Genomic DNA, 52385 nt, shown 5'->3' with positions numbered 1-52385 from the left:
CCGCTATAAGGCGGGTATCATAAGCTGAATACATAGGCTTATGAAGCGAACGAGGGGAAGTGAAACATCTCAGTACCCTTAGGAAAAGAAATCAATTGAGATTCCCTTAGTAGCGGCGAGCGAACGGGGAGCAGCCCATTAAGTTATGTGTGTTCTAGTGGAACGCTCTGGGAAGTGCGAACGTAGAGGGTGATATTCCCGTACACGAAAGGGCACACATAATGATGACGAGTAGGGCGAGGCACGTGAAACCTTGTCTGAATATGGGGGGACCATCCTCCAAGGCTAAATACTCCTGACTGACCGATAGTGAACCAGTACCGTGAGGGAAAGGCGAAAAGAACCCCTGTGAGGGGAGTGAAATAGATCCTGAAACCGCATGCATACAAGCAGTGGGAGCACCTTCGTGGTGTGACTGCGTACCTTTTGTATAATGGGTCAGCGACTTATATTCAGTAGCAAGGTTAACCGCATAGGGGAGCCGTAGAGAAATCGAGTCTTAATAGGGCGTTTAGTTGCTGGGTATAGACCCGAAACCAGGCGATCTATCCATGAGCAGGTTGAAGGTTGGGTAACACTAACTGGAGGACCGAACCCACTGTCGTTGAAAAGCCAGGGGATGACTTGTGGATAGGGGTGAAAGGCTAATCAAGCCTGGTGATAGCTGGTTCTCCCCGAAAGCTATTTAGGTAGCGCCTCGGACGAATACCATTGGGGGTAGAGCACTGTTTCGGCTAGGGGGTCATCCCGACTTACCAAACCGATGCAAACTCCGAATACCAATGAGTACTATCCGGGAGACAGACTGCGGGTGCTAACGTCCGTAGTCAAGAGGAAAACAATCCAGACCGCCAGCTAAGGCCCCAAAATCATAGTTAAGTGGGAAACGATGTGGGAAGGCATAGACAGCTAGGAGGTTGGCTTAGAAGCAGCCACCCTTTAAAGAAAGCGTAATAGCTCACTAGTCGAGTCGGCCTGCGCGGAAGATGTAACGGGGCTAAAACTATGTGCCGAAGCTGCGGATGTATACTTGTATACGTGGTAGGGGAGCGTTCTGTAAGCCGATGAAGGTGTATTGAGAAGTATGCTGGAGGTATCAGAAGTGCGAATGCTGACGTGAGTAACGACAAAACGGGTGAAAAACCCGTTCGCTGAAAGACCAAGGGTTCCAGTCCAACGTTAATCGGGGCTGGGTGAGTCGACCCCTAAGGCGAGGCCGAGAGGCGTAGTCGATGGGAAATTGGTTAATATTCCAATACTTCTGTGTAATGCGATGAGAGGACGGAGAAGGTTAAGTCAGCCTGGCGTTGGTTGTCCAGGTGGAAGGCAGTAGGCATGCATCTTAGGCAAATCCGGGGTGCTCTATGCTGAGAGCTGATAGCAAGCTGTACTTGTACAGTGAAGTGGCTGATACCATGCTTCCAGGAAAAGTCTCTAAGCTTCAGTTACACAGGAATCGTACCCGAAACCGACACAGGTGGTCAGGTCGAGTAGACCAAAGCGCTTGAGAGAACTCTGCTGAAGGAACTAGGCAAAATGGTACCGTAACTTCGGGAGAAGGTACGCTGCTGACGGTGATGGGACTTGCTCCCTGAGCTTTGGCAGCCACAGAAACCAGGCCGCTGCAACTGTTTATTAAAAACATAGCACTCTGCAAACACGAAAGTGGACGTATAGGGTGTGATGCCTGCCCGGTGCTGGAAGGTTAATTGATGGGGTTAGCGTAAGCGAAGCTCTTGATCGAAGCCCCAGTAAACGGCGGCCGTAACTATAACGGTCCTAAGGTAGCGAAATTCCTTGTCGGGTAAGTTCCGACCTGCACGAATGGCATAATGATGGCGGCGCTGTCTCCAGCAGAGGCTCAGTGAAATCGAAATCGCTGTGAAGATGCAGTGTACCCGCGGCTAGACGGAAAGACCCCGTGAACCTTTACTGCAGCTTGACATTGAACTTTGACCTTACTTGTGTAGGATAGGTGGGAGGCTTTGAAGTTAGAACGCTAGTTCTAATGGAGCCGTCCTTGAAATACCACCCTGGTAATGTTGAGGTTCTAACTCTGCCCCGTAATCCGGGGCGAGGACCATGTCTGGTGGGTAGTTTGACTGGGGCGGTCTCCTCCTAAAGAGTAACGGAGGAGTACGAAGGTGCGCTCAGCGTGGTCGGAAATCACGCGTAGAGTATAAAGGCAAAAGCGCGCTTAACTGCGAGACCCACAAGTCGAGCAGGTACGAAAGTAGGTCTTAGTGATCCGGTGGTTCTGTATGGAAGGGCCATCGCTCAACGGATAAAAGGTACTCTGGGGATAACAGGCTGATACCGCCCAAGAGTTCATATCGACGGCGGTGTTTGGCACCTCGATGTCGGCTCATCTCATCCTGGGGCTGAAGCAGGTCCCAAGGGTATGGCTGTTCGCCATTTAAAGAGGTACGCGAGCTGGGTTTAGAACGTCGTGAGACAGTTCGGTCCCTATCTACCGTGGGCGCTGGAAATTTGAGAGGATCTGCTCCTAGTACGAGAGGACCAGAGTGGACGAACCTCTGGTGTACCGGTTGTGACGCCAGTCGCATCGCCGGGTAGCTATGTTCGGAAGGGATAACCGCTGAAAGCATCTAAGCGGGAAGCCTACCTCAAGATAAGATTTCCCTAGGAATTTATTCCTCTAAAGAGCCGTTCGAGACTAGGACGTTGATAGGTTGGGTGTGGAAGCACGGTGACGTGTGAAGCTGACCAATACTAATTGCTCGTGAGGCTTGACTATACAACACCCAAACAGTTGTTGTATTCAAGATAAATTCAATACATAACTTGATTTAGTGTAGAAACTAGTTACAATACGACTCAATTAAACTAATCCGTTAATAACTCTTTCGGTACTAAGTGGCAAAAAACGTAAGACCACCCAAAACCAAAACAGTTTGCTGGCGACAATAGCAAGAGTGAACCACCTGATCCCTTCCCGAACTCAGAAGTGAAACCTCTTAGCGCTGATGGTAGTGTGGCACTTGCCATGTGAGAGTAAGTCATCGCCAGCTTTTAAATATGAAACACCCCCTAACTAACGTTAGGGGGTGTTTTTTATGGCGGAAAAAATAAGTTGGTTTATTAAATTACATTCCTTTTGGTATATTTATCTCAGAGCAACCTTTATTTCTTTTAAGTAAAAAATTTATTTGTTAAAAGTTCCAACATAAATCTCGATTCTTACAAATAGTTTGATTGGCTTCACTTTAATAATCTTTACTTGAAGATAAACTATATTTACACAAAATCTATATTATGGTTACATTAGGCATATTTTTATAATGAAAAGTCTAATTCCATTTGGGGATTTGATCGGGGACAAAAAGGAATGATCATGAATAAAAAGCAACTTACTTTAAAGTTGTCGGCGATGGCTATCTCTATCTTATTGGCGAGTTGTGGTGGAGGTGGGGGAGGTTATTATGGTTCAAATGATAATAATTCCTCTGGAGGAAATGGCCAGACTCCTGTCACAGCTGTAAATATTACAAATATTCAGTTATATGATGCGAATAATACGGCTACAAATTCAATTACAGCATCGGGTGTAACCGCTAAAGTAAAAGTGACTGATTCTTCTGGAAAAGGAATTAGTGGAGCAATTGTGACATTTCAAGGGGAAGGTGTTACTTTTGGCACGACCAATGGTGCTGTACTGACCAATGCGGAAGGCGAGGCCAGTATCTCCGTAAAACCACAAGACTTAAATGCAACTGGTGCTTATCAGTTGTCTGCGACGACTAGTTATAAAGGTACAACGGCAACAGCTCAACCTTATAATTTCATACTTCAGGCTGCTAATATTGTTTTAGTTGGAATGACTGCTGCCACGGCTGAATTAGAGTCAGGTGCATCTACCAATATTACTTTGAAGACACAAGATTCAAATACTAAGGTGAATCAGAATAATGTGACCGTTAGCTTTAATGCTACTTGTGGAACTTTTGAGCCAGTAAGCGTTGTATCTTCAAATCAAGGTGATGTAACCACTTCTTATAAAGCAATTGGGACTGATGGAAAATTATGCGAAGGTGAACAAACGATTCGAGCTTCGGGTTCTAATATTCCAGAATCAAAAGTTGAGGTGAGTATTGCTGCAGTTGAGGCGAATTCTCTGGTTTATACAACTTCAAATCCAGTTAATCTAGGAATAAAAAGTAGTGGAACAGCTGCATCAGGCCAAATTGAATTCACTTTATATGCCAATGGTACGCCCGCAGCAAATAAGGACGTAAATATTGAATTAGTCCGTGGTGCTCCAGAAGACCTCAGTTTTATTTCTTTAGGAAACCGTGCAGTTAAAACTGTAAAAAGTGATCCTAAAGGTAAAGTTGTTGTAACCTTATACCCAGGGAATATTCCAGGACCTGTTGAGATTAAAGCAACTCTGGTATCTAATCCTTCAGTTTCAGCATTATCTAAAAATGTGGCTATTTCAACAGGACGAATTACACAAAATGGTTTAAGTCTCTCAATGTCTAAAAATTCTTTGCAAAATGATAAAGATGGAGATACTGCTACAATTATTGCAAGGATGGTAGATCGTACAGGTAATCCAGTACCAGATGGAACAGTAATCAGTTTTATATCGGAAGGAGGAAGTATTACTCCTAATTGTGCCTCGGTGAATGGTTCATGTTCAGTAACATTATCTACCCAAAATCCACGTCCGCTCGATAATCGTGTAACTGTTCTCGCTTATGTAGAAGGTGATAAAGCATTTAACGATATTAATGGTGATAATATTTATACGCCTGGTATTGATACATTGGTAAGTAATATTGGTGATTTCTTCCGTGATGACAATGAAGATAACACTTACAATGCTAATTTTGGCGAATTTCTTTATAAGCGTAGCGCTGGTCTTTTAGATTGTGCAGCCTCTCATATTGGCCAACCTAATATTGCAAAAACTTGTGACAATAATTTGGGTGCTATTATACGTCAGCAATTATTATTTGCTTTCGCCAGTGATACCCCTACTTTTGCATGGAATAGTGGTTTTGATACAACGACTGGAAAAATTTTAAGTGGTAATGGAGATTTTAGTTTCCAAATTTTTGGTAATACAGAAAAGAAAGTTCCAATGCCGTCAGGTACAACGGTTGCTGTTGAAGTAAAAGATAATACAGACTTTAAACCAACTGCAACTTTGACTGAAAAAGTAGGGGATACAACTAAAAAAATACTGACGGTTATGAATGCTGAACCTAAAAAAACGCTTATCGTGAAAATTAATGGAACTGAATATTCAGTCAATATTGATGTGAATGGTACTGGCTCTAGAGAGTTAGCCTCATCAATAAACGGCACACCTGAAGTTATATATGAGAATCAAACTTGTGAAGCTGAGATTAGAAGTGGAAATCTTCCTGTACCAGCCCTCATGGAGCTATTAACGCCTTCAACATTTGGTAATTCTGGCAATGAGATTGTCAAATACAGTGTTAGGTTGAGAAAGTGTACCGCAGGTGATGATATTAAAATTGTGGTGGGTGCACCAAATAAAAAGACAACTCTGCCTTTAGATATTAAATAATTTTTTACTTAAGAAAAATGGAAGCTTAAACGCTTCCATTTTTTATGTATAAAAATAAAATGAATTCGGTAAAGTAATTATTACAAAGTATAAGGACTTTAGTAAAATGATGAACACAATGGATGAATCAGCTTTAAAAAGTGCTTATAAACTGGTTCCCACACTGACTGAGGCAGTCGGACGAACTTGCATTGAGCTACAAGCTGAAACAGCGAAAAGACATAACAGGATAATAGCTAGTTTGGACATGGTTCTTCATCTTATGAAAAAGAACCATCTTCATATAAATCCAAAGATTTAACTATTTTGATCGGGTAATGAAATGTAATGAATTTAATCGTCCAGCAGATCCATCTGTTTGGCTAACTGATATAAATTATTCGAACGGTTCCCTGTGCGGCAGAACATCAAAATCGGTTTTGGCAGTTCATTATAATGATTGGCAAAAGTACGCACGTCCAGTTCAGTAATCTGACCCGCCACTACCGGCTGATAGACATAATCCAGACCTGCATTGCGAGCAGATTCTTCAATCTGTGCACTGGTCGGCTGATCAGGTCCACCTTCCATATCCGGACGGTTATTAATAATCGATTTGAAACCTTTTTCGACAACCTGAGCTACATGCTCCGGGCCGATTTGACCTGCAAAACCTATATTTTCTGACATTTTGTCACTCCAAAATCAAACAAAACATTTTATGCTCTATCATAGCATTAAGCTCGATCTTGGGTTTAAATGTCTATATTAAATAAACGATGATAACGAATAAGATACGCAATGGAGCGCGCATGCATACTTATACAGTTGAGCCGTTGTATGTTGCTAGTGGTGATGAAACCATCGCTGCCGACTTCTATCTTCCGAAAACCAATATTAAACCTGCTGTGATTGTGATGGCGCATGGATTTGCCGGATTGCGTCAATTTAAGTTGGTTCAGTATGCACAGCGTTTTGCCCATGCCGGCTATGCCGTGATTTTGTTCGACTATCGTTATTGGGGCGGTAGTACCGGTAAACCACGTGAACTGGTATCGCTCAGTGCCCAGCTTGATGACTGGAAGAGCATGATTCAATACGCCTCTAACTGTAAGTCGATTGATAGCCGTCGGATTATTTTGTGGGGCACTTCACTCAGTGGTGGCTATGCTCTTAGTTTGGCGACGGATCTGAAAAATATTCAGGCAGTGATGGTACAAGTGCCTTATGTTGACGGGGCAGAGACAGCCAAGCTATATCCATTGCAACGTTATCCAGAAGCATTGAAACGTTCCAGTCAGGATTATATGGGCTCCAAGATGGGCTTGGCGCCAAAAACCTTACCCGTAGTCGATCAATATAAACTCTGTTTCTTACCGACCTCAGACAGTTATTATGGTTATCATTCGATTGTAAACCCTGATTATTACTGGAGTGGCGAAGTACCTGCACGGGTATTTTTAATCTGATGCGTTACCGGCCGATCCAGTTTGTACGCAAGATTAATATTCCAGTGTTATTTATTGCGGCTAAATATGACAGCCTGATTCCGATTGCCTCAAGTCGTGAAGCCGCCACCAATATTGCGCCATTTGTGAGCTATCATGAGTGGGAAATGAAGCATTTCGATATTTATCACGATTCTTGGTTTGAAAAAGCAGTGACAACCCAATTAGAATTTTTACATCAACATATCGGAGTGATGTAAATGATTATTGTCTGTGCATCATGTGGTGCAAAAAATCGTGTACCTGAAGAAAAACTAGCGGCTCATCCCAATTGCGGTCAATGTCATCAAGCATTGCTGCCTTTAGAACCGATTGAGCTGAATGAACAAAACTTTAGCAATTTCATTAGCAATAGTGATTTACCTGTGCTGATTGACCTATGGGCAGAATGGTGTGGTCCATGTAAAATGATGGCGCCACATTTTGCTCAGGTCGCCAAACAAAATCCTTACGTTGTTTTTGCTAAAATTGATACGGAAGCAAACCCACGTTTGAGTGCAGCATTTAATGTCCGCAGTATCCCAACCCTGGTTCTCATGAACAAAACCACAGAAGTGGCGAGAATCAGTGGCGCATTACGTGCACCTGAACTGCAACAGTGGCTAGACCAGCAATTACAGCAACAGCAAGGAAATTAACATGAGCGAACGCCCAAAGCATCCTGAAGGGATCTTATCTCTACAAAATATTGCCATGCCAGCGGATACCAACTGGAGTGGTGATGTTTTTGGAGGCTGGATTGTTTCCCAGATGGATCTGGCTGGAGCGATTCATGTTGAACGTTTTAGTAAAGGCCGTTGTGCGACGATTGCCATTAATCAGATGACTTTCCTTGTGCCTGTAAAAGTGGGTAATGTGATTAGCTGTTATACCAAGATTCTGAAAGTCGGTAGCAGCTCGGTACAGGTTCAAATCGAAGTGTGGAACAGTCACGATGATTCACGTGAACCTGTACGGATTACCGAAGGCGTATTTACCTTTGTTGCGGTGGATGTAAATGGAAATAAACGTTTAATTACAGATGAAATTAAGCAGTCTTTTCTAGCTTCACAGTCAGCTTAAATGATCCGTTTTAATATCTGCACTTACTAGAACAGATGATGATGTTTTAACACTATTTTTTAATCGAGAATATACAGATGGCTGAAGAACTGGTTTTACAACAGGGCCACAAAGTTGAGCAATATCAAAGTATCCTGCCACAGATTCAGGCTATTGTTGAAGATGAAGCTGATGTGATCGCGAATCTGGCCAATATCTGTGCGGCACTCAGACAGCAATTTGGCTGGTTCTGGATTGGCTTTTATCTGGTGAAAGGAAATGAGCTGGTATTAGGACCTTTTCAAGGACCAATTGCTTGTACCCGTATTGCCAAAGGTCGTGGTGTGTGTGGTTCAGCATGGCAACAACAGCAAGTAATTGTGGTGCCAGATGTGGATCAGTTTCCCGGGCATATTGCCTGTAGCTCTGACTCCAAATCGGAAATTGTGTTACCCATCATGAAAAATGGTGAGTGTATCGGCGTGCTGGATATTGACAGTGATGAACTGAATCAGTTTGATGAGGTTGATGCTGAACATCTCCAGCAATTGATGGCAATGATTGAAAAATTTATCTAAGCCCAAACTAAAAAAAGCCCACATGATGTTGGGCTTTTTTTATATGTACTTTGATTAGAACATGGTATTGGCATTTTTGCTGTTTTCTGGAATGTTCTGTATTACATCCCAGTGCTCTACAATTTTGCCATGATCAACCCGGAATATATCTATAATGGCTCGACCCCGGTCAGTGTCATTTTCAGTCGAATGCACATGCAGGACGACTAAATCTCCTTCAGCAATCACTTTCTTGATGACATTCTTTGCCTGAGGATGATGAATAAATTTTTGCGTAAAGAAGTTTACAAAAGGCGCCTTACCATCAGGCACATTCGGATTGTGCTGAATATACTGATTCCCAATATAACGATCCGCATATTGTTTGACCTGATGTTTCAGGAAAACACCTTCATAAAAATCGGTGACAATTTTCTTGTTTTGTTCAGCTACAGATTGTGTGTGCTTTGCGGGCACAGAAACGCGAGAAGAGGCATCCGCAGCAAAGACTTGACCTGGATAAAATGCTAGATTGAGCAGGACAAATACATGGGAAAGAAGCAATGTTTTTTTCATTTTTAGCATCAGAACACAAACAGATAGGCTTGTACCCTGATACTAATGATGAACTTGGAGTAGTCTAGACCGGTTATTATTTTTTACGTTTTGGTAACCAGGCCCAAAGCATCTGGCACTGGATCGGTTCGTTACCAGAATCATCAATCACGGTCACAGGAATCAATAACTCGCCTTTTTCATTCTCGGCAATAAACTTTTGCTGATCTGCCGATAAGCTCGCTGTCGCAGTTAAACCACCTTGCGCGACTTTTAAATAATCCACATGCAATGATTTGATCAAGACGATCCGATCATCCGGAACATGTAAACCCGTTAAAAAGCCCGTCGCAGTTTCTGCAAGTAATGCCATCGCTGCGGCATGAACCCCTTTAATATGGTTCTGCATATTGCGCTGGTTTTCAATACGAACAGTCACGTGGTCTTTATCCACCTCCAAATAGCGGATATTGGCTGTGCCGACCATAGGAACAACACGACCAAACGCTTTGCTCCAGAGCGTGCTACGAATGCCTTTTGGAAATTTAGAGGTGGTTTTAACCAGCTTATAAAGACGGTTATCTTTTGCCATGGTGAACCTATTACTTAATCTTTGAAGTTATTAAATTGCAGGGGCAGACCAAATTGTTGTTCACGTAAAAAGTTCATCACTTGTTGCAAAGTATCGCGCTTTTTATCCGTGACACGGATTTTGTCTCCTTGGATAGAAGATTGCGCCTTGATGCCACTTTCTTTAATGGCTTTATTAATTTTTTTTGCGGTATCTGAGTCAAGTCCATCTTTAAGCTTGATCACTTGCACTACATTTTTACCTGAAGCGGTCGCCTTTTGCGGGTCAAGTGCCTGTACGTCAACTTTACGTTTATAGAAATGGTTTTCCAGCATGGTATAGACTTGTTCACACTGGAAATCACTTTCAGTTGAGATTTTGATTTCTTTATTTTTTTCATTTAGCTCAATTGAAACATCCTGCCCACGGAAGTCAAAACGTGTAGCAATTTCTTTTTGCGTGTTTTGCACCGCATGATTGACTTCAAATAACTCTAATTCAGAAACAATATCAAAAGAAGGCATAGTTAGACCTTTACAAAGGGAAAGAATATTTGAGATGCTAAGGGGGTTTTCTTCATTTGCCAAGTGTTGTTTACATCAAAGGAGTGCACAATGATCCGTAAACAAGAAATTACAACATTTGAGTTCCCAGAAGGCGCAGTCATTTGGGATGTCCGTGATACCAAAGCGTATACAGAGGCTCATGTCAAAGGGGCGGTGAATCGTCCAATTGCTGAATTAACTGCGGATAGTTTGACTCAAGTGGCAGCGGATCAACCGATTTACATTCTGTGTGGTGGCGGTAGTAAAGCACCGCGCGCAGCAGAGCTTTTAGACGGTATTGATAGTTCTCGTGAGTATGTTGTATTGATGGGTGGCACACGCGCAGCACGTGATGCAGGCTTAGCTTTGGAACAAGGCGCTTAAAACACTCAAAAATTTGCCAAAATACCCGGGTATTTTGGCAAATTCAAAAATAATAAAGATTCAAACGTCCAAATACTTAACCTGAATAATACGGTTTTTTAGCTTTTACTTTCTTCTGGAAGCGTTGCGGATTCAATTTATCCAGTAACGGTTGTGGAACCGGACACAGTTCACCCAAGATCAATGCCGCCAGAATCTCACTACATAGTGGCGCAAACAAGAATCCTTTCGACCCTAAACCTGCAAAGCTATAGTTTTGCTCATGGTTGTGGACTTTGCCGACCAGAGGAAAGTAATCCAGACTCTGGGCACGGACAGCGGCCCGACCTTGCCAGTGCTCTAGAGCAGGCAACTGTTGTGCATATTCAGGGAACACGTTGTGGATAAGTTCGTAGTTATGCACATGGTCTTCAGCCAAGACTTCGGCATCATCCCGATTGGGATAAAAAGATGCGCCGAGAATCAAGTGTGAAGCATCCAGTTGCATGCAATAGCCGCCATAACTATAGGCCTGATCCAATGCTAAAGGTTGCGGGCTATTCTCAACCCAACTGACTTGTCCCCGAATGGGCTTTAAAACCGGGTAGTTTTCAAATAGTTCCGCACTTTGTTTGGCGCAACAGACAATAACATGATCTGCCGTGGCGATCCGTTGTTGCTCCTGCCAAAGTTCAGTTTGTGATCCGACTGAGTTTAAGCGGGAAATTCTGGCTGTTTTTATGCTGATATTCGGATGCTGTAAGATTTCATCGCGTAACTGGTGTGGAGAAACTGCACCTGCATGATGTAGTGTCAAATTCGGCAAGTCTGTCTTCGGGAATTGGTGCTGCTCTGATGGTACTGATAAAACACCTTCAGGATATTGTTCTGCCAAAGCCAGTAATTCATCTGCATTCTTCAATGCCAATTGCTGGACCTGAATTGGCCTAAAAGCCTTAAAACGCGCATAAAAGTTGAGCGCATGTTGCCAGCTTAAGGTCATCAGGTGTTCAGGTGCCTGATCAATCGGGCATAGTTTGGGATTGAGTAGCGCCAGTGGATTGCCAGAAGCACCTGCAAGCGGCTCATTTTGCTCATATACGGTGACTTGATGACCACGTTGAGCAAATGCCCAGGCTGAGCTTAAACCTGCGATTCCAGCGCCAATAATCGCGATCTGGCGTGGTCCGGTGTTTAATCGGCCTGTATTTGCTTCGGTTTCGGTGGCAGGGTGCTGTTCCGACTTTATTGAGCCTGTTTCAGGTGTGGCAATGTCCTGCCAGATCGCTTTGAGCATTTCCCGTTTATGACCAAAACCCCGTGGACGGCTAATCTGGATGCCATGCTGTTTCAGTCCACGTTTCAGTACTCCAGCCACGCTAAAGGATGCGAAGGTGGTTCCGAACTCGGACAAACGCACGATGTGATTCAGCACATTTTCTTGCCACATATCCGGGTTACAGGAAGGCGCGAAGCCATCCAGAAACCAGGCATTGACCGCTTGTGTTTTGGGGATGACGGGGAAGATATCCTGTGCATCACCCAGCCATAAATCAATGCTGAAACGTTGTTCTGGAAAGCTGAGACGATGACAGCCTGCAATCGGCAGGGGATATTGCTGAATCAGCTGTTCGGCCAGTGGCTTTAGCTCAGGCCAGACATTCAGTGCGCGAACCAGGTCTGCTTTGCTGAGCGGAAACTTCTCTACACTGATAGCATGCAGATGGCTATGGTTATCTGGACGCACCTGTTGCCAGAGTTGCCACAGGGTCAAAATATTCAGCCCTGTGCCAAAACCAGTTTCTCCCACACAGAAGTATTGATAATCACTCAGTTGCGCAAGACGTTCGGTTAAATCATTACCGTTTAAAAACACATGGCGTGTTTCAAGTAAACCGTTAGCTTTGGAAAAGTAGACATCGCCAAATTGCTTGGAAATGGGAATCTCGATACCATCGACCCATTCCCAGTCCAGATCAGCGGTTTGTAGTTTTGATGAGAGAGACATAAATAAAGATGTTGGTTTTACCACTGACGACGGCGTTTAGTGTAAACATAACTGGCAATAAAGAAACCGAGAATCACACCGACCGCAATGGTCATGGCGCCGTATAAAAACATTTGTGCGCTACGTTCGCTTTGCAACACCTGAACCTGAACCGTTAAATTGTCATTTTTTAACTGTAGTTCCTGATTCTGTGCCAGTGCTTCAAGATTGGCATGTTCAAGTTGCTTCAAACGGCTGGCCTGATCCTGAATCATGGCTTTGACTTTGGCATCTTGCTGTTGTTTGGCTTTAACAATCTGTTCAGCCGTCAGCGGTTTAGCAGCAGTGGCAGTTGGGTTGGCAGATGTGGCGGTGGTGATTTTAGCTGGTGTCGCTGGAGCGACTGCTGTTGGAGCAACAGTCGATGTAGCAGGTTCTACCGCCCATGCACTAGAACTGAGTAAACTTAAAATGAAAAAGCTTTTGACTGCAATGTGCATGATTTACCCTTTTGGAAAAGCTTTGTTGAACGGTCTAACCTCAATATCTGAGTAGATCCCTTCTTTTAAAAATGGCTCTTCCTGAATCCAGGCATCCAGTGCTTCGCGGCTATCAAATTCAACAATCATGGTACTGCCAAAAAAGCCTGCCTGTGGATCATTGGGATCTTTAGGATGTGCACCCGCAGCAATTAAACGACCTTCATCATCTAACTTTTGTAGACGTTCAATATGTTGCGGACGGGTGGCTAAACGTTTTTCCAGAGTACCTTCGCGATCAGTACAGGTCAGCACAAAATATGGCATGGCAGTAGCTCGATGATTTAAAATCTATTCAGTGGTTTTGAAATGTTTTCGTAAGAAAAACAGTATAGCAGCAAGGTAACTCAGAGAAACGATAATATCGCCAAAAGCCGTGAATTCGCCCCAATATTTTCCTTGCATATAGACAAAACCAAAGAAGAAATGCAAAGCAGCAAGCAAAAAGAATTGACCGCACCAGGCCCAGTTCAATTTGATCCAGCCTCTAGGGCTCAGCTCTAACATTGAACCTAACAGTTTCTGGATAATTGGCATGCGTTCTTTATTAAATAAAGGTGTCACTAAAAAGCCCAGACCAATCCCGATATTGATAATAATCGCCTTCATTTTGATGTAGGTGACATCGCTAAAAATCAGCGTGATGCCTCCAAAGATGACCGACATGAGCACGATAAACCATTGCATTTTTTCCAGCTTGAATTTCTGGAAAAAGAACAGGCAGCCATAGACCACAAGCGTCGAGATCAGCAGGGCACAGGTCGCCACCAGAATATGGTTCTGGTCGGTATTTCCTGCGCTGCCCACCAACTGCAACAAGGGATGATGACTATCTTTAGGATCGGTGGTTTTATAAAAATAAAAGAAGATAATAATCGGAAGATAGTCGAGCAACGCTTTCATGTTACAGTACGATGATGAAATAGGTCAGATAGCATAATACAAACCATGTTCGGTGTCGATTTACATACCCATACGCTCATTTCCGACGGTACCTTCTCTCCTGAGCAACTGGTACAGGCTGCTGTTGACTTAAAAATACAGATACTGGCCGTGACCGACCATGACACTATGGATGGGCTGGAACGGGCGCAAAATTATGCACAAGACCATGATATTCAAATTATTTCTGGAGTAGAGGTTTCCAGTCAGTGGTCGAGACCCAATACCAAAAAGAGTTACGGTGTGCATATCGTGGCTTTAAATATGCAAGATGAAGCACCGATCAGGGCCATGCTGGAAAATCAGAAAAAAATCCGTGCGGAACGGGCCAAAGTGATTTGTCAGCTCTTAGAAAAATGTATCGATTTTGATATTTACCCTAATGTGATTGCCCAAGTGGATGGGGAGGCAGATCGGGTGACTCGCACCCATATTGCCAAAGCCTTAGTCGAAAAGAATATAGTCAGTCGTCCGCAGCAGGCTTTTGACCGTTTCCTGAAAGAAGGCAAGAAGGCCTTTGTCAAATTCGAAGGGGTGGGGCTGAAAGAAACCATCGAGATTATTCATGCCAGTGGCGGGTTGGCTGTTCTGGCTCACCCAACCCGTTATGATTTGTCGGCAACCAATATCCGTTACCTGATTGAACTGTTCGCTGAATCTGGGGGGGATGCGGTTGAGTTACCGCCGAGTATCGAGCCCGCTTCAACCCGACAGATGGTCGACCGGATGATTCAGCAATTTAATCTGGCGGTTTCAATTGGCAGTGATTTTCATGGCGACAATATGCCGTGGATCAAACTGGGACAAACGCCGCGAGTCAATCAAGGTCAGAGCGGAATTTGGGAACGCTTTCGATAAGTGGAACAATGAAAAAATTACAACTTTGCTTCATCGTTGTTTTATTCCTGATTGTTTTATGGAGCATTCAATGGATGTTTCATGGTTTTGCAGGACTCTAAATCAACTTAGGTTTTAATTTGCCAATCAGCGTGTTGCTGGAAGTAATCGCTTAAATAATCTAAAAAGCATTGCACCTTTGGCGGTACCAAGTCCCGATGCGGAAACACGGCATAGATTGCAGTGGCTTGCACGGGAAAATCAGGCAGCACCTGAACCAGTTTGCCGGTGTTTAAATCTTCCGCAACATGCCAGAGCGAATGATTGGAAATGCCTAAGCCGTGTAAGGCAGCCTGTCGAATGGCTTCACCCGAATTGCTACTAAAGTAACCTTCAACACGGATCTGTTCAGTTTCCCCCACTTTATTCAGGAAATACCACTGGTCGGTTAAGCCATTGGCATGCTGTTGCAAAATACAGCGATGAGCTTTGAGATCAGATAAGCTTTCTGGAATCCCATAGTGTTGCAGGTAAGCGGGTGATGCACACAGCAACCTGGGATTTGAGCTTAATTGTCTGGCAATCAGACTGGAGCTTTGTAACTGTCCGATCCGAATCGCCAGATCCATGCCTTGTTGAATTAAATCAATGTTTTGATCATTCAGGTCCAGATGAATGTTTAGTTCAGGATGTAACAGCGCGAATTTGGCAATCACAGGCATTAAGATCTTGGTCCCAAAGATTGCGGAAGCGGTCATGCGCAATGTCCCGGAAAGGATATGATCTTTGACTTTTAATGACTCATGTAAATTGACAAAATCAGCCAGCCAGCTACGCCCGTGGGTCAGCAAGGTACGGCCTTCTTCTGTCAAGCTGAGTGTGCGGGTGGTACGATGAAATAAACGCAATTGTAGCTGTTGTTCCAGACGTTGCAGTTTCTGGCTGGCGACAGACACGGAAATATTGGCATCTTGCGCGGCTTTGCTGATCGAGCCCAAGTCTGCAACCCGAATAAAAAACTGGAAATCTTCGGTATTCATTATCAATAAAACCAGAAAAGTATTTCCTGATTATCGTGGTTTTTTTAATAAACCCCTAGCGCTATTTTAGCTCTTAAGCAAATACAGGTTTAAGAGAAGCATCATGAAATATCATTTTCTAGGAAACTCAGGTTTAAAAGTCTCGGAATTAGGATTTGGCGCGGGTACTTTAGGCGGGCAGGGACAAATCTTTTCTGCCTGGGGGCAGGCCAGCCAAACCGAGGCCAATCAAATGATTCAGGCGGCTCTGGATGCCGGGATCAATTACTTTGATACCGCAGACGTCTATTCGGATGGCGAGTCGGAGCGAATGCTTGGCAAGGCTTTGGCCTCGAAAAGACAGCAGGCAATTCTTTCGACCAAGGTGGGTATTCGTAGCTCTGCGCATTTGAATGCTGCAGGATTTAGTCGGGACTATTTACTTTCCGCCGTGGAGCAATCGCTGACCCGACTCGGAACCGATTATATTGATGTATTGCAATTGCATCAGTTTGATAGTTTTACTGCATTACATCAATTGATGAAAACGCTGGATGAACTGGTACGCAGTGGTAAAGTCCGTTATATCGGCGTGTCCAATTTTGCTGGCTGGCAACTGATGAAAGCTCAGGCGATTGCAGAACAATATGGTTATGAAAAGTTTGTGGTCAATCAGGTCTATTATTCTTTAATTGGCCGTGATTATGAGTGGGATCTGATGCCTTTGAATGACGACCAACAGATCGGGGCAGTGGTGTGGAGCCCTTTGGGCTGGGGACGCTTAACCGGTAAATTTGATCGGGAAAATCCGATTCCGGCCCAGAGCCGTTTGCATGATACGGTACAGTTTGCACCGCCTGTGAACGAGGCACATCTTTATCAGGTCATTGATGCACTCAAACAGATTGCAATCGAAACGGGTTATTCCATTCCCCAAATTGCCTTGAACTGGCTGTTACAGCGTCCAACCGTTTCCAGTGTCTTGATTGGTGCCCGTAATCAGACGCAACTGCAAGAAAACCTCAAAGCAAAAGATCTTCAGTTATCGACTGAGCATCGGGTGCAGTTAGATCAGGCCAGTGCGATTTATCCACCTTATCCTTATTATCCGTACTGGAATGGACAGTTCACGGAGCGCTTCAAGTCTCTGGTACACTCACAGTTTGTTTAAGCATTTGATTCATCATCCGAATAAAAATGCCCTCATTGGAGGGCATTGAAATTAAAGCAGGTTATGATCTTGGGCCTGAATTGGCGGTGGCGTCGGGCGGCCCAACGTGCCGAGTAATTCGATCTCAATCGAGCGAACCATGGCATCAAGCGGTAGGTCGTTACTTTGTGTGCCAAAAGGTTCTTCAATTTCAGTACTTAAGGCATCCAGACCAAGAAAGGTATAAGCCAGAATTCCCACCAGTAAGGGGGTAGCCAAACCTAACAAAGAACCTAAGCTGAAAGGTAACATAAAGCAGAAGAAATATACGGTTCGATTCAGCAACACCGAATAGGCGAAGGGAATTGGCGTGTTGGCAATACGGTCACAACCGGTTTGCATTTCGCTTAAAGCCGCCACATGACGGTTCATCTGGGTATAGATAATATCTGAGATTTCACCCTCTTTCATGGCCTGTAACAGTTCCCACTGGATCAAGCTTAAGGTGTATTGCGGGGCATTGTGCTGTTGGTAAAGCTGGGTCAGCGCCTGTTGGCTCAAACCGCTGGTTTCCGTCAATTCGGTCGGATTTGCGGTTTGATGGCGCAAACGGTCACGCAAAACATTGGCAAACACAATCACATTTTGAATGATACGTTCCCGGCGGGCTTGGGTTAGAACACGACAGTCCCGATCAAAATGACGGGCTGTGGCAATCAGAACTCCCCAGAGTTTACGGGCTTCCCACCAACGGTCATAACAGGCGGTATTTTTAAAGCCCAGAAAAATCGACAGGACCACACCGATCAGGGTAAAGCCAACCAATGGAATTTCAGGAAACCGGTAAAGGCCGACATATTCAACACCACCAATAATGGCAGAGATCAGCATTACGAAGCCGAGTGAAGGTAAAATTTTGGGTAGAATCGTCCCACGCCATGAGAATAAAACTTTAAAAATACTCGGCTGGTCACGGACAATCATGTTATATGAATCATTAATTTTATGTGTTGATGTTCATGCTAGATTCAGGCTTTGTCAAGACCAGATTGCCTGATTGGAGCAGGGTTGAGTAGTTGTTGTTCAGAAAAGGAAAAATGTCCTTCAGGCGAAATAATAAAGTGGTCGATCAGGTGGATTTCCAGCAATTTACAGGCCTGTTTCAACTGCTGGGTCAGATAAATATCTTCGGGTGAAGGTTGGGCAACTCCATAGGGATGATTATGGGCCACCACAATCTGGCAGGCTTGCTGTTGTAATGCATAGCGTAAGGTCTGGTTGAGTGAAACAGTGCAGGAATGATGCGAGCCAAAAAACAGTTTTTTGAAATGCAATTTTCTCAGCTCTGCATCGAGACACAGTACGGCAAAGACCTCCTGCTTTTCTCCCAACAGTTCATAACGTAAATAGTCGAGCACCAGCGTAGAGGTATCCAGACAAAGTCGTTGCTGATGGAAATGATTATTCAGATAACGTCGCCCCAGTTCTTTGACTGCCATGAGCTGGGCGTACTTGGTCGCAGCAATGCCATTAAATTGTGATAAGTCCTCAAGATTGGCATCAAATATCAAGTTAAGTCCGCCAAAGTGTTGAATCAAAATACGCGCCAACTCCACCGCAGAGTGCTGTTTCGAGCCTGAACGAAGAAAAATCGCCAACAGTTCGGCATCAGATAAGCTTTGTGCACCTTGAGATAAAAGTCGTTCTCTGGGACGTTCTTGCTCGGGCCAGGTTTTTATTGATTGATTCAACGCTTATTTTCCCTTTGATTTTATTGTGATTATTATTTTTTTAGGCAAAAAGAAGTGCCAGGCGTTGCCTTTTGATTTTTGCCAGACCAATAATATTCTCTACCGCCAGTTCCACTGAAATGTTGAGGGTGCCACTTGGGTATCCACTTATTTAATGCTATTGTGAGCGCCACTGCAACAGTAAGGTATCCTGTTTGTGAGCTTCGATCTAAGTGTTATTCCCCATAAAAACATTATATTAGCGGTCACGGGTGGTATTGCTGCCTATAAAAGTGCCATCTTGGTGCGCCGTTTAAAAGATTTCGGTTTTGATGTCCGTGTGGTCATGACACATGGCGCGCAAGCATTTATTACCCCTCTTACTTTTCAGGCGCTGTCTGGAAATCCGGTGCATACCGAACTGCTTGATCCTGAAGCCGAAGCCGGTATGGGACATATTGAATTGGCTCGTTGGGCCGATCTGGTTCTGGTGGCACCTGCCAGCTGTGACAGCATCGCAAAATTTGCCAATGGTTTGGCGGATGACTTGCTCAGTACGCTCTATTTGGCAACCAAAGCCCCTGTCTGGGTGGCACCAGCTATGAACCAACAGATGTGGGCGGCGAAAGCGACACAACGCAATCTGCAAACGCTGGTGGAAGATGGCGTGCATGTGATCATGCCAGATGCTGGTGAACAGGCCTGTGGTGATGTGGGGTTGGGCCGTATGCCTGAGCCTGAAGATTTGGCCCGTCAGGTCGCGGCCTATTTCCATAAGGCACAACGTGCGCTCGCTGAAAAATTTGGCCTGTTGGCTGGAAAGCGCGTCACCATTACTGCAGGACCGACCCGTGAAGCGATTGACCCGGTGCGTTATATTTCAAATCATAGTACCGGTAAAATGGGCTTTGCACTGGCAGCTGCCTGCTATGCCGCAGGGGCAAAAGTGACGTTGGTCGCTGGACCTGTCAGTTTGGATACGCCGAATGGTGTACAACGCATTAATGTCAGTTCAGCCATGCAGATGCTGGATGTCAGTATGAACCAGCTGAAAGAAGGGTGTGACATCTTCATTGCAACGGCGGCTGTAGCGGACTATCGTGTGGCACAGGTTGCAGAACATAAGATTAAAAAAGCAGGTGATGAACTTGCGGTCGCATTAGTGAAAAACCCGGATATTGTGGCGACGATTGCCCAGCAGGAAGAGCGTCCATTTATGGTCGGCTTTGCCGCTGAAACGCAAAATGTAGAAGAATATGCGGCAGGTAAACTGGTGGCGAAAAAACTGGATATGATTGCCTGTAATGATGTATCACGTCCTGACATCGGTTTTGCTTCAGATCAAAATGCCATGACCGTGTTCTTCGCCCAGTCTTATCATATGAAAAAGCGTGAGCTGGAAAAAGCATCGAAACAGGAGATTTCACAGCAACTGGTTGAATCTATTGCTGATGCTTTACGCCGTCGTTTATAAAAGAGGGAAGCAATCTTTTTTATTAAAATGCAACGATTTCGTTGCATTTTTTATGTATGCTAAATCTGCAATGTGCTTTGTACCCTGGATGTCAGCGACAAAGTTTTTGCATATGACAAATAAAGCATAGCCACAGTTTTTGATAGGATATCCTGATGATTAAAAAAACTTTAGCCACCGTTGTGATGTTGTCTGCTTTTGCCTTCAGCCATACGGCAATGGCTGCGGGTTTAGAAGATGATATGAAAATGCTGGGCAAGAATTACAAAGCGTTTAATCAAGCCGACAATGCACAGGCTGCCACAGCCGCGTTAAATAATATGCGTACTGCTGCGGTACATTCGAAACAATATAATCTGGCTGCAAATACACAGGCGAAAGTTCCTGCTTCAACAGCGTTATTTGACCAGATTGTCGGGGAAATTGATAAGGCCAAATTACTGGTACAAGCCGGTAAACTGGATGAAGCCAAAAAACAGGGTAAAAAGATTGCGGAATTACGTGATCAGGGGCATAAGTATTACACCCACTAATCGATCAGTGATGGGTGATAACCTGATGGGGCTGTACTTAAACAAGTGCAGCTTTTTTATTGGAATTTGAGACCGTAAAACGACCGGGTTGAGACTGAGCATGATTCAGATTTTCACTAGGTGGCAAAGTTGCTACAGTGAAGACAAGAATGATGAGAGGTGATGATATGTCCTCACAACAACGTAATTATGAGCGTATTGCCCAAGCGATTCAGTACATCCAGCAGAACTTTCAGCAACAACCACAACTGGATGAAGTCGCTGCACATATTCACTTAAGTCCTGCCCATTTTCAGCGTTTATTTACCGATTGGGTCGGTACCAGTCCTAAAAAGTTTTTACAGTATATTAGTCTTGAACATGCCAAACGGATTTTGAAACAGGAACAGGGCAGTATTTTTGATGCCACCTTTGCAACAGGCCTGTCCAGTACCAGCCGCTTGCATGATCTGTTTATCCAGATTGAAGGCATGACGCCAGCTGAATATAAACATGGTGGCCAGAGTCTGACCATCCACTATCAATTTGCAGAGACCTTATTTGGTGAAGTCCTGATTGCATCTACCCATAAAGGTATTTGTGCACTCAGTTTTGTGGACAATCAGGTTGATGCGCTGATGCAGTTAAAGATGCAATTTCCTCAGGCTGCTTTTATTGAACAGGTTGATGCCTTTCAGCATAGTGCTTTGGCCCTGTTTCAAAAAGACCAGCAGCAATTGGCTGAAATTAAACTGCATTTAAAAGGCACCGAGTTTCAGCTCAAGGTGTGGCAAAGTCTGCTCAAAATTCCGATGGGACAACTTGCCACTTATGCTGAACTTGCCAGAGCCATTGAGCATCCCAAAGCGGCGCGCGCGGTAGGCACGGCGATTGGCAGTAATCCTGTGGCATTTCTGATTCCCTGTCATCGGGTAATTCAGTCCAGTGGCCTGTTTGGCGGCTATGAGTGGGGTAGCGTGCGGAAAACAGCAATCATTGGCTGGGAAGGTGTGCAAAGCCATGCCGCAATCTGAACAACAGCAGATCCAGACGGTGATCGATAAGATTCAGGCTGCGGATTGGGAGCTGATCACAGAGCAAATCCACCATCAGGGCTTTGCCTTGATTGAGCAGGTGTTATCGACCGAACAGTGCGAGCTGCTGCAACAGTTGTATCCGCAAGCGGAGCTGTATCGTAAAACGGTGGACATGCAACGCTATCGTTTTGGTCGAGGTGAATATAAATATTTTACTTATCCGTTGCCCAATCTGATTGAACAGCTACGCCATGAGGTCTATTCCCATCTGGTGCCGATCGCCAATGCATGGTTTAAGGTACTGAAGATAGCGCAAACATTCCCGGCTTCACATGCTGAGTTTTTACAGCGGTGTCATCAACAGGGGCAAACGCTGGCAACGCCACTGATTTTGAAATATGAGCAGGGCGGCTTTAATACACTTCATCAGGATTTATATGGTGAGGTGTATTTTCCTCTACAACTGGTGATTGTATTGAGTCAGCCGAATCGGGATTTTACAGGAGGAGAACTGGTCTTCACTCAACAAACACCTAGAGCTCAATCCAAGGCCATGGTGATGCAGCCACAGCAAGGCGATCTGTTGATTTTCACCACGCAATTTAAGCCAGAAAAAGGCAGTCAGGGTTATTATCGGGTCAATATCAAGCACGGGGTCAGTCCGGTGCTGCACGGTCATCGTTATAGCCTCGGGATTATTTTCCATGATGCGCTGAGTTAATCTAATGTGGCGACATCTTGAATTAACACAGACAGAGTTACATCAGAAACTGAAACAGCAACAGATTGTATTTGCAGGCAATGCACAGCTTAAAATTTATGGCCGATTGACCTGTGCCTCGGGGAAGCGCATGCTGAAAAACAATCGGGTATTTTTCTTGAATGAAGATGAAGCGATAGCACAAGGCTATCGTCCTTGTGGACATTGTATGCGACAAGCCTATAAGAAGTTGAAAGATGCAACTATTTGATATTGAAGCTGATCCAGAACTGAATCATTTGCCTTATGACGGCACGGTGCAGTACTACGGCAAAATCGTGCATGGCGCTGTCGCAGATCATTATTTTGAGCAGTTGATGCAGACGATTGCCTGGGAAAATGATCAGGCATTGATTTTTGGCAAGCTGTTAACCACTAAACGTAAAGTGGCGTGGTATGGCGATCGGCGCTTTGAATATACCTATTCCAATATGAATAAATATGCCTTGCCATGGACACAGGAATTAGTTGAACTAAAACAACTGGTCGAAGAGTTAACTGGTGAGACCTTTAATTCCTGTTTGCTGAATCTTTATCATTGTGGTGAAGAAGGGATGGCATGGCATAGTGATGCGGAAACGGATCTCAAAAAAGATGGTGCAATTGCGTCTTTAAGCTTTGGAGCAGAGCGGAAATTTGCTTTTAAACATAAACAGAGCAAGGAAAAAGTCGAGCTCTATTTAGAGCATGGCAGTTTATTGGTGATGAAAGATACCACCCAGAGTTATTGGTTGCACCGCTTGCCACCGACGAAAAAAGTCAGTACCGCACGGATTAATCTGACCTTTAGAACCATTGTGGCTTAAGCATAAAAAAAGGACTGAAAAATCAGTCCTTTTGCCGCTAATCCCTCCCAACCTCCCTTTTAAAAGGGAGGTGTTCCTCTTCTTTTATGAAGAGGAATATGGAGAGAATGACTTATGCTTGACCTTGCGCGTCTGCATCTGCTTGGAGACGTTGCATATTTGCTTCAAATTCAGCATCAAAGTTGATTGGTGTAAGCAGCAATTGCGGGAAGCTACCCTTTGTCACCAAATCATTGACCGCTTCGCGTAAGAACGGGAACAGGATATTCGGGCAGTACGCACCCAGGATGTATGGAAGACGATCTTCTTCAACACCATCGACCAGGAAGATACCTGATTGAGTTACATCAACGATGAACGCAGTTTCATTTTCGTTGTTCGCTTGAACCACAACTTTTAAAGACACTTCATAGTGTGTTGGATCAATTTTTTCTGCAGCAGAAGATAAATTGATGTTGAGTTCTGGTTGCCATTGCTTGGTAAATACTTGTGCACCAGGAACTTCAAAAGAAATGTCTTTGGTATAAATACGTTCTAACGCGAGTTGTGGTTGAACTTGTTCTTCGCTCATTGTTTTTCCTTAAATCTCGGATGTGTTGTTAAGCTAATAGATATGCTGTTAAGCCAATAATTGGTCGAGTTTACCTTCACGCTCTAAAGCATAAAGTTGATCAAAACCACCGATAAACTGATCTTTAATAAAAATTTGTGGCACTGTACGGTGATTGGTACGTTGCATCAATTCCATACGAACTTCTGGTGCTTCATTGGAAAGATTAATTTCTTTAAAAGCAACACCTTTACGCTCAAGTAATTGTTTTGCACGGACACAGTACGGGCAAGAAAGGGTTGAATAGATGGTGACGTTTGGTGTTGTCATGTTATCTCTCCTTAAGCTTTGGTTTTGCTTTTAACTAAAGGTAAGCCTTGCGCTTTCCAGTTGCTAATCCCACCGTCTAGACGGTAGCTGTCAGCGTGACCTACTTTTTGTAGTGCTGAACCGGCAACTTGCCCTAAGTTACAAATGAAGACCAATGGACGATCACTTGCTTTTAATTCATCAACATGACTGGTGATCTGGCTATATGGAATGTTACGGCTACCGCTGATGTGACCATCGCGGAAATCTTTTCCATCACGTAAGTCGATCAGGATGGCATTTTTTGCCTTGACCAAGATACCGAGTGATTGTGGTGAAATTTTACGACCATTGCGTTGTCCTTCCAAAATAAAGAACAACACGATTAACACGCCGAGCGTACCAAACAAGAAGGGGTGATTCCCCATAAACTCTAACCAGCGTTCCACAAGTCACCTAAAATTAAAATACAAAATTGATCCTGAGTATAACTTATCTCTATGGTGATCAAAAATGTTAGTTCAAGGGGCAAAGCCCAACAAAATTAACTTTTTTGCTGAGCTTCCTGAATTTCATCCATTAAACGCAGATAACTGTCCAAGCGTCTTGGCAAAATTTCACCTGCTTCAACCGCTTGTTTCAGTGCGCAATTTTTCTCATGGGTATGGGTGCAATTCCGGAACTGGCAAAGTCCCAGATGCGTTTCTATCTCTGGAAAACCAGTACGCACCTTTTCCGGACTGAGGTGCCACAGCCCAAACTCACGGATTCCCGGAGAATCAATGAGTGCTCCGTTTGTTCCAAATTTGATCAAACGGGTCGAAGTAGTGGTGTGTTGACCGAGTGCCGAGTTTTCTGAAATCACATTGGTTTTCTGTGCGGCATCAGGAACGATGGTATTGATCAATGAACTTTTACCGACGCCAGACTGTCCAACGAACGCAACAGTTTCATTGTCCAAACGTGCAGATAATGCCGACAGGTCGCCACGTGATTGGCAAATCAGGGTTTCATAACCTAGGGCTTCATATTCACTAAGCAAGGTGAGAATCGGATCATGTTCAGTGAGTAAGTCCGACTTATTCAGCACCAACAACGCTGGAATATTGGCATCGGCACAGGCCACCAGATAGCGGTCGATCAATGTCGGCGCGGGCTCTGGTAATGGTGCGAACACGATGACGATCAGGCTGATATTGGCAGCAACCGGTTTGACCTTGTGATAACGGTCGGGGCGGGTTAGTAAAGATTGTCTTGGATAAATCGCAGTGATAATACCCAGACCTGTAATCGGATCAGCTTGCCATTTCACCCGGTCACCTGTGACCAACAGTTCTAGGTTGGTACGGGTGTGACAACGCCAGATACTGTCCAGTTCAATCGGTTTCCAGAACGGTTCCGGCTCACCCTCGGCCACTTGTGGTTTTTCAGGATGCTGTTCAGGCACAGACAAGGCTTGTACTTCGAGTTGACGACCATAATGCTGAACAACCAGTCCATCTAAATCTTGTGAAGTGTCAATGTCGTCCTGACGCGATTTATGCTGTTTCTCAATACGACGCTGCTGTTGTTCGGTTAAACGACGCTTACGAATTAAAGCCATTCATATCCCAAAAAATCCACACTTTGAAGACCGCAAAAATAGCATGAAGCCGCTATAGAATTACAGCCAAGATGTAATTAATTTGCTACTATTGATGTTTTTAAGCACTTTAGAATTGCCATCCATGAGCAGCACCCCTGATACACGATTAATTTGGATCGATCTGGAAATGACCGGTCTTGATACCGATAATGACAAGATCATTGAAATTGCAACAATTATTACAGATGATCATTTAAATATCTTGGCTGAAGGGCCTGTTTTAGCGGTACATCAATCTGATCTGATTCTAAATGCAATGGATGAGTGGAATACCAAGCAACATGGTCAGTCTGGCCTGATTGAACGTGTGCGCCGTAGTAAACTGACTGCACAGGATGCGGAACAGCAAACCCTCGAATTTTTGAAAAAATGGGTCAATCCAAAATCTTCCCCGATGTGCGGTAACTCCATTTGCCAAGACCGCCGTTTCCTGCATCGTTTGATGCCTGAACTGGAACAATTCTTCCATTATCGTAATCTGGACGTATCTTCGGTAAAAGAACTGGCGAAACGCTGGAGACCAGAAATTATGAGCGGTTTAAAGAAAAATGCGTCGCATTTGGCAATGGATGATATCCGTGATTCGATCGCAGAATTAAAATACTATCGTGAATACTTTTTTATCATGAATCACGATAAGTAATCGTTGATTGCGTGATACATACAAGGAGCTTAGGCTCCTTTTTTAATGCACTAAAAATATTTGGGCTTGATCAAAAAATCGCTTAAACTCGGGTTTTAATAGCAAACTATAAAAAAGAGAGCGTACATGCAAAGTACTAACCCCATTTTAACGCGGGTAGAAACCTATCAAGATTTGGCTGAGCCAATGACCATTCAGGGTGCGATTCAAAAATCGGTCCTGTTAACAGTGATTGCTGCTGTTTTAGGGATGGCCTTATTTTTCTACTGTGCGATGACAGCGAATCTGTCGATTGCTTATGCTGCAACGATTATTGGTGCAGTTGGTGGTCTTATTCTTGCACTCATTACCACATTTAAATCGAATACCGCACCTGCTTTGGCTATTCCTTATGCTTTATTTGAAGGGGCTTTTTTAGGCGGCGTCTCGTTTATTTTCCAGTTAAAATATCCAGGTGTTCCTTTACAGGCATTATTGGCAACATTCGTCACCACTTTGGTGCTGTTTGCCTTATATAAATTTCAGATCATTCGTGCCACTGAAAAGTTTAAGGCGGTTGTGATTTCGGCATCGATTGCGATTGCCTTGGTATTTGTGGTGCAAATCATTTTGCGTTTGGCTTTTGGTTCGAGCATTCCTTATATCTTTGAAAGTAACTGGTTAGGTATTGGCTTTGCTGCTTTTGTTGCAGTAATTGCCTCTTTAAACCTGATTCTGGACTTTGACCTGATTGAAACCGCGGCTGCACAACGTGCACCCAAAGCATTTGAGTGGATCTGTGCCATTGCTTTATTGGCGACGCTGGTGTGGATGTATTACTCATTCCTGCGTTTATTGAGTCTGCTTCGCGGTGATGATTAAGTTCTGATTGAAGTGAAAATACAAATCGTCTTCAAAATGAAGGCGATTTTTTTATGCAAGATTGTAAAAAAGATGGATTATGCAATTCCGCAAGCGCTGGAATCTTGGCATCATGTGGTGAAAATTTTTCGAGTGAGAATAAGATGTCACAAGGACTTTTAGCTGGTAAACGTTTTTTAATTGCCGGTATTGCAAGTAAATTATCGATTGCTTACGGTATTGCTGCAGCGTTACACCGTGAAGGTGCGGAGCTTGCGTTTACTTATCCAAATGAAAAGCTGAAAAAACGTGTCGATGACTTCGCTGCACAGTTTGGTTCAACTTTGGTTTTCCCTTGTGATGTTGCTGTTGACGCAGAAATTGACAATGCCTTTATCGAGTTGGCAAAACACTGGGATGGTTTAGATGGTGTGGTGCATTCAATTGGTTTTGCGCCAGCGCATACGCTTGATGGTGACTTTACTGACGTGACTGACCGTGACGGTTTTAAAATTGCCCATGACATTAGTGCCTATAGCTTTATTGCGATGGCTCGTGCGGCGAAACCATTATTACAAGCGCGCCAAGGTTGTTTATTGACTTTGACTTATCAGGGTTCTGAGCGTGTGATGCCGAACTATAACGTGATGGGTATGGCGAAAGCATCGTTAGAAGCAGGCGTTCGTTATTTAGCATCAAGCTTGGGTGTAGATGGTATTCGTGTGAATGCAATTTCTGCGGGCCCAATCCGTACTTTGGCAGCATCAGGTATCAAGTCTTTCCGCAAAATGTTAGATGCCAATGAAAAAATTGCCCCACTCAAACGTAATGTGACCATTGAAGAAGTGGGCAATGCCGCATTGTTCCTATGCTCGCCATGGGCTTCGGGTATTACGGGTGAAATCATGTATGTTGATGGCGGTTTTAATACCGTAGGTATGAGCCAAAGCATGATGGATGATGAATAATTAGATTGCTCTAAATTATTTGATAAAGCCGCTTTTATAGCGGCTTTGTTTTTGAGAGTTTAATGTTAACTCTAGCCTCATTTTAAAATTGATGCAAAATACAGCTATGGTCTAATTATTCAATTTTGGCATATGGTCCTTCGATAGACCATTCATGATTTTCGTAATATTCAAGCCATTCTTCAAACATTGGATCATCTATACCGTAGCGCGAGAATTCATTTTCTAGAATACAAGAAAATGAGTTGCTCTCCATACTCCATTTAATAGATTTGATTTTTTGGTTTCTTTCTAGAGGGAAGTCAATTTCTAAACCAACGAAAGGAATAAATGGCATCTCAATTTTTTTATATGCAAGTGCCCAATTATTCGACTCTTTTAAAGTTTGTCTATCCCAAATATATAGCTGCAGATTAACGTTATGCATATCACTCCATGTATTGATGTTATTACCCATAAAAAGTAGACAGTTTATGATTGAATAGTATTTGATATGAATTTGAGATCAAGCTTATTAAACAGATGGTTTCCCAATTTGCTTCAATTAATTTGATTGTTTTCTACTATTTTCTCGGAATATGGATTACAACCTAAAATAGCATTTTTCATTTCTTCAGATAAAGATAGACTTAAGCTAGATATACACAAAGCTTCTACTATCGATTCTAACTTCTGATATGCCTGATGAGCTCTTGCGCCATCATTCACGTTAACTTTTTAAGCTACCGAGATTTATTTTAATGGTCAGCAACTTTCCTATGAAGTTATTTTTGATGATCAAGACAAGATTAAACGTATTCACCAGATCCCGAATAATCCAGATCTGGTGAAAGAATAACAGAGTAAAACAATAGCACTAAGGCTATTGTTTTGGTAGATCTTTTACAGGACTACCGCCAAGCGCTTGCATCAAGGTCACATAGGCATTGTATTGATTCTGCTTGGTTTCAACCAAGCTGAGTCGTGCATTACGTGTGGTTTCCTGCGCATCCAGCAAGTTCTTTAAGGCAATTGCACCATTACGATAACGCACTTCGGTTAAACGCTCAGTTTTATCTGCCAGCTCGACATTACGTTGTTGTAATTGAACCTGCTGATTCAGTTGAGTGCGATTGGATAAGGCATTTTCCACATCGGCAAAGGCCTGATACAGCGTTTGACGATGTTGAGTGATGGCTTTTTCATACTCAAGATCACTGATCGCAATATCTTTCTTCATATCGTTATATTGCAGGAAAGGTAGGCTTAAGCTCGCACCCAAAGTTAAAGCAGGATTCTTTAACAGTTGGGTTAAGGAAGTGCTGGTAGAGCCGAGACTTCCGGTCAGGTTAATCGACGGATAGTAGCTGGCTTTAGTGGCATCTTTGGTGGCTAAGGTTTTACGCAAACGTAATTCCGAAGCCTGCAAATCTGGACGGCGCGATAAAATATCGGCTGGTAAGCCTACCGCGATACTTGGCAAAGCATTGCGCGGTAATTGTGCAGGTTCCTTGATATTCAATTGTTGTACGGGCTCATGCAGTAAAACCGCAAGGGCAGTACGGGTTTCAACACGTTGCTGTTCAATCTGACTCAGGCTGGCTTTCTGGCTTTGTACTGATTGCTCTGCCTGAGTCAGATCCAGACCAGACACTGCACCCGCCTTGTATTGCGACTGTACTAGAGAATAGGTTTTTTGGGTCGAAGCCAGATTTTGCTGAACAGTCTGATAACGTTCATTCAGATAGCCCAATTGCCAATACAGTTTCGCCGTGGTACCCACCAGACTTTGTGCAGTCGCTTGTAAATCTTGTTCAGTGGCTAAAGCTTCCCAGCGGCTGGCTTCGGTTTGGCTGGCCAGCTTGCCAAATAAATCAAGCTCATAGCTGACTCCGGCGCTGGTGGTTAAACCACGATCAGAATCATCGCCTGAATTTAGGTTATAACTATGACCGGTGGAAACCGTTGAGCTGGTACGCAGGCCTTGTTTGTTTGCAGTCAAATCTGCCTGTAAGCGGGCCTGTTTCAAGGTGATGCCTGCTACGCTTAAATCACTGTTTCTCGCCAGAACCTGGCCGACCAGTTGATTTAACTGTGCATCATTAAACAGGGTCCACCATTGATCGGTCAGATTCACCTGTCTATTTTTTTGTGCATCGTACTGGAACTGTTGTGGTACTTGGACCGTTGGTGCGTTATAGGGTGTTTTGACGACTGCAGAACAGCCAGCTAATGATGTGCTGAGACAAAGCGCAAGTGCGATTTTATGTTGTTTGAATAACATTGATCGTCATTCCCTTAATAATTCGAAAGAGCATGATTATCGAGACAGTGTCTTATCGAGTTCTCATCCATTTTCAGTTTAAGCCTTCGGCTCGACCTACTTTTCGTTAGGGAAAAGTAGGCAAAACCATCGTCATCCGCAAAACCTGTTCTATTTTTTCATTTATCTAACTTCTCACAGAAACAATATCTTGTTGATACCACGCAGGTTGCGGATGACATTCCCGAGTATCTTGTTCCTGAGATCAATTTTTTGCTGGTTATTCTCTCGCTAAAGCCGCAACCGGGTCGAGTTGTGCCGCATTTCGTGCTGGCAAGAAGCCAAATACAATACCAATCAGACTTGAGCAGACAAACGCTGCCACAATCGAGGTGGTTGAATAACTCATTTCAATCACACCTTTGGCAAAGTGACCAATAATCTGTCCAATTCCTAAAGAGAGCAGTACACCCAAAATACCACCCAATAAACACACCAGAATGGCCTCAATCAGGAATTGCTGCAAAATATCGCTTTGTCGCGCACCGACCGCCATACGTACCCCGATTTCCTGGGTCCGTTCGGTTACAGAGACCAGCATGATATTCATCACGCCAATACCACCCACCACCAAAGAAATGACCGCAATTGCTGAAATCAGCAAGGTCATGGTGGCTGTGGTTTGCTGAATAGTTTCACGAATACTGTCCGAGTTCTGGGTAAATACATCCTGTGCGCCGTGACGCTGTTCCAGCAAGGTCAAGATTGCATTTTCGGCAGCACTACTTGGATATTCGTCTTTAATACGCACAATGATGCTACGCACATTGGATTGACCCAGCATACGGCTCATCACCGTCGAGTAGGGCAGATACACGTTCAGGCTGTCTGAATTTCCCATAAAGCCTTGTTGCGCATCAATCACGCCGATAATTCGACTTGGTACACTACCTAATAACAGCACCTGACCGACAGGGTTGGTACCATCTGCAAAGAAGGTCTTTTCAGTATTGGTATCAATCACCACATCTTGGGCACGTTGGGTCACGCTGGCCTTATCAAAAGGCTGGCCAGATTTAAAGGTCATACCGCGGACATAGAAGAAATCCGAGCTGACCCCATTCACAGTCGCTGCGGCTTCAGTATCTTTATAACGCAGCGTCAGACTGGTATTGGCTGACGGGCTGACCCCATCGACATAGGGCTGTTCAGCCAAGGCTTCGGCATCGGCTGGTACCAGCGTTTTGGCTTGTGAGGTCCGCGAGTTATCACCAAAACCACGCCCTTGATAGACGGTGATGGTATTGGTCCCGAGACTGCTGATATTTTCCAGAATCTGTTTTTGTGAGCCGTTACCCAGTGCCACGACCGAGACCACGGAGGCAATCCCGATAATGATCCCGAGCATGGTCAGGAAGGTTCGCATCCGGTGCGCATTCATGGCGAGTAAGGCCATACGGAATGCCTCACCGAGACGGTCAAAGAAAGAACGCCAGGCTGAGGTTTTCTTCTGTGGAGTCCGTTGCAGGGTCTGATGTTCTAAATCTTGATCGGCAAGTTCCGGCACATTGGCACGGTCTGAAATAATATTACCGTCACTAATCTCGATAATACGGGTGGCATTTTTTGCCACATTCAGATCGTGTGTAACCAGAATAATGGTATGACCTTTGGCATTCAGCTCACGCAAAATGCGCATTACCTCAATACCACTGTTCTTATCCAGTGCGCCTGTCGGTTCATCGGCCAGAATCACATCACCGCCGTTCATTAAGGCACGGGCGATAGAGACACGTTGCTGCTGACCACCTGAAAGCTGGCTTGGTCGATGATGTAAGCGTTCTTCAAGTCCTAGCTCAGACAACAATTCAGCAGAGCGTTGCTGCCGCAGATGACTGTCGACGCCTGCATAAATGGCAGGAACTTCAACGTTACCTGAGGCACTTAAATCGCCAAGTAAATGATAGCGCTGAAAAATAAAGCCAAAATATTCACGGCGTAATTGGGCCAGTTCATCTGGCTCTAGCTGGCGTGTTTCACGACCATTGACCTGATAGCTGCCTGCGGTAGGTTTATCCAGACAGCCGAGAATATTCATCAGGGTCGACTTACCTGAACCGGACTGCCCGACAATTGCAACCAGTTCACCTGCATAAATCTTGAGGTCGATGCCTTTCAGGATCTGCACAGTACCTTCACCCGCCGGAAACTCACGGGTGAGGTTGCTGACCTCAAGCAGGGGCTGTGATGAATGTGTTTGATGTTGCGTCATATTACATTCTCATTGCACGTTGGCTGCTACGTTTTGCCGCTTCATTTGAACTGTCGGAGGCATCGGCAATCACCACCTGATCACCTTGTTTCAAGCCTTTCAGCACTTGGGCGGTGACACGGTTGTTTAAACCGATCAACACCGGTTGTGGCTGGGCTGAACCATCGGCCTGTAACACACGAACCATACCGGTAGACGCTTTACCTTGTGCAACAAGCGCCTTTTCTTCTTCACTCAGTTCAAGGCGTTTTGGACGTTGCGCTTTGTCAGCATCGGTTTTTTTCGACTGTTCTGATGATCGATTACCTTGACCCCCCTTGGCACTACGATTACCACGTTGAGTCTGGATCGCTGCGGCTGGAATGGTTAAGGCATTTTTGGCATCAGCAAGCACGATGTAAACCTGAGCCGTCATATCAATACGAAGTTTGCCATCTTCATTCGGTACATCAAATAATGCGTTGTAGTACACCGCTGCATTCGAAGTCGATGAACTGTTACTGCTGGTGGTTTCGGTATTGATCGAGTTTGGCGCTGGTTCAACCTGACGCAATTTCGCGTAATGTTTCTTGTCGCTGTTACCTAAAGTGGTGAAATAAACGGTTTGGCCTTTTTCAACTTTCATGACATCGGCCTCAGAAATCTGTGCCTTAATGGTCATGGTGTCGAGCTTTGCCAGTTTCACAATGGTTGGCGCCGTTTGATTGGCGTTTACGGTCTGACCTTCTTCAGTCACGATTGCCACAATGGTCCCGTCCATCGGTGCCACAATACGGGTGTAGCCTAAATCTTCTTTAGCTGTTGCAAGCGTTAAGCGAGACTGTTCAATCTGTGCATTGATCGATGCAATTTGAGCTTGCGCCGTTTTAAAGTTTGCCAAAGCCGCTTCCAGTTCAGCACGAGAGGTCGCATCTTGACTGTACATGGCCTGTTGACGCTTATATTCGGCTTCAACTTTGGCCAGATTGGCCTGTTGTACAGCCAGTTGTGCCTGTTGATTTTTGATGTTGGCTTCGGCAGTTTTCTTTTCATTTTCCTGACGGATTGAATCAATTTGTGCGATCAGCTGACCTTGTTTAACCTGGTCACCTAACTGGACATACATCTTTTTCACCTGACCTGATACCTGTGCACCCACGCTCACCATCTTGGTAGCTTCGAGTACCCCCGTTGCCAATACCGAGTCTTCAATATCTCCGCGAGAAACTTCGGCACTGATATATTGCGGTGCTTGAGCTTTAGGCTTAAAGAACATCCATCCGAGTGCAGCGATGATCAGCACAGCGAGTGCAATCAGGATGAGTTTACGAGGCTGGATTTTTTTAGTGGTTGTTTTTGGCATGGCAACAGGTCAAAAGTAAGAAACTGCAGCTAGTATAAAAGTGAAATAAGGATAAAGCGTGAATATTTTTAATCTGGAATGAGAATTATTTTCTTTTTTTCTGCTGAGTTATTCTATAAAAATCTGATAAATACTGTGCATACCTGCTTCAGCATTGATGGGCAGGGCAACGCCACCTGTTGAGGGTAAGGCAAATTCTCTGGGATTAATTCGAATCAGGCGGGGAGCAAAACACTCGCTAAAATAACGCACGGTTGGTATCGCCGTACCTGCGCCCAATTCGATCACAACAGGTTGATGATGATCTTCTAAAAAAGTCGTGAGACGATGCATCTGTTGTTTTTGACGCTGGCTGAGCCACGTATCATCATTAAACATCAGGATATTTGGGCGAGCAAGATGGCCGCAGTGCGGGCAGCGTGGCAGTTGTCCCTGCCATTGGCAATGCTGATAATCAATTGCTGGGGTTAATTCATCTGCTGGCCAGATATCGGATTCACAGGCTGCAAGACATTGTAGATGGTGAATAGAACCATGACATTCATAAATGTATTGTGGATCAAAACCTGCTTTTTGAAATTGTCCGTCTACATTGGACGTAAATACAAAATAGGGCAGTTGCAACTGTTCAGCCAATTGTCTAAAGAGATGGAAGCCTTGATGGGGGAGGGTTTGCCGATACAGAGCCAGGCGATGTCCATAAAATCCCCAAGCCAGACGGGGCTGCCATTGAAACGCGGCTGGATTGGCAATTTCAGTAAAATCGAGACGCTGCTTACCGAGTTCAGGATAAGCTTGCCACATGCCCTGATTACCACGAAAGTCGGGCAGACCAGAATCGACACCCATGCCTGCACCTGCACTAATGATCAGGCTATCCGCTGATTTAAACAGATTTTTTATATGTTCAGTTTGACGGGGATCGAGTTGAAAAGACATGTGAATGCCTGTTGTTATGATGATGAGATGGATTATCTGGTTTTAAGCGGGTTGGGCAAATAGCGTTGTTCCACACAGTTCACTCAAGGCCTGTAGCATCAGGTGTTCGGCATTCTCTTTTGACATGCCTTTAATCGATGCGTCAATCCGTAATAATAAATCAGGCCAGTTTAAAAACTGTCTCGGATTCAGGCGACGTAAAGCCTGTTGATATTGCGACACCTTGGTTTTCCAGATGCCGAGCTGAATCGCATTGTGTGGTTGCTCGAACAGCTGCATCAATAAGCGCATTTCTTTGCTCAGCGTCCACAAAATCAGGCTGTCCGGTTCGCCCGCAGCAATCAGGTACTGATAAATCTTCACCGATTGAGCTAGATTGCCTGCAAGTAGCGCATTACTTAAATCATAAGTGGTATAACGCGATTGATCCTGCAAGCAGGCATACAGCTGTTCAATCTGGATCTGTTGAATGTCAGGGAACGTATCCGCAACCCGCATCAAGCTATTTTTGGCTGCCAGCAAATTATGTTCATGATGCTGCATCAGCCATTGCCAGGCATCATTATTGAGCTGGATATTGAGCTTTTCTGCTTCAATAGCGAGGATACGCTGCCGGTCTTGCGGATAGGTTGCGGTAAGCGGTACCACCACACCATTGGCTTCAACCACCTGAAAAAAAGCTGACTTTAAACTGCTACTGTCCTGTTTGGGCAGAACGATCAACAGCAGGTTGTGTTCATTATGTTGAATATAGCTTTTAAGCTGTTTTAAGCCATTGGCATCCGGTTTGATATTGCCATGCACTTCAATTGCCAGTTGTTGAGAGAACAGGGACAGGCTATTCAGTGCATTAAAGACATTTTTCCAGTCATTGACACTACTGATGTCGTAACGCTGGCGTTCAACTTCTTGTTGTTGCCAGCTTTTACGAAATGCATCCAGCAGGTTTTGTTCAAGCAGCGGTTCTTGTCCGTGCATGATCCATGCACCGCGAGCTTCATTGACACGTTTTAAGGCTTGAACATAATCCAGTTTCATAAGGCGTGATTATGGCTGGGCTTTAGGTAAACGGTTGGCCGCAATTTGACGTGTGATCTGCTGCGCCACATCATCAATCACAATACGGTTCAGATACGCTTCTTGCTGGTTATCGGTGTTTACCGTTGCCACATCGTACTGGTAAGTACGAGACGCGGTGAGCGTACGCGGTTCGGTAATTTTACGGCCTTGACGATCTTCGATCTGGAAGGTCACGGTCAAACGCAGTAATACTTCGGTGAGTTTACCGTTGAGGAGCTGACGACGAGGAGTGTAATCCAGAATGCGCAGCACATAGGCATCATTGGCATTGCTGAGTTGTACGCCGGTTGCACTGAGGTAAATACTGAGTCGGTTTTCAAGTTCACCGGTATTGGCAGGCAAGGCTAAAGACAGCTTGTTATAGACCAGCGGCGCTGCTGTTGGGTTACTTCCTTTTAAATGAAAGCCACAGCCGACTAAGCCTGCACTTAGGCCTAAAGTGAGAACGATAGCAGCTGCACGTTGCGCTAAGTGCATATTGATTCCTCTATTTATTCATCTTCCCTCAGCCCTCTTTTCAATTGAGGGAACCTCTCTTTTTACAAAGAGAGGTTAAAAGGGCGTTTAAACCACTAAATTAACGAGTTTATTTGGTACCACAATTTCTTTCTTGGTCGGACCGGTCAAGAATTGTTGCACTTCTGGTAAAGCTTTTGCCAGCGCCAATAAGTCATCTTTAGACATATCAACTGCGACGTCTAACTTACCACGAAGTTTACCATTCACTTGTACAACAATCGTTTGTGTATTACGGGTTAATGCCGACTCATCCACTTGCGGGAATTCAACCGTAGTCAGTTCCAGACCAAACTGGGTCAATAAGGTTTGACTTAAGTGTGGTGCAAACGGTGCAAGCAAGGTGAGGAGCGTGGTAATCGCTTCACGTGCGACAGCGGCATCATTATCATCTTTCGCTTCAAACTTGTTGCTGGCATTGAGTAATTCCATCAAGGCTGCAATTGCGGTATTGAAGGCATGACGACGTTCGATGTCATCACCCACTTTCTGGATGGTTTCATGGGTTTTACGACGTAAATCCTGTGCATCTTTAGAAAGGTTTGCAGTATCAATCGTAGTCGCTTGATTGCCTTTTTCAAGGAAGCCTGCCGCTAAACGCCATACACGTTTCAAGAAACGGTTTGCGCCTTCTACACCTGCATCTGACCATTCCAATGATTGATCTGGCGGTGCAGCAAACATCATGAAGACACGTGCTGTATCTGCACCGTATTGATCAATAATCGCTTGTGGATCAATACCATTGTTTTTCGACTTGGACATTTTTTCTTGTCCGCCGATCACAACTTCCTGACCATCACCTGAATATTTTGCAGACAGGATACGACCTTTTTCGTCACGTTCTAATTCGATGTCAGCAGGGTTAAACCAAGTTTTCTTGCCATTCTCAGCTTCACGGTAGAAGGTGTCGGCCAAAACCATGCCTTGTGTTAACAAGTTAGTAAATGGTTCGTTACCTTGTACTACGCCTTCATCACGCATCAATTTATGGAAGAAACGTGCATAAAGTAAGTGCAGAATTGCGTGCTCTACACCACCGATATATTGGTTCACAGGAAGCCAGTTTTGAGCTGCTTCAGGTTTGACCATACCGCCAGTAAAGTCTGGAGAGGCGTAGCGTGCATAGTACCAAGATGATTCTACGAAAGTATCCAATGTATCTGTTTCACGACGTGCATCGCCGCCACAGCTTGGACATTTGGTTTCATAGAACTCAGGCATTTTATTCAATGGGTTACCAGAACCATCTGGAACGACATCAGTCGGTAATACTACTGGCAATTGATCTTCTGGAACTGGCACCTGACCACAACTGTTACAGTTGATCATCGGGATCGGACAACCCCAGTAACGTTGACGAGAGACACCCCAGTCACGTAAACGGAATTGAACTTTAGCATTTGCCAAAGCTTGTGGTTCTAATTTTGCGAGGAATGCATCGAAAGCCGCTTGGAATGCTAAACCGTCAAACTCACCAGAGTTAACCAGTTTGCCTTCTTTCGAGCCATACCACTCTTGCCATTCAGTTGCAGAATAATCTGCATCGTCAGCACCTTTGGCATCAATCACTTGCTTAATTGGCAAATTGAACTTGTTTGCAAATTCAAAGTCACGTTCGTCATGTGCTGGAACCGCCATTACAGCGCCAGAACCATAAGACATTAATACGTAATTTGCGATCCAGACTGGAAGCTCTTCACCCGTTACAGGGTGTTTTACGAACAAACCTGTTGCCATGCCTTTCTTTTCAGCAGTGGCTAAATCCGCTTCTGCCACTGAACCCATGCGGCATTCTTCAATAAATGCAGCCAATTCAGGGTTGCCTGCTTCTGATTGGAGGGCAGCAGCTTTCAGCGCGAGCGGGTGCTCTGCTGCAACCGCAACGTATGTCACACCCATAAGTGTGTCAGCACGCGTTGTATAAACCGTTAAGCCGTCAGCATAGATTTCAGTATTGGCAGACGGGAAGGTGATTTCCATCCCCGTCGAACGGCCAATCCAGTTACGTTGCATGGTCAAGACCTGTTGCGGCCAGCCGTCTTGCAAGGTATCGAGATCGTCTAATAATTCTTGTGCATAGTCGGTAATGCGGAAGTAATACATTGGAATATCGCGTTTTTCCACCAATGCACCTGAACGCCAGCCACGACCATTTTCAACTTGTTCATTGGCAAGAACAGTCTGGTCGACCGGATCCCAGTTCACGGTTGAAAGCTTACGATAGATCAAGCCTTTTTTATAAAGCTGTACGAATAACCATTGTTCCCAGTGATAATACTCTGGGGTACAGGTTGCAAATTCGCGATCCCAATCGACAGACAAGCCCAATTTTTTTAATTGGTCACGCATATAGGCGATGTTTTCAAAGGTCCATTTGGCCGGCGCAACCTGATGTGCAATCGCTGCATTTTCAGCAGGCAAACCAAACGCATCCCAACCCATTGGCTGGAGGACAGTCTCGCCTTTTAAACGATAAAAACGGCTGATCACGTCACCAATGGTGTAGTTACGCACATGCCCCATGTGCAGCTTGCCACTTGGGTAAGGGAACATCGACAGGATATAGCGATGTTTACCCTCTACAGTGTCTGCAACTTTAAAAACTTTGCGATTGTCCCAGTCTTGTTGAACTTGAGGCTCAATGGCACTTGCTTGATATTCGGAGTCAATGTGAGAAGTCGTCATAGGGATATGCGATACAACAAAAAAGTAAAGTTAAGATTGCTGCACAGCATAGCGCAAAATTGCAGGAAATGTCAGTTTTTAGATCGGGATTTTATCTGCAAGCGTCGCCAGCTTCAGGCCAGCGTGCAGATCGCCACGCCGTTTAATAGGCAGATTGCGGGGCGTTTGCTGGTGGCGTTTGTGGTTTGGCGCTATTGGCGGGTACTTCGGGTTCAACTTGAGGTACTTGGGGTGCAGTATTCGGGCTAGTCGTTGCATTATCCTGCTGAGATGGATTCTGTTTCACCGAATGACTACTGCCATAAGTCGAAACTTTATCCAGTCGTTTGGCACCTTTCGGTGGTGGCGTGGTGGTGTAATGGGTCGAGCCCTTGGCATCCATCCATTTATAATATTGCTGGGCCTGATTGTGGCTGGAGCACAGTAATAGGGCTGTTGTTGATAGTGCATATAAGCTTGATTTTAAATAAGATGATGTCATATTTGATCTCCCCAAGAGAATGCTGTTTATATTCGATCAAAATGCTGAACTGAGCTGTTTACAATGCCTATTTTTCCTTAAAAAGAAAACAGTTTTTTGACAAAAGGCACTTTAAAAAGACCAAATTATTTCGTGAAATGTGTTTAAAAAAACAACAGCTAAAAAATATTCGTTAAAAACCTTTTCTTTGTTCTTGACTTTGCTTATGAAAGAAACAAGAATGCTTTCTTAAGTTTTATATGCGCTTATTTGATCACCCTTCGAATAAATGTCATGGCTTGTAATGGACATTCTTTCTAGCCGAGAGAATGATTTTTTGAAATGTGCTTATCCCAGCATATTTTGATTCGAGATGTCATCAAGTTTATACGGCTGATGAGTCTCAGAAAATTTTTCCTATTACAGCAAAAACGAGTAGAATACGCACACTTATAAGAAGTGCAAAAGTTAATGAATAACACACAATTTATGTCTCCCATAAATTGTGCTAACACTAGGGTGAATCACGTTGGAACTTTTATCTGGTGGTGAAATGCTCGTTCGTGCCCTCGCGGACGAAGGCGTAGAGCATGTTTTTGGGTATCCAGGCGGCGCTGTATTACATATTTACGATGCGCTATTTCAACAAGACAAAATTAACCATTACCTCGTTCGTCATGAGCAAGCTGCTGGTCATATGGCAGATGCCTACTCACGCGTCACGGGTAAAACTGGTGTAGTACTGGTCACTTCAGGACCAGGCGCGACCAATACCGTCACTCCAATTGCTACAGCCTACATGGACTCAATCCCGATGGTGATTCTGTCTGGTCAGGTTGCCAGCCATCTGATTGGAGAAGATGCGTTTCAGGAAACGGATATGGTCGGTATTTCTCGCCCAATCGTAAAACACAGTTTCCAGGTGCGTCACGCTAGCGAAATTCCTGCCATTATCAAGAAAGCATTCTATATTGCTGCCTCTGGCCGTCCGGGTCCGGTTGTGGTTGATATTCCAAAGGATGCCACCAATCCGGCAGAAAAATTTGCCTACGAATATCCTGAAAAAGTGAAGATGCGTTCATATCAGCCGCCTTCACGTGGTCATTCAGGTCAAATCCGTAAAGCGATTGATGAACTGATTTCTGCAAAACGCCCGATCATTTATACCGGTGGTGGTGTGGTTCAGGGCAATGCGTCTGGCCTATTGACTGAGCTGGCACATTTACTTGGCTATCCAGTAACCAACACCCTGATGGGCCTTGGTGCTTTCCCGGGCAATGATCCACAGTTCGTGGGCATGTTGGGCATGCATGGTACCTATGAAGCCAATATGGCGATGCATAATGCCGATGTAATTCTGGCCATTGGTGCGCGTTTCGATGACCGTGTAACCAATAACCCTGCAAAATTCTGTACCAATGCGAAAGTGATTCATATTGATGTAGACCCTGCAACCATTTCCAAGACCATTATGGCGCACATCCCGATCGTGGGTGCAGTAGAGCCGGTACTTCAGGAAATGCTCGCGCAGTTGAAACAGATGAATGTTTCAAAGCCAAACCCTGAAGCAATTGCAGAATGGTGGTCTCAGATTAATGAATGGCGCAAAGTTCATGGCTTGCGTTATGAAGCAGGCCAGAACGGTGTCATGAAGCCACAACAGGTGGTTGAAGCACTGGATCGCGTGACCAATGGTGAAGCGATTATTACTTCTGACGTTGGTCAGCATCAAATGTTTGGTGCCAACTACTACAAATACAAACGTCCACGCCAATGGATCAACTCGGGCGGCTTGGGCACCATGGGTGTTGGCTTGCCGTATGCGATGGCTGCAAAGCTTGCATTCCCTGACCAGCAGGTAGTATGTATTACTGGTGAAGCATCAATCCAGATGTGTATCCAGGAATTATCGACCTGTAAGCAATATGGTCTGAATGTAAAAATCCTGTGCTTGAATAACCAGGCACTGGGTATGGTGAAACAGTGGCAGGACATGAACTATGAAGGACGTCATTCAAGTTCTTATGTAGATTCATTACCTGACTTTGCCAAGTTAATGGAAGCTTATGGTCACGTTGGCATTCAGATTAACCACGCAGATGAGCTGGAATCTAAATTAGCTGAAGCGATGGCGATTAATGATAAATGTGTATTCATTAATGTCATGGTTGACCGTACTGAACATGTCTACCCGATGCTGGTTGCTGGTCAGTCCATGAAGGATATGTGGTTAGGTAAAGGGGAGCGTACATAATGAGACATATTATTTCTGTACTCGTTGAAAACGAGGCGGGTGCGCTTTCTCGTTTGGTGGGATTGTTTTCTCAACGTAATTACAACATTGAGACACTGAATGTTGCGCCAACCGAAGATGAAACCTTATCGCGGTTGACCTTAACCACCTATGGTGATGATCACAAGATTGAGCAGATCACCAAACAACTCAACAAACTGGTTGAAGTGGTAAAAGTGGTTGATTTATCTGAAGGTTCACATATTGAACGTGAATTGATGCTGATCAAGGTCAAGGCATTGGGTGCTGCGCGAGCAGAAATTAAACGTACAGCTGACATCTTCCGTGCGCAAATCGTAGATGTTACACCGACGACCTATACCATTCAGATCGCAGGTACAACGGACAAGATTGATGGTTTTATTGATGCACTGGCAGAAAACACCATCCTTGAAGTGGTGCGTTCTGGTGTATCTGGTATCGCACGTGGCGAAAAAGTTTTAACAATTTAAGTTTTTTAAAACCCTCATCCCAACCTTCTCCCAGAGGGAGAAGGAGTTCCCTCTCCTGAGCGAGATTTAAAGCACTGCTTTAAAACGAAGCGCAAGTGAGGGTTAGGGTGAGGGGGAAATACCCAACATATTTTTAAAGTTTTCATGGAGAAAACAGATGCAAATTTTTTACGATAAAGACTGTGACTTATCTATCATCCAAGGCAAGAAAGTTGCAATCATTGGTTATGGTTCTCAAGGTCATGCACATGCACTTAACTTGAAAGACTCTGGCGTAGACGTAACTGTTGGTTTACGTGCCGGTTCAGCATCTTGGAAAAAAGCTGAAAATTCTGGTCTTAAAGTATCTGAAGTTCCAGCTGCTGTAGCGCAAGCTGACTTGGTCATGATCCTGACTCCAGATGAGTTCCAATCTCAACTTTATCGTGACGTGATTGAACCAAACATCAAAGAAGGTGCAACTTTAGCATTTGCGCATGGTTTCTCTATTCTTTATAACCAAGTTGTTCCACGTAAAGACTTAGACGTAATCATGGTTGCACCGAAAGCACCTGGTCACACTGTACGTTCTGAATACCAACGTGGTTCAGGTGTTCCTGACTTAATCGCGATCCATCAAGATGCTTCTGGTAATGCACGTAACGTTGCACTTTCTTATGCTTCAGGCGTAGGTGGTGGTCGTACCGGTATTATCGAAACTTCTTTCCGTGAAGAAACTGAAACTGACTTGTTCGGTGAGCAAGCTGTTCTTTGTGGTGGTGCAGTTGAACTGGTTAAAATGGGCTTCGAAACTTTGGTTGAAGCGGGTTATGCACCAGAAATGGCTTACTTCGAATGCTTGCACGAACTTAAGTTAATCGTTGACTTGATGTTCGAAGGCGGTATCGCTGACATGAACTATTCTGTATCGAACAATGCAGAATATGGTGAATATGTGACTGGTACTGAAGTGATCAACGAACAGTCTCGTGAAGCAATGCGTAATGCATTGAAACGCATTCAGTCTGGTGAATATGCGAAGATGTTCATTCAGGAAGGTGCGTTGAACTATCCATCGATGACTGCTCGCCGTCGTCAAAACGCAGCACATGGTATCGAAGTAACAGGTAACAAGTTACGTGCGATGATGCCTTGGATTCAAGCAAACAAAATCGTAGACAAAGAAAAGAACTAATTTTTTCTAAGTCAAATAAAGACCCTTGTTTATTCAAGGGTTTTTTTATGGAAAATCCTAATGTTACGTACGTTAGCGAAGCATAGCTTCTCTCTTGCGTAGGGGTCTTACGAAGCGCTGCTTCTCATGCTTTTCTATTTCCCTGCTCCTTGCGTAAGAAGAAAGTAATACTTTCTTAAACCTTACTCAGGATTCAAGCGAACAAGATTGTAGATAAAGAGAAAAACTAAGTTCTAGTTTAATCTTTAAAAAGCCCTTGTTTATGCAAGGACTTTTTTTATGCGATGTAAATGACAGGTGTTGCATCCGAAGTAAAAAATCAGATGAATGCAGTTTGAGATTTAAGCATTTTTATGAGAAAGTTTAACCATGCTCCAGCACGATAATGCCTTAAGATTTTGCGGAATCTGGGCGATTTAAAAACAGTTGCAAACCCAAAAAGTGCCCTGCAAAAAGCGTTAGTAAAAATAAATTAAATTTTCAATTAAAAAGTAGAAATAAAAAACAAGGCTTTTCATCGGTTTGAAATGTTCACCTGCTTTTATTCTATTGATTTATAAAGTGAAAAGGACTTGACCTTATGCCAGATGATGCTATTGTTAAGGAAAGTTTATGAATGTCAAATTCATCGCTTTTTTGAGTGTAGAAGGTCGTTCGGATTTCGAGCATTTTTGCTCATCAAATAAAAAAAAGTACTGAATAATCATGGAAGTCCTTTATGGTTCACGTTGATTACGATAGCACATTGGTCATCGTTTCCATTTTGGTTGCAATAGCGACATGCTATGCGGCAGTTTCAATGGAAGAACTCGTTTTTAAAGTTGCTTATAAAAAATTTGAAAAAAGCATTTTAGTGGCGAGTGGCTTAATCTTAGGATTAGCGATATGGTCAATGCACTTTGTGGGAATGCTGGCTAGCCATTTGCCAGAAGGGTATCGTTTTGATGTGAGTTTAACCATACTGTCCTATCTGGTCGGTGCTGTGGCTTCCATTTTTGCGGTATGGCTCACTTCTAGGCCGACCTTGCCTTTACCTCGTCTCGTACTTGGCGCTGTTTTTATGGGCCTCGGGATATCAGGCATGCATTACACCGGCATGCTGGCATTAATGGTTGAACACCACCGGATGCATTATGACCCTCTGCTGGTGATCTGCTCGGTGCTGATTGCGATTAGTGGTTCGGGCTTAAGTTTCTTCTTTATTTTTAAATATAAAAATGCAATAAAATACCGTACTTTACTTAAAGCAACTGTTGCTATCCTGATGGCATTCAGTATTGTCGGAATGCATTATACCGGCATGGCAGCCACCTACTTTGATGAAAGCCTGGCGCAAGTCCTGACCTCGGACCAGACTCAACAAAGTGTTTTACTGTTTACCATTATTTTTATTACCAGTCTGGTTTTTGTCGCAGGTTTCGCGGTCGCAGTGCTAGAAGCGCGTCTGGAAGAGCGCAATGAACAGCTCACAAAGATGAATAAAGAGCTGGCTACCCAGTCGCTACATGATGCGCTGACAAAATTACCGAACCGTTTGTTCCTCACAGATTATGCTGAAGTGGTGTTTAGCCACCATCGTTTACACGACCAAAAAGCAGCATTTCTCTATATCGACTTAGACCGTTTCAAGTCTGTGAATGATGCTTTTGGGCATCATATCGGTGACCAGTTGCTGATCCAGATGGCAAACCGTCTCCATAATAAATTAGACAATAGCCGCCATAAGCTGTTCCGGATTGGTGGCGATGAGTTTGTTCTCATTGCCGAAAATACCGATATCAATGAAGCGATGCAGCTTGCAGAAAATCTCCTGCACTACATTCAGGAAACCTATTTAATTGCGACCAAAGATATCAATATCTCTGCCAGTGTCGGGATTGCCATGTATCCAGAACATGGCACCAATGTGCAGGACATTTTGATCAATGCCGATGTCGCGATGCTGATCTCGAAAGAGCAGGGCCGCAATACCTATACCATGTTCCATTCCATGTCCGATCAGCAGGATGTGCGCAGTCAGTCCAAATTGATTAATGATCTTTATAAAGCGGTCGATGAACAGCAATTTGTATTGTTTTACCAGCCCAAATTTACCGCCAGTTATGAAGTCTGCGGTGTCGAAGCCCTGATTCGCTGGAAGCATCCAACGCTGGGATTATTAACACCGCAAATGTTTATCGATGGCGCAGAAAAAACCGGTTTGATTATTCCGATGGGCTATTGGGCGCTCGAACAAGCCTGCCAGCAAATCCAGAAATGGGAACAAAATAACAGTGCCTTCTACCCGATAGCCGTCAATCTGTCTGCACTGCAGTTTGAAAATAAAAAGCTGTTTAGCGTACTGGAACAACTGTTAGAACAGTATCAGATCCAGCCCCATCATTTAATTCTTGAAATTACCGAATCGACCGCGATGCATCATATCGATTCCAGTATCCGCACCTTAGAACGTTTGCGCAAACTCGGCATCCGCATTGCCATTGATGATTTCGGGACAGGCTATTCCAGTTTCCTGTATTTAAAAGATTTACCGGTGGATGAGCTTAAAATTGACCGCGGTTTTCTCATCGATCTGCAGCCTAATTCCAAAGAAGAAGCGATATTGGAAAGCATTATCCATCTGGCCGCAAAGCTGGGTTTGATCGTGACCGCAGAAGGGGTAGAGACCCAACAACAGGCCGATATTCTGACCAGCTTAGGCTGCCATCAGTTACAAGGCTACCTGCTAGGTACACCGGTCAACGTCGAAAGTCTGGTGCTGCATCGCCAACAACATTTTGCCTGAATCAATGATGGGCTGCTCAGTTTATTAAAACCTTGCAGCCTGATCTTGCAGAATTTTTTTTAATCCGAACGTTGCGCTAACCACTGGGTCACCACTGGCCAGACAGAATGCGGTGCCTGATTGCCTGAAACCAATCCCATATGCCCGCCAGGAACAATTTCAAACTGTTTATCGGTACTGCTAATCAAATCCATCAGCGGGCGTACTGCCTCGGCAGTGACAATGATATCGGTACTGCCGCCCACCGCCAGCACAGAACAATCAATGTCTTTTAGATTCGCCGTTTGTTCCCCGAATTTCACCGTTCCAGTGGAAAGTTCATTATCAATCCAGAAGCGTAAAATGATATCGCGCATGACGCCGCCTGGATAGGCCAGCATATTGTCAACAAAAGAACTTGAAGTGGCGTGATTGATCACAAACTGGCGGTCATTCAGGTTTTTGAGCAGTTCCCAGTAATTCTTAAAGTTACCAATCGGATCGGTGAGTTTAAAGCCCAGCGTATTTTGCCAGCCGTGGATATGGAAAACCCGGCTTGGCACTTGATAAATCCGGAATTTGGTATTGCTGCGGATCCATTGTGCCGGTGCGGTCAGCTTCTGATAAAACTTGCCCATATAGCCTGATTTATGGGTGTTAATCGGCGAAGCTAGAATCACCATATTCTGAATATTTTTATCTTTAAACAGTGAGGTATAACACAGGGAAAGTGCACCACCTAAACTCCAGCCATACAGGGAAAGATGCTGCTGACCACTGTGCTGGCGAATTTTTTCAATAAAGTCGGGCATAAAGGTTTTGACATAGGTGCCGAGATTATACCGGGCCTGTCGCAAACTAGGCGTACCCCAGTCAATCAGATAAACGTCAAAGCCTTGTGCCAGAAAATAACGGACCAGACTACGAGTTGGGAATAAATCATAAATCAGCATATTGGCTGCAAGTGGCGGCACAATGACCAAAGGAATCCGGTGTTTTATGACGCTACGGTCAGTGCTGTAATGACGCAGACTGATAATTTCACGCTGATAGACGATTTCGAAAGGAGTCTTGCCTGACAGGGCCAACTGTTGGCCACGGAAGACACGATCTACAGCATTTGCCAGAATATGCTGGGCTTGCTGACGCCTGCGACTATTCAAAATGCGTTGCACCGCTTGAGTCATGATGAGAGGTCGTTTCGCTCTTGGCAATTGAATCATTTTGAACCTAAAACGTTAAGGTGTTGCACTATTGGATAGCGGCATATTAGAAGAAAAATACGTATAGCTCAGTGACTCATTTGCTTAACTTACATACCAAAATGATCAATTTTAATGAAGATCAATCAGAGTCTAACCACTGTGTATTAGGCTTAAGGCAAAAAACTATAAAGATTACTAGCATATTCAAAAGCTTTGAATTAAAAAGTTCAATTAGCATGTCGGAAAATGTATATCTGAACATAAAACATTTGTTGATTATTATAATCATTTTTTATAAAAGCTATGATCATAAACAAAATGCCTCAGTTACTCTGGAGAAACTGCAACTGAGGAGGATGAGTTAATTTAAAAAATATTATTTTTTATTCTTTAAAATATTTTTATTGAGAATATTTAAAAATAAAGTATTTGACGTTTTAAAATGGTTAATAGCAAGATCTAGATTTTACTATGTTTGAGATAATACTGTTTGATTGCAATACGTTGTTCCCGGATATAGTCACTGGGATTTTTCCCGGTCCAGCCAATAAATGCCCTAGAAAATGCACTGATGTGGCTATAGCCGAGCAAATCCGAGATTTCCTGAATGTTGCGATTTGAATCGATGAGTTTTCTGGTAATTTCAAATTTTTTTGATTGAAGTAAAGCCGAAAATGTAGTGTTGGCACCAGCAAGCTCTCTTTTTAAGGTTCTTTCCGAAATCTTTAGTTTTTTAGCTACATCGCTTAAAGTTGGAAAACCTAAACCTGGAATAAATTTTAGTTGCTGGTTTACTTTTAAGATAATCTTATTGTCTTGGTCCTGATAAAATAAATATTCCTTATTCATTAGTTCTTTGGCAATTGTATAAGCGGCGGTTGAACTAAAAGTCAGAGGTAGATCTAAACATTTAATATCAAAGCTGATCTGATTAAAATCTTTATTGAAGTTGAAAGCAGGCAAACGTTTTTCATAAAAATGATGATATTTCGGTGAATCCCAAGCAATATCAATACTTATACCTGTCAGGTTATAATTGGTGATCAATTGTAAGTTGGTTACAATGTCAATAATCGCACTTTCGATAAAAAACTTATTAATACTATCTTTTTGAAATTCATTTAATTGGCTGGATAATTGATATAAGGGATTAAATCTGATAATAATTTTATTGTTTTTATTGAATATTAATAAGTCCATTTTGTGAACACGCATACTATAATAATTCTGTAAGTCATTTAAAACCTGACCAATGGTACTGTTAGTTAATAGCGCAAAACCTAATGCGCCGTGCGTAGTAATTTTGCAATTAAAGCCAAATTGATAGCCCAGGCCGCGATCTGGCAAAAGCTCCAGAATACGTCCAACAAATTCAGTCCAGATATCAAAATTTAAACGATCATTGGAGTTGATGTCCGTGAGGAAGGAGAGTGGAATTTGACAACTTCGAATGATTTCACTTTGGGGAATTCCAAACTTAGCAGCAGTTGCTACCAATAATTTTAAATAATCATTATGGACGTTAAGTAACTGTTTTTTCATGGCAAATATAAAATATTGATCTATAGCATATATACATGAGCTTTTTGTACGGTTGTATTTTTTTAGAATCAAAGTCCCTTAATGTTTATTAATATGTGCTAAATTGTTTTTTATTATTCTTTTGGGGAATGGTAAGAGTTTTTTTTTTAAAATAAGTATTAATTGTTAAAATTAAGTCTCAATTGTTAAGTTGTTCCCAGACTGCGAAGTTTAGATTAATTGTGCTAAACTTACTTTATAGGCACTTAACAGATGAATAAAATATACCGTTTAGTCTGGAATAAAAGTCTAAGTTTATGGACTGTGGTTTCAGAAAATGCGAGGGGCGTAACAAAAAAACGTAATGTAACATCAACTGCTGATGTAAATACTACTGCCTCTTTTCCTTCAAATTCTAGAAAAGATCAACAATTTAAACCCACTCAAACTTTTTTAGCCTTAACTATTAGCTCGGTACTCTTTAGTACCGGTGCATTTGCTGCAACCAATACTGACGGAGGAACAGTTTCCAACAACAGGAGGGGTGACAGTATGGCCATGTCACCAACTGCTTCGCAGTGTGGTAGAGAATCAAGTGAGGCCTCAGTCAATGGCTATGGCGGCGTAGCCATTGGTTGTGGTAGTACCATTACTGGAACTGATATTACTTTAAGGCAGCAACTAAATAACCGTCGTGGAACAGGTACGAATGATTATCCAACAGGAGTAGATCGTTTATCTGGTGCTTCAACTGCGGTAGGCCGAAATAACCAGGTAAGTAACCCAGGTGGTGCTACGGTTATCGGTAATTCAAATGTCTCGGATGGTGATGGCTCTTTCCAGAATGTAGCGATTGGTCAAGGAAACTGGACTTCTGGTCAGGGCTATAACACCGCTTTGGGAATTGGTAACGACATATCGATTGGTAACTCTAATGTTGCTATCGGGGTAAATAACCGCGCATCGGGCAATACATCAATTGCGATGGGGCGTGGTACCTGGGCAGATGCTGATTATTCAATTGCGCAAGGTAATACTGCAACGGTAGCAGTGGGTGCAACTAGCGGTATTGCGATGGGGCACTCTGCGACAACTAAAGGAGAGCGTGGTATTGCCATCGGGAGTAGTACCTCCACAGTAGAGAACTATGATCCTGACACTGCAGCCAATGCGGATGGAACTGATGCAATTGCATTAGGTACAGGAGCGAAAGCGACTGAAAATCAGACGACAGCGGTCGGCCGTCAGGCACAGGCAACTGGCGCCAATGCTGCGGCTTATGGCAATGAAGCCAATGCCAATGGTACTTCTAGTGTTGCGGTCGGTGATAAAGCGAAGGCACAAGGCGATAATGATATTGCCATGGGCCTCAATGCAGCGACCGCGAGTGGAGGCAGCAATAACATCGCAATGGGTAATGGTGTGAGTACCGGTGCTACGGGCCAGAATGTTGCGATGGGTTCAGGCAGTACTACGGCCAATGCTGCCTCAAGCGAAGGCGGTGCAGTGGCGATTGGTCGTGACCAGAAAGCCACAGGTGACGGTGCGGTAGCGCTGGGGGACCCGAACACCGCCAATGGTAACGGTACCGTAGCCTTGGGCCGGAACAACACAGCGGCAGGTGATGATGCTGGAAATACTGCGGCCAATGGTGCTGTGGCGATAGGTAATGAAAACAAAGCGATTGGACAAGGTTCGGTTGCGTTAGGTAACGCTTCAACCGCTGCGGCAGCAGGGGCAGTGGCCTTAGGTGATACTGCCAATGCACAAGCAGCGAATGGTTTGGCATTAGGTTCAAATGCTGTAGCCACCAATGCCGATGATGTAGCATTGGGGGCAGGTAGCCAAACTTCGACGGCAACAGGTACAGCTTACCGCACGGGTACGGCAGCCTCGAACTCGGTGGTTTCAGTGGGTACAGCTGGCAATGAGCGTCGTATCCAGAATGTTTCTGCAGGTGCAGCAGACACCGATGCAGTGAATGTCAGCCAATTAAGAAGTGTACAGGATGGTGTTGATCAGCTAGGTCAAACTACCGCTGATGCATTGGGTGGGGGTTCAACCTATGACCCAAGCACAGGCACTGTTTCCAGTCCGACCTATAACATCAATGGTACAGATACTGGCAATGTTGGAGATGCGCTGGCAGAACTGGACAAAGGCTGGACCTTGCAATCTAACGGTGCTAACAGTGGTGCAGTCAAAGCAGGTGATACGGTAGATATCGGCACGGCAGACGGCGAAGAAAACCTACAAGTCGCGAAAGAAGGCAATGACATCAAGTACAGCCTGAACCGTGACCTGAAAGTGGATAGCGTCACTGCGGGTGATACCGTGATCAACAATGACGGCATGACCATTACCGGTGGGCCAAGCGTGACCAAGTCAGGTATAGATGCTGCGGGCACGACCATCAGCAATGTAGGACCGGGTGTTGCAGGGACTGATGCAGTTAACGTAGATCAACTCAACCAAGCTAGCCAAGACTTAACCGACAAGGGCTTTGGCATTACTGCACAAGACGGTACTACTGTTCAGAAGAAACTGGGCGAAGCTGTTGATGTGGTGGGTGCGGATGAAAATATCACGACCAAAGTTCAAGACGGCAAAGTCGCAATTGAACTGGCCAAAGACCTAACGTGAATAGTGTCACTGCAGGCGATACCGTGATGAACACCGATGGTGTGACCATTGCCGGTGGACCAAGTGTGACCAAGTCAGGTATTGATGCAGCAGGTAATAAAGTTACCAAGTTGCCGATGGCGATATCAATCCAGATTCGAAAGATGCGATCAACGGAAGCCAGTTGGCAAATAATGCACAAAGCGTGGCAGATGCGCTAGGTGGGGGTTCCACGTAAATCCGGACGGCACTGTTTCCAGTCCGACCTATAACATCAATGGTACAGATACCGGCAATGTTGGAGATGCGCTGGCAGAACTGGACAAAGGCTGGACCTTGCAATCTAACGGTGCTAACAGTGGTGCAGTCAAAGCAGGTGATACGGTAG

At 44.2% G+C, this 52385-nt stretch carries 46 protein-coding genes, 2 rRNA genes and 2 pseudogenes; 24 read left to right on the top strand and 26 right to left on the bottom strand.

What is annotated here, in order from left to right; genetic code table 11:
• From ACINWC323_RS18330 to ACINWC323_RS18340, 3 genes are all read left to right on the top strand, one after another.
• Positions 1-2758 (top strand): 23S ribosomal RNA (locus ACINWC323_RS18330); the annotation flags it as partial.
• Positions 2759-2917: 159 nt separating this feature from the next.
• A 5S ribosomal RNA gene (gene rrf / locus ACINWC323_RS18335) occupies positions 2918-3032 on the top strand.
• A gap of 323 nt (positions 3033-3355) precedes the next feature.
• Positions 3356-5560, top strand: a complete 2205-nt coding sequence (locus tag ACINWC323_RS18340) for an Ig-like domain-containing protein (RefSeq protein ID WP_009506108.1) — start codon at positions 3356-3358, stop codon at positions 5558-5560.
• A 333-nt stretch (positions 5561-5893) separates the two neighbouring features.
• Here ACINWC323_RS18340 and ACINWC323_RS18345 read toward each other — a convergent pair whose 3' ends face one another.
• Positions 5894-6229 carry a protein tyrosine phosphatase family protein gene (locus ACINWC323_RS18345; RefSeq protein WP_009506123.1) on the bottom strand — a complete coding sequence of 112 codons (336 nt, stop codon included), beginning with the start codon at positions 6227-6229 and terminating at the stop codon, positions 5894-5896.
• 122 nt (positions 6230-6351) lie between these two features.
• On the opposite strand from ACINWC323_RS18345, the pseudogene ACINWC323_RS0118580 reads away from it, so the two are divergent.
• The 4 genes and pseudogenes from ACINWC323_RS0118580 to msrC all read left to right on the top strand — a co-directional run bounded on the left by ACINWC323_RS0118580 (position 6352) and on the right by msrC (position 8666).
• Positions 6352-7247 (top strand): annotated as a pseudogene (locus ACINWC323_RS0118580) (alpha/beta hydrolase).
• Positions 7248-7685, top strand: a complete 438-nt coding sequence (gene trxC / locus ACINWC323_RS18350; protein WP_009506136.1) for a thioredoxin TrxC — start codon at positions 7248-7250, stop codon at positions 7683-7685.
• Position 7686: 1 nt separating this feature from the next.
• Positions 7687-8109, top strand: coding sequence for an acyl-CoA thioesterase (locus ACINWC323_RS18355; RefSeq protein WP_004774422.1), 423 nt, complete (start codon positions 7687-7689; stop codon positions 8107-8109).
• A 77-nt stretch (positions 8110-8186) separates the two neighbouring features.
• Entirely contained in the window at positions 8187-8666 is a 480-nt protein-coding gene (msrC, locus tag ACINWC323_RS18360) for a free L-methionine (R)-S-oxide reductase MsrC (protein ID WP_009506110.1), read from the top strand.
• Between the two features lie 54 nt (positions 8667-8720).
• Here the strand turns inward: msrC and ACINWC323_RS18365 are convergent, their stop codons facing one another.
• The 3 genes from ACINWC323_RS18365 to ACINWC323_RS18375 form a co-directional block, all read right to left on the bottom strand.
• Entirely contained in the window at positions 8721-9230 is a 510-nt protein-coding gene (locus ACINWC323_RS18365) for a nuclear transport factor 2 family protein (RefSeq protein WP_009506084.1), read from the bottom strand.
• A gap of 67 nt (positions 9231-9297) precedes the next feature.
• Complete coding sequence (locus ACINWC323_RS18370) at positions 9298-9792, bottom strand: DUF4442 domain-containing protein (protein WP_009506088.1); 495 nt, start codon at positions 9790-9792, stop codon at positions 9298-9300.
• A gap of 14 nt (positions 9793-9806) precedes the next feature.
• Positions 9807-10295: a YajQ family cyclic di-GMP-binding protein gene (locus ACINWC323_RS18375; protein WP_004774427.1), complete on the bottom strand. Its 489-nt coding sequence runs from the start codon at positions 10293-10295 to the stop codon at positions 9807-9809.
• A 90-nt stretch (positions 10296-10385) separates the two neighbouring features.
• Between ACINWC323_RS18375 and ACINWC323_RS18380 the strand changes: the two genes are divergently transcribed.
• Positions 10386-10700, top strand: a complete 315-nt coding sequence (locus ACINWC323_RS18380; protein ID WP_004774429.1) for a rhodanese-like domain-containing protein — start codon at positions 10386-10388, stop codon at positions 10698-10700.
• A gap of 76 nt (positions 10701-10776) precedes the next feature.
• On the opposite strand, the gene mnmC is transcribed toward ACINWC323_RS18380, so the two are convergent.
• The 4 genes from mnmC to ACINWC323_RS18400 are packed head-to-tail and all read right to left on the bottom strand — an operon-like array spanning position 10777 to position 14108.
• Complete coding sequence (mnmC, locus tag ACINWC323_RS18385; RefSeq protein WP_009506134.1) at positions 10777-12687, bottom strand: bifunctional tRNA (5-methylaminomethyl-2-thiouridine)(34)-methyltransferase MnmC2/FAD-dependent 5-carboxymethylaminomethyl-2-thiouridine(34) oxidoreductase MnmC1; 1911 nt, start codon at positions 12685-12687, stop codon at positions 10777-10779.
• Positions 12688-12704: 17 nt separating this feature from the next.
• A complete protein-coding gene (locus tag ACINWC323_RS18390) occupies positions 12705-13166 on the bottom strand; it encodes an SH3 domain-containing protein (RefSeq protein ID WP_009506106.1) in 462 nt (153 codons plus the stop codon).
• A gap of 3 nt (positions 13167-13169) precedes the next feature.
• A complete protein-coding gene (locus ACINWC323_RS18395) occupies positions 13170-13472 on the bottom strand; it encodes a YciI family protein (RefSeq protein WP_004774435.1) in 303 nt (100 codons plus the stop codon).
• A gap of 24 nt (positions 13473-13496) precedes the next feature.
• The gene (locus ACINWC323_RS18400; RefSeq protein WP_005228564.1) at positions 13497-14108 is read right to left on the bottom strand and encodes a septation protein IspZ; all 612 of its coding nucleotides are present in this window, start codon (positions 14106-14108) and stop codon (positions 13497-13499) included.
• Positions 14109-14153: 45 nt separating this feature from the next.
• Between ACINWC323_RS18400 and ACINWC323_RS18405 the strand changes: the two genes are divergently transcribed.
• Positions 14154-15005 (top strand): PHP domain-containing protein, encoded by an 852-nt coding sequence (locus tag ACINWC323_RS18405; RefSeq protein ID WP_009506113.1) that lies wholly within the window; start codon positions 14154-14156, stop codon positions 15003-15005.
• Between the two features lie 107 nt (positions 15006-15112).
• Here the strand turns inward: ACINWC323_RS18405 and ACINWC323_RS18410 are convergent, their stop codons facing one another.
• Positions 15113-16024 carry a LysR family transcriptional regulator gene (locus tag ACINWC323_RS18410; RefSeq protein ID WP_009506143.1) on the bottom strand — a complete coding sequence of 304 codons (912 nt, stop codon included), beginning with the start codon at positions 16022-16024 and terminating at the stop codon, positions 15113-15115.
• A gap of 103 nt (positions 16025-16127) precedes the next feature.
• Between ACINWC323_RS18410 and ACINWC323_RS18415 the strand changes: the two genes are divergently transcribed.
• On the top strand, positions 16128-17174 hold the full coding sequence (locus ACINWC323_RS18415) for an aldo/keto reductase (protein WP_009506138.1): 1047 nt from the start codon (positions 16128-16130) through the stop codon (positions 17172-17174).
• Between the two features lie 51 nt (positions 17175-17225).
• On the opposite strand, the gene ACINWC323_RS18420 is transcribed toward ACINWC323_RS18415, so the two are convergent.
• Complete coding sequence (locus tag ACINWC323_RS18420; RefSeq protein WP_005228572.1) at positions 17226-18137, bottom strand: bestrophin family protein; 912 nt, start codon at positions 18135-18137, stop codon at positions 17226-17228.
• A gap of 44 nt (positions 18138-18181) precedes the next feature.
• Positions 18182-18904, bottom strand: a complete 723-nt coding sequence (gene radC, locus ACINWC323_RS18425; RefSeq protein WP_009506128.1) for a RadC family protein — start codon at positions 18902-18904, stop codon at positions 18182-18184.
• Between the two features lie 196 nt (positions 18905-19100).
• On the opposite strand from radC, the gene coaBC reads away from it, so the two are divergent.
• The 6 genes from coaBC (at position 19101) to ACINWC323_RS18455 (ending at position 23472) form a co-directional block, all read left to right on the top strand.
• The gene (coaBC, locus tag ACINWC323_RS18430; RefSeq protein ID WP_009506095.1) at positions 19101-20357 is read left to right on the top strand and encodes a bifunctional phosphopantothenoylcysteine decarboxylase/phosphopantothenate--cysteine ligase CoaBC; all 1257 of its coding nucleotides are present in this window, start codon (positions 19101-19103) and stop codon (positions 20355-20357) included.
• Between the two features lie 155 nt (positions 20358-20512).
• Positions 20513-20890, top strand: a complete 378-nt coding sequence (locus ACINWC323_RS18435) for a cytochrome b562 (protein ID WP_009506097.1) — start codon at positions 20513-20515, stop codon at positions 20888-20890.
• A gap of 167 nt (positions 20891-21057) precedes the next feature.
• Positions 21058-21903, top strand: a complete 846-nt coding sequence (locus ACINWC323_RS18440) for a methylated-DNA--[protein]-cysteine S-methyltransferase (protein ID WP_009506091.1) — start codon at positions 21058-21060, stop codon at positions 21901-21903.
• Entirely contained in the window at positions 21890-22627 is a 738-nt protein-coding gene (locus ACINWC323_RS18445; protein WP_009506082.1) for a 2OG-Fe(II) oxygenase, read from the top strand. The genes ACINWC323_RS18440 and ACINWC323_RS18445 overlap by 14 nt, the downstream gene beginning before the upstream one ends.
• Before the next feature lie 4 nt (positions 22628-22631).
• Positions 22632-22877 (top strand): Ada metal-binding domain-containing protein, encoded by a 246-nt coding sequence (locus ACINWC323_RS18450; RefSeq protein WP_009506086.1) that lies wholly within the window; start codon positions 22632-22634, stop codon positions 22875-22877.
• Entirely contained in the window at positions 22864-23472 is a 609-nt protein-coding gene (locus ACINWC323_RS18455; protein WP_009506145.1) for an alpha-ketoglutarate-dependent dioxygenase AlkB family protein, read from the top strand. Before ACINWC323_RS18450 ends, ACINWC323_RS18455 begins: the two co-directional genes overlap by 14 nt.
• Before the next feature lie 112 nt (positions 23473-23584).
• On the opposite strand, the gene secB is transcribed toward ACINWC323_RS18455, so the two are convergent.
• The 4 genes from secB to rsgA all read right to left on the bottom strand — a co-directional run bounded on the left by secB (position 23585) and on the right by rsgA (position 25934).
• Positions 23585-24043: a protein-export chaperone SecB gene (secB, locus tag ACINWC323_RS18460; RefSeq protein WP_004655889.1), complete on the bottom strand. Its 459-nt coding sequence runs from the start codon at positions 24041-24043 to the stop codon at positions 23585-23587.
• A gap of 48 nt (positions 24044-24091) precedes the next feature.
• Positions 24092-24352 (bottom strand): glutaredoxin 3, encoded by a 261-nt coding sequence (gene grxC / locus ACINWC323_RS18465; protein WP_005228588.1) that lies wholly within the window; start codon positions 24350-24352, stop codon positions 24092-24094.
• 11 nt (positions 24353-24363) lie between these two features.
• Entirely contained in the window at positions 24364-24780 is a 417-nt protein-coding gene (locus ACINWC323_RS18470) for a rhodanese-like domain-containing protein (RefSeq protein ID WP_004655885.1), read from the bottom strand.
• 95 nt (positions 24781-24875) lie between these two features.
• A complete protein-coding gene (rsgA, locus tag ACINWC323_RS18475) occupies positions 24876-25934 on the bottom strand; it encodes a ribosome small subunit-dependent GTPase A (protein ID WP_005228590.1) in 1059 nt (352 codons plus the stop codon).
• A gap of 124 nt (positions 25935-26058) precedes the next feature.
• Here rsgA and orn point away from each other — a divergent pair, with 124 nt between their 5' ends.
• From orn to ACINWC323_RS18490, 3 genes are all read left to right on the top strand, one after another.
• On the top strand, positions 26059-26619 hold the full coding sequence (gene orn, locus ACINWC323_RS18480; RefSeq protein WP_032876378.1) for an oligoribonuclease: 561 nt from the start codon (positions 26059-26061) through the stop codon (positions 26617-26619).
• A 126-nt stretch (positions 26620-26745) separates the two neighbouring features.
• Positions 26746-27480 (top strand): Bax inhibitor-1/YccA family protein, encoded by a 735-nt coding sequence (locus ACINWC323_RS18485; RefSeq protein WP_009506078.1) that lies wholly within the window; start codon positions 26746-26748, stop codon positions 27478-27480.
• 143 nt (positions 27481-27623) lie between these two features.
• Positions 27624-28427 carry an enoyl-ACP reductase FabI gene (locus ACINWC323_RS18490; RefSeq protein WP_009506089.1) on the top strand — a complete coding sequence of 268 codons (804 nt, stop codon included), beginning with the start codon at positions 27624-27626 and terminating at the stop codon, positions 28425-28427.
• 115 nt (positions 28428-28542) lie between these two features.
• Here the strand turns inward: ACINWC323_RS18490 and ACINWC323_RS18495 are convergent, their stop codons facing one another.
• From ACINWC323_RS18495 to ACINWC323_RS18535, 9 genes are all read right to left on the bottom strand, one after another.
• The gene (locus ACINWC323_RS18495) at positions 28543-28854 is read right to left on the bottom strand and encodes a hypothetical protein (RefSeq protein ID WP_009506090.1); all 312 of its coding nucleotides are present in this window, start codon (positions 28852-28854) and stop codon (positions 28543-28545) included.
• Between the two features lie 435 nt (positions 28855-29289).
• Positions 29290-30690, bottom strand: a complete 1401-nt coding sequence (locus ACINWC323_RS18500) for an efflux transporter outer membrane subunit (protein WP_009506115.1) — start codon at positions 30688-30690, stop codon at positions 29290-29292.
• A 259-nt stretch (positions 30691-30949) separates the two neighbouring features.
• Entirely contained in the window at positions 30950-32941 is a 1992-nt protein-coding gene (locus ACINWC323_RS18505; RefSeq protein WP_009506092.1) for a MacB family efflux pump subunit, read from the bottom strand.
• Between the two features lies 1 nt (position 32942).
• A complete protein-coding gene (locus ACINWC323_RS18510; protein WP_009506149.1) occupies positions 32943-34283 on the bottom strand; it encodes an efflux RND transporter periplasmic adaptor subunit in 1341 nt (446 codons plus the stop codon).
• 108 nt (positions 34284-34391) lie between these two features.
• Positions 34392-35222, bottom strand: a complete 831-nt coding sequence (locus tag ACINWC323_RS18515; protein ID WP_009506096.1) for an SIR2 family NAD-dependent protein deacylase — start codon at positions 35220-35222, stop codon at positions 34392-34394.
• A 42-nt stretch (positions 35223-35264) separates the two neighbouring features.
• Positions 35265-36260 (bottom strand): DNA polymerase III subunit delta, encoded by a 996-nt coding sequence (holA, locus tag ACINWC323_RS18520; RefSeq protein ID WP_009506132.1) that lies wholly within the window; start codon positions 36258-36260, stop codon positions 35265-35267.
• Between the two features lie 9 nt (positions 36261-36269).
• A complete protein-coding gene (locus ACINWC323_RS18525) occupies positions 36270-36779 on the bottom strand; it encodes an LPS-assembly lipoprotein LptE (protein ID WP_005228615.1) in 510 nt (169 codons plus the stop codon).
• 87 nt (positions 36780-36866) lie between these two features.
• A complete protein-coding gene (leuS, locus tag ACINWC323_RS18530; protein WP_009506104.1) occupies positions 36867-39506 on the bottom strand; it encodes a leucine--tRNA ligase in 2640 nt (879 codons plus the stop codon).
• Positions 39507-39648: 142 nt separating this feature from the next.
• Positions 39649-39987, bottom strand: a complete 339-nt coding sequence (locus ACINWC323_RS18535; protein ID WP_009506093.1) for a DUF4124 domain-containing protein — start codon at positions 39985-39987, stop codon at positions 39649-39651.
• A 508-nt stretch (positions 39988-40495) separates the two neighbouring features.
• Here ACINWC323_RS18535 and ACINWC323_RS18540 point away from each other — a divergent pair.
• From ACINWC323_RS18540 to ACINWC323_RS18555, 4 genes are all read left to right on the top strand, one after another.
• Positions 40496-42220 carry an acetolactate synthase 3 large subunit gene (locus ACINWC323_RS18540; RefSeq protein WP_005228620.1) on the top strand — a complete coding sequence of 575 codons (1725 nt, stop codon included), beginning with the start codon at positions 40496-40498 and terminating at the stop codon, positions 42218-42220.
• Positions 42220-42711, top strand: coding sequence for an acetolactate synthase small subunit (ilvN, locus tag ACINWC323_RS18545; RefSeq protein WP_004804329.1), 492 nt, complete (start codon positions 42220-42222; stop codon positions 42709-42711). Before ACINWC323_RS18540 ends, ilvN begins: the two co-directional genes overlap by 1 nt.
• Before the next feature lie 157 nt (positions 42712-42868).
• Positions 42869-43885 (top strand): ketol-acid reductoisomerase, encoded by a 1017-nt coding sequence (ilvC, locus tag ACINWC323_RS18550; RefSeq protein WP_004659026.1) that lies wholly within the window; start codon positions 42869-42871, stop codon positions 43883-43885.
• Positions 43886-44603: 718 nt separating this feature from the next.
• Positions 44604-46670 (top strand): putative bifunctional diguanylate cyclase/phosphodiesterase, encoded by a 2067-nt coding sequence (locus ACINWC323_RS18555; RefSeq protein WP_005228621.1) that lies wholly within the window; start codon positions 44604-44606, stop codon positions 46668-46670.
• Between the two features lie 59 nt (positions 46671-46729).
• Here the strand turns inward: ACINWC323_RS18555 and ACINWC323_RS18560 are convergent, their stop codons facing one another.
• Together ACINWC323_RS18560 and ACINWC323_RS18565 are read right to left on the bottom strand one after the other, a co-directional pair.
• Positions 46730-47872 (bottom strand): alpha/beta fold hydrolase, encoded by a 1143-nt coding sequence (locus ACINWC323_RS18560; RefSeq protein WP_009506147.1) that lies wholly within the window; start codon positions 47870-47872, stop codon positions 46730-46732.
• 441 nt (positions 47873-48313) lie between these two features.
• Positions 48314-49396 (bottom strand): helix-turn-helix domain-containing protein, encoded by a 1083-nt coding sequence (locus tag ACINWC323_RS18565; RefSeq protein ID WP_009506130.1) that lies wholly within the window; start codon positions 49394-49396, stop codon positions 48314-48316.
• Between the two features lie 252 nt (positions 49397-49648).
• On the opposite strand from ACINWC323_RS18565, the pseudogene ACINWC323_RS0118575 reads away from it, so the two are divergent.
• Positions 49649-52385 (top strand): annotated as a pseudogene (locus ACINWC323_RS0118575) (ESPR-type extended signal peptide-containing protein); the annotation flags it as partial.

This window comes from Acinetobacter sp. WC-323 (genome assembly GCF_000314615.1).
GTDB lineage: Bacteria > Pseudomonadota > Gammaproteobacteria > Pseudomonadales > Moraxellaceae > Acinetobacter > Acinetobacter courvalinii.
Note: the sequence above shows the minus strand (reverse complement) of the source record. Positions and strands in the feature narration are given on the sequence as shown.

Bases quoted from the DNA above. Each gene is read 5' to 3' on its own strand.
- ACINWC323_RS18500 (WP_009506115.1), bottom strand. From the start codon at position 30,690: ATGTTATTCAAACAACATAAAATCGCACTTGCGCTTTGTCTCAGCACA.
- ACINWC323_RS18380 (WP_004774429.1), top strand. From the start codon at position 10,386: ATGATCCGTAAACAAGAAATTACAACATTTGAGTTCCCAGAAGGCGCA.
- ilvN (WP_004804329.1), top strand. From the start codon at position 42,220: ATGAGACATATTATTTCTGTACTCGTTGAAAACGAGGCGGGTGCGCTT.
- ACINWC323_RS18365 (WP_009506084.1), bottom strand. From the start codon at position 9,230: ATGCTAAAAATGAAAAAAACATTGCTTCTTTCCCATGTATTTGTCCTG.
- grxC (WP_005228588.1), bottom strand. From the start codon at position 24,352: ATGACAACACCAAACGTCACCATCTATTCAACCCTTTCTTGCCCGTAC.
- msrC (WP_009506110.1), top strand. From the start codon at position 8,187: ATGGCTGAAGAACTGGTTTTACAACAGGGCCACAAAGTTGAGCAATAT.
- ilvC (WP_004659026.1), top strand. From the start codon at position 42,869: ATGCAAATTTTTTACGATAAAGACTGTGACTTATCTATCATCCAAGGC.
- ACINWC323_RS18485 (WP_009506078.1), top strand. From the start codon at position 26,746: ATGCAAAGTACTAACCCCATTTTAACGCGGGTAGAAACCTATCAAGAT.
- ACINWC323_RS18455 (WP_009506145.1), top strand. From the start codon at position 22,864: ATGCAACTATTTGATATTGAAGCTGATCCAGAACTGAATCATTTGCCT.
- ACINWC323_RS18345 (WP_009506123.1), bottom strand. From the start codon at position 6,229: ATGTCAGAAAATATAGGTTTTGCAGGTCAAATCGGCCCGGAGCATGTA.
- ACINWC323_RS18525 (WP_005228615.1), bottom strand. From the start codon at position 36,779: ATGCACTTAGCGCAACGTGCAGCTGCTATCGTTCTCACTTTAGGCCTA.
- trxC (WP_009506136.1), top strand. From the start codon at position 7,248: ATGATTATTGTCTGTGCATCATGTGGTGCAAAAAATCGTGTACCTGAA.
- ACINWC323_RS18535 (WP_009506093.1), bottom strand. From the start codon at position 39,987: ATGACATCATCTTATTTAAAATCAAGCTTATATGCACTATCAACAACA.
- ACINWC323_RS18405 (WP_009506113.1), top strand. From the start codon at position 14,154: ATGTTCGGTGTCGATTTACATACCCATACGCTCATTTCCGACGGTACC.
- ACINWC323_RS18400 (WP_005228564.1), bottom strand. From the start codon at position 14,108: ATGAAAGCGTTGCTCGACTATCTTCCGATTATTATCTTCTTTTATTTT.
- holA (WP_009506132.1), bottom strand. From the start codon at position 36,260: ATGAAACTGGATTATGTTCAAGCCTTAAAACGTGTCAATGAAGCTCGC.
- leuS (WP_009506104.1), bottom strand. From the start codon at position 39,506: ATGACGACTTCTCACATTGACTCCGAATATCAAGCAAGTGCCATTGAG.
- ACINWC323_RS18505 (WP_009506092.1), bottom strand. From the start codon at position 32,941: ATGACGCAACATCAAACACATTCATCACAGCCCCTGCTTGAGGTCAGC.
- ACINWC323_RS18510 (WP_009506149.1), bottom strand. From the start codon at position 34,283: ATGCCAAAAACAACCACTAAAAAAATCCAGCCTCGTAAACTCATCCTG.
- ACINWC323_RS18370 (WP_009506088.1), bottom strand. From the start codon at position 9,792: ATGGCAAAAGATAACCGTCTTTATAAGCTGGTTAAAACCACCTCTAAA.
- ACINWC323_RS18555 (WP_005228621.1), top strand. From the start codon at position 44,604: ATGGTTCACGTTGATTACGATAGCACATTGGTCATCGTTTCCATTTTG.
- ACINWC323_RS18435 (WP_009506097.1), top strand. From the start codon at position 20,513: ATGATTAAAAAAACTTTAGCCACCGTTGTGATGTTGTCTGCTTTTGCC.
- ACINWC323_RS18340 (WP_009506108.1), top strand. From the start codon at position 3,356: ATGAATAAAAAGCAACTTACTTTAAAGTTGTCGGCGATGGCTATCTCT.
- ACINWC323_RS18565 (WP_009506130.1), bottom strand. From the start codon at position 49,396: ATGAAAAAACAGTTACTTAACGTCCATAATGATTATTTAAAATTATTG.
- ACINWC323_RS18440 (WP_009506091.1), top strand. From the start codon at position 21,058: ATGTCCTCACAACAACGTAATTATGAGCGTATTGCCCAAGCGATTCAG.
- ACINWC323_RS18495 (WP_009506090.1), bottom strand. From the start codon at position 28,854: ATGCATAACGTTAATCTGCAGCTATATATTTGGGATAGACAAACTTTA.
- ACINWC323_RS18410 (WP_009506143.1), bottom strand. From the start codon at position 16,024: ATGAATACCGAAGATTTCCAGTTTTTTATTCGGGTTGCAGACTTGGGC.
- ACINWC323_RS18445 (WP_009506082.1), top strand. From the start codon at position 21,890: ATGCCGCAATCTGAACAACAGCAGATCCAGACGGTGATCGATAAGATT.
- ACINWC323_RS18420 (WP_005228572.1), bottom strand. From the start codon at position 18,137: ATGATTGTCCGTGACCAGCCGAGTATTTTTAAAGTTTTATTCTCATGG.
- orn (WP_032876378.1), top strand. From the start codon at position 26,059: ATGAGCAGCACCCCTGATACACGATTAATTTGGATCGATCTGGAAATG.
- ACINWC323_RS18515 (WP_009506096.1), bottom strand. From the start codon at position 35,222: ATGTCTTTTCAACTCGATCCCCGTCAAACTGAACATATAAAAAATCTG.
- mnmC (WP_009506134.1), bottom strand. From the start codon at position 12,687: ATGTCTCTCTCATCAAAACTACAAACCGCTGATCTGGACTGGGAATGG.
- ACINWC323_RS18450 (WP_009506086.1), top strand. From the start codon at position 22,632: ATGTGGCGACATCTTGAATTAACACAGACAGAGTTACATCAGAAACTG.
- ACINWC323_RS18490 (WP_009506089.1), top strand. From the start codon at position 27,624: ATGTCACAAGGACTTTTAGCTGGTAAACGTTTTTTAATTGCCGGTATT.
- ACINWC323_RS18415 (WP_009506138.1), top strand. From the start codon at position 16,128: ATGAAATATCATTTTCTAGGAAACTCAGGTTTAAAAGTCTCGGAATTA.
- ACINWC323_RS18560 (WP_009506147.1), bottom strand. From the start codon at position 47,872: ATGATTCAATTGCCAAGAGCGAAACGACCTCTCATCATGACTCAAGCG.
- ACINWC323_RS18395 (WP_004774435.1), bottom strand. From the start codon at position 13,472: ATGCCATATTTTGTGCTGACCTGTACTGATCGCGAAGGTACTCTGGAA.
- ACINWC323_RS18390 (WP_009506106.1), bottom strand. From the start codon at position 13,166: ATGCACATTGCAGTCAAAAGCTTTTTCATTTTAAGTTTACTCAGTTCT.
- ACINWC323_RS18375 (WP_004774427.1), bottom strand. From the start codon at position 10,295: ATGCCTTCTTTTGATATTGTTTCTGAATTAGAGTTATTTGAAGTCAAT.
- ACINWC323_RS18355 (WP_004774422.1), top strand. From the start codon at position 7,687: ATGAGCGAACGCCCAAAGCATCCTGAAGGGATCTTATCTCTACAAAAT.
- secB (WP_004655889.1), bottom strand. From the start codon at position 24,043: ATGAGCGAAGAACAAGTTCAACCACAACTCGCGTTAGAACGTATTTAT.
- rsgA (WP_005228590.1), bottom strand. From the start codon at position 25,934: ATGGCTTTAATTCGTAAGCGTCGTTTAACCGAACAACAGCAGCGTCGT.